This is a genomic window from Methanocorpusculum sp. GPch4 (assembly GCF_012062385.1).
Classification (GTDB): domain Archaea; phylum Halobacteriota; class Methanomicrobia; order Methanomicrobiales; family Methanocorpusculaceae; genus Methanocorpusculum; species Methanocorpusculum parvum.
Window position 1 is genome coordinate 1 of sequence record NZ_SIJA01000082.1, and the last position, 56,444, is coordinate 56,444.

Genomic DNA, 56,444 nt, shown 5'->3' on the forward strand with positions numbered 1-56,444 from the left:
GCTTTCAGCGTCCAACCCGCCCGCTCGCACGTCTCCTTCGCTTCGCTCAGGAACTTGCTTAGCTGAGGTTGGCCGCGTTCCGCGTCCAACCCGCCTGACCGCAAGTTTTCTTCAAAAACTTGCTTAGCTGAGGTCGGCCGCGTTCCGCGTCCAACCCGCCTGACCGCAAGTTTTCTTTGGAAACTTGCTTAGCTGAGGTCGGCCGCGTTCCGCGTCCAACCCGCCATCAAAACCTTTAATAACTCTCCCCTTGAATTGTTCACTAGGATAGAAGATACAATTATGAAACCCGTTACTCCTTCTTCAATAGTCATCATCGGCATACTTCTTCTTATTTTGGCAGCTGCCGGGTGTATAGCTGCCCCCGAGGAACCAAAAATCGAACCGGTCTCCGAACAGTATTACGCGGACATGAACGTGGCACTCGACAGATATGTAGAGACCATCAATGCTGAGATGGCGCAGATCAACGCATCGGTCTGGACTGCCGCCAGGGAACTGGACGGTGTCCCGGCAGATGATCCGGCAGTCAAACTCGCGCTCTTAAAACTCAAAAGCGAGATCCCGCTCGCATTCGACGCAGGAAGGGTCACCAAGGATAACTATCTTTCTGCCGTCACCAATCCGATGGGAGAAAAAACCCTCGTCGGGACCTATGTCGGGACCTACCAGTTCACCGAAGAAGAACTCACGTCTGCCGGAAACACCTGTCTCATATCCGGCTACACCACCTTCAAAAACGGTGAACGCGGGGTCCGTATAGCCGCGCCCGTCTATGACGCCGAAGGAAACTTTGACGGCATCCTGCAGGTGCCTCTCGACGTGGACTACCTCTTCGCAGGGCCTGCTGAAGTACTCAAGAATGAATGCGGATACACCGCCTGGATCGTTGATACAAACGGCATCGTGCTCTACGACGACGACTCCTTTGAAGTCGGCTCGGATCTCACCGCCGGATCCTCATATTTTACCCCCACCTACACCAAAGCGGTCCAAACTATCCTTGCAGACACATCGGGACAGGCTTCATACATCCATTTTACCCGCGGCTGGGTCTCCCGGGATCAGATAAACGCGGTCTGGACGACTCTGCAGCCCGGCGTCGGAACAGAATGGCGGATCATACTCACTGATGATGTACATATATACGAGGGTCCTGAAAGTACGCAGATAACACAGGAAGAGCTGAAGGCCTTTGTGACAAACGCCTACCTATATGCCAACACGGAGGGAAAACAAAAAGCTCTTGCCGCATTCAATGATCCGCACGGTCCGTTCGTCGACGGAGAGCTGTATATCTTTGCGCTGGATATGAACGGTACGGTCCTTTCCCTCCCCCACCAGCAGCCGCTTGTCGGAACAAGTACCTGGTTTTCCATGGACTCGACCGGGGTCAAACATATCCAGCGCATGATCGCCCGGGCGCAGCAGGGCGGCGGATATGTGTTTTATCTGTATCCGAATCCGGACGAAGGATTCCAGCATGAACTGAAGTTGTCCTATGTGATCCCGGTCGATAACGACTGGTTCATCGGCGCAGGAGTATATCAGCATGATTCGGCGTTTTCCCACGGCAAAGTCATCGACTGGCAGACACGAAACGCTCTGGTCGAACAGGTTCGGACCATGCGGTATCTTGCTGCCGTCGAAGGCATACCCGCGGTGACCGATATGATCCTGGATCCGGCCAGTTCGATCCAAAGAGAAGACATCTACCCGTTCGCGGTCACCGGAAACGGCACGATCCTTGCATTCTCCACCGAACCGGCCCTTGTCGGGACCAACCAGCTCGGCAGTGTCAACAGTTACGGGATGTCCTTTGTCCGGGAAGGTATCTCCCTTGGAAAGAGCGGCGGCGGCCTGATGTACACGCTCGCCTGGGACTCCGCACAGAACCGTGAGGTGTATGTCCTGGATTACGTTGAACCGGTTGGAAACGACACCTACTTTGCAAGCTTTATGATTCTTGAGTGAGGAAAAAAATGACACGAAATCAAGTAATGATGATCGGTGTTGCCGGCATACTGCTGATCCTCATAATTACCTCGGGCTGCATTGCGTTTGCGGGAAACACGCCCGAACTTCAGCCTGTTTCCGATGAACACACCCGTGAAATGCAGGCGGCGCTGTATCCGGTGATCTACCTGATCACCGATGAGATGGATGATGCATGCAGTTTAGTGATGAAAACTGCCCGCGAACTTGACGGAAAAGAAGCAACCGATCCGGACGTCCGGCTTGCTCTCGTTAAACTGAGACGCGATATCCCGTCCTCCTTTGAGGTGGGGCTCTTCGATGCAGACGACACGCTGATCTCTTCAACTGAAGACCTTGGCGCGACCATGGAGATCGGCTCAGGCAAGGCGACCCATCATTACACCGAAGAGGACTTCAAGGCTGCCGGATCGCGGTGCATCGTCTCGGGATACACGACCCTTCTTCACGGCGACAACGGATTTACCTTCACCGCCCCGGTGTATGATGATGAGGGAAAGTATAACGGGAACCTCCGGGTCGGGATCGACACCTGGGCGCTCTTTGCAGGGATCAACGAATATCTCAGAAATGAATACGGCTATACGATCTGGGTGACCCAGGAGAACGGGCTTGTGATCTATGATCAGGACTCTCAGGAGATCGGGGAAAATCTCATCTCCGACACGCTGTATCAGATCCCCTCTCTGCAGAGTGCCGTGAAAAAGATCCTCACAGATCCGTCGGGCAATGCCTCGTACTTCTTCCACGACCCAACCTGGGTGAACTTTGTCCAGACCAACACCGTCTGGGGGACCGTCAGTCCGGGATACGGCATGACCTGGAAGATCGTTCTGTCCGACAATGTTCCGGGAAAAACCTCGGGGGATCCTGAGGAGATGCGGACACCCGAAGAGCTGAAAGCATTTGTTGAAGAGGCCTATGTCTACGCCCAGAAGGAAGGAAAGGAAAAAGCGCTTGCTGCGTTCAATGATCCGCGCGGGGAGTTTAGTGACGGTGAACTCTACATCTTCGCCTATGATATGGACGGCGTTACGATGGCTCTTCCTTATCAGCCGGGGCTGATCGGAACGAGCCGCTGGTTCATTGAGGATCCAAGCGGCGTGAAGATCATGCAGCGGATGGTCTCCCGGGCACAGCAGGGCGGCGGGTATCTGTGTTATCTGTATCCAAACCCTGACCACAATTATGCCCAGGAGTATAAACTGTCTTATCTGATGCCGGTGGATGACACCTGGTTCATCGGGGCAGGTTCCTACATCCAAAACAGTCCTCTGTCGAACTCCGAGTACATCGACTGGCAAGCCAGGGAGGATCTCACCTATCAGGTCAGAAACATGCAGTACATTGCGGCCACTGAAGGGATCCCTTCACTTACCGCGATGATCAAGGATCCAACCAGCAGTCTGCAGATCGACGGACTCTATCCGTTTGCGGTCGCCGAAAACGGCACGGTCCTTGCCTGTTCCCTTAAACCCTGGCTGGACGGCACCAATCAGCTGGGACGAACAACAGCTCTCGGCGTATCGCTATTCAGGGAAATGATCTCCACTGCCCGTGAGGGGGGCGGCGTGTTCTACTGCCTGGATGGTGATCCGGGAAGCAGTGATGCGCAGTATATGCTGATCTATGTCGAACCGGCTGGTGCCTCCGTCTGTGTAGGCAGTATGCTTATAATCGGGTGAGCTTGTATGGTCATTCGCTACAAAAAGAAAACTCCCGGACAGATCCGTTTTATCATGGTGGTCTTTCTCATTGCGGCTGTGATTATGATCCTTGTAGGCGCACTCTCGGGTTTGCTGTTTGGAGCGAACTATATCGTGGATCAGTCTCTTTCGGATCCTGATGTTCTGGTGAATCCGTCATTGGCAGGAAATGATATCGTCGTGACGATCTATGAAGGACGAAGGATCAGCGAGCTCGAGCAGATTTCAGTGGAGATCGAAGGCTATGCTCCCGTGGTGATGAATGTGCAGAAAGGCGCGTCCGAGGTCGTTTTTACCGGAATCGCCGTTCAGATCACGGAAACACGGACGGTCGGCGTACGCGGGATATTTACCGACGGCACGGTAAAACTTCTGAAGATAGTCGAGCTGAAGTTCACCTGATCTCTGAAAAATCTTTTTTTTGCGGATGGAAGTTCGGCCGAGAGCAAACTGAATGTTTGCGACCGCGGTCGGTTTTTTTCTCATGTCTCCGCGCATTCCCGTACACGAAATCGAAGTACGTCTCAGAAGGACTTCAGTTTTTTTCCGGTTGACAGCACACCGCGTAAGTCCTATTAAAAAAAAGGTTTGCCGGGTTCACCCGCGGCGGATCACGGTCCCGGCCTTTCCTTCACGCAAAACTGCAGTCAGTTCGCCTGGATTATGGCCGTTCACGATCCTGACCTCATGCAGATTTTTGCAGTGCGCCAAAATCTCCACGGCCTTATGCTCCATAACCATATCGTCCATATTCAGATCCATAAGTTCGGTCGTGGTGATCGAAGGGATCAGCTCGGCATCCGGATAGATAAACGGATTCTTATCAAAAAGACCTGCAGTATTTTTCACCAGAATGCAGGCCTTCGCTCCAAGCACTTCGGCCGCGATCAGCGCACCGCAGTCCGTCCGATACTGAGGGAGCATCCCCTTTTCCGGAGGCACCTCAAAAAGACCAAACGGCGGCGTTCCCTGGGTCACCGGCAAAACCCCCTGGCGAAGCAGGTTTGGGACCTCTAAAATATCAGATGTCGAGATCGACTGTCCGCCGACATCAGCAAGAAGGATGGAAAGCATCAGCGCATTCTGCTCGCTGATCTTTCCGGCAAGCGACGCAAGAACGCCGGTCGGCATCCCAAGATCCAGACCGATATCCATAACATGACGGACACGCGCCCCGCCGCCCGTCATGATAAGCATAGGAAAATCATGGACAAGATCCCTGATCTCGCAAACAAGAGGATGGACCGCAGACGATCCGTAATCAATAACTCCGTGTCCGCCGATCTTGACAACGCTGACTTCAGGAGCGATACGAAGAGGGATGATCCCCTCCTGCCCGGAAAGAAGACCGACGCGGGAGAGCGTTTCACCCTTAAGATTTGATTCGAGACTTTTACGTGTATAGGGCGTTATTCTCATACGTACTATACATAAAGTCAGTCAGAGTATTTCTTTTTACCGTGTTCCGCCTCATCGATCGGGGCAAGATAGATAAGTTCGGCATCGACACCCTCCAGAATGGCTTCAAGTTCCGTTTTTCTGAAGTGGCTGGCGGCAAAACGAATGTCGGTACGGTCTCCGGTAACCGCAGCGATACGGTATCTCGGCTCCTGGACGCCTGTCCCGACCTTGTTTCGCTCTCTTACATAAATTTTTGTTGTCATTTTTTATCTCACCTGCTTTTTACACTGATATATCAGCTGGTATATGGGATAAATATTTGTATTGTGTGATAAAAAAATCCAGGCGTATGTATTTATTAATCTTTAATGATAATTAGTGATAAATGCACGAAAATCCGATCACGTATCAAAAAGCTCTTAATGCCTCAGCCGTTGCCGATTCACTCAGCTGCGACAAGGCACTCGCTATCTGTAAAATTTTTGAATTCGACCATGCCCCGTTCCGCGAGTACTGTGAATCACACCAGATCACGTTCACTGACTGCAGTGCGGATTTTTAAGAAAAAAACTGTTTTTGGAGAGATCAGCGTTTCGCCTGATTTCTCAACTCTTCTAAAAGGAGCGGCATGAACGTTCCGGCATCGCTGATCAGACCGATCGCCTGGGAGGTCCCGCGGTCCATGAGTTTGGTGACGGACGCGGGGTTTATGTCCACACAGATGGTTTTGACATGGGAGGGGAGAAGATTTCCGACAGCGACCGAGTGCAGGAGGGTTGCGACCATCAAAACCATCCCAAGCTCGGGGATGTGCCGGCGCATGGCGTCCTGGGACTCCATGACGTTCTGGATGACATCCGGCAGAGGGCCGTCGTCACGGATCGATCCGGCGAGAACATAGGGCACATCGTTTTTGATGCATTCGTACATGATCCCGCGGGTGACCAGGCCGGATTCGACGGCGGCACGGATCGAGCCGGCACTCATGATCTTGTTTATTGTATAGAGATGATGCCTGTGTCCTCCGCTGACGAGTTCGCCGGTCGCAAGGTTCATGCCAAGCGATGTGCCGAAGATGCTGCTTTCGAGATCATGGGTCGCGAGGGCGTTGCCGGCGAATAGGACATCAAGGTATCCCTCGCGGATCATCGAAGCGACGGCGTCGGACGCGCCGGTATGGACGATCGCGGGTCCCCCGACGAGAGCGACCTTTTTTCCGGAGGCTTTGACCGCGAGGAGTTCTTTGGCGATCCTGCTGATGATCGTCCGGCTCGGCCGCTCGGAGGAGACGCTGCCGGCCATGAACTCGAAGACGCCGATCTCACGCGGCCGTTCGGGGAAGTCGACCCTGACGCCTTCCTCGCCGACGACAACGGTGTCTCCCGGGAGAAGTTTGCCCTGCACGACGCATTTTGCGGTCATGTTTTTTGTGTCGACCGCGATGAGCGCATCCATTTTCATGGTGCCGACAGGTATCCACGTATCTTTGTAATGGACATAGGTCGGGTGGTTGGTCGTTGAATAGAATCCTTCCGGTGCGACCTTATCTTTTACAACGGTGACGAGTTCGACCTCCGCTTCTCCGGAGACGATGACACCCAATCTGCGGAGTTCGCTGATGAGGGCGGTCAGCTGCTCTGGCGTTTCGGCGCAAATCTGCATTCTGGCATAGCTCGGATCGGTCTTCAGCCGGCCAAGGGTAAACTCTTCCGTTTCGAAATCGCCGTTGTATTCGACGACGGTGTCCATGACTTTGGCAAGGATCCCGGAATCTACAATGTGGCCCCGAAGTTCGATTTCCCGCGAAAACTTCATGGGATAGTATTTGGATGTGATATGACATGAATTTAGGGGAAGATGGGGCGGGAAGGCTGGTTTATCTCTCAGCCGAAAAAAAGATCACACATCTCTCACGTTCTGAGAAACATGCCTGCGAGCCGGGATTTCGAAAGAACGATCGTCGTGGGTCGTCCATGAGGGCACGAATCGACCCGCCGATTTTCTCATGTGCAGTCGATTAACGACTGCACAGAAAATCACCGGCGCGATGAACTCGCTCCGCTCGCAATTCTCATTCGAATTACGTTCTGAGAAACATGCCTGCAAGCCGGGATTTCGAAAGAACGACCGTCGTCGGCCGGCCGTGAGGGCAGGTGTACGGCGATCTCGTCGCCATAAGCTGGCGTAAGAGGCGCTGCATCTGCTCGATCGTAAGAGGCGTGTTCCCTTTTACGACGGCACGGCAAGCGGCGGTCTTCAGCACCCGGTCCAGGACCTCGTCGGTACTGCCGACCCCGTCAAGCGCCGCTTCCAAGATCGCGTGGATGACCTCCGGATCGCCCAAAGTCGAGGAGACGACCGGGACTGAGCGGACCATCCATACGTCTTTTCCAAACGGCTCGAGCAGATATCCCGCTGAGGCGAGAACTTCCTGCAGATCGGGAAGGGCGGCAATCTCCTTTTTCGAGAGCGTGATCGGGAGCGGAACGATCAGTTCCTGGCCGGACTCCGCCGACGAGGCGCGGGCGAGCAGCTGATCATACATGATCCGCTCATGGGCCGCATGCTGATCGACGACGATCAGGTCGCCGGATTCGTTCTTCGCGAGGATATACGTATCCCCGATCTGGCCGAGGACTTCGGGAACGAAGATATCCGTTTCCGGCAGCTCCCCGGTCTCGGTCCGCCGAAGCTGCTTCTCCGTCTGCTTCAAAGGAGCCTGCCCGGTCACCTGTTTCGCGGAATACGCAGGCACCGGTTCTCCCACGATCTCTGCCGGCAGGGTCGTGACCGAATCATGGGCGGGGGCGGGCGAGGGGAGTGAAAACGACGTGAGCCTTGAACAAACCGAAGGTTTGTGACCCGGGGCGGGAGAAAAGACCCGCTCCTCATGCAGAGCCTGATAGACCGCATCCTGAACAGACCGCATCACTTCCCTCTCGCGGGACAGACGGATCTCCCGCTTCGTCGGGTGCACATTCACATCCACCTCACGGGGATCGAGCGTGATGTCCAGAAATGCCGCGGGAAACATCCCTTTTGGAAGAAGCGTGCCGTATCCCTCGCGGATCGCCCACTGCAGCTGACGGGACGTCACCTGCCGGCCGTTTACCGCGAGATAAAACCGCGTCTGGGTCGTCTTCATCTCGGAACCTGGCCGCGTGATCCAGCCGTCGATCTTCACCGGACCGAAACTGCCGGAGACCGGGGTCAGCTCTTTTGAAAAGGATGAACCGAACACCGCCGCGATCACGTCCGGGTACGAGCCTGTGCCAAACGTCTGGAATCGTTCCTTCCCGTTGTACAGCAGAACAAACGAGATGTGCCGGTTCGAAAGGGCGATCCTCTCGACCATGTCGTAGACGTGGGACAACTCTGTCGGAACAGACTTCTGGAACTTGCGTCTGGCCGGCGTATTGTAAAAGAGCGCCTCGATGATAATGCTCGTTCCTTCCGGGGCACCGACCGCGGCGTGCGAGATCAGCTCTCCGCCGTGGATCACCACGCGGGCCGCTTCGGGCGAGGCCGAACCCCGTTCCTTTGTCGTGAAGGTCACCTTCGAGATCGCCGCGATGCTTGCGAGAGCCTCGCCGCGGAACCCGAGCGTGGTTATCCCGTCGAGATCCTCCGGGCGGGATATCTTGCTTGTCGCATGCTGACGAAACGCGAGAAGAGCGTCGTCGAAGTCCATCCCGACCCCGTCGTCCGTGACGGAGATCCGGGTGATCCCGGTCTTATCCGCCGATATCCCGATCCTAATCGAACGGGCATCCGCGTCGACGGCATTTTCCACGAGTTCTTTCACGACCGAGGCGGCGCGTTCGACCACTTCGCCGGCCGCGATATGGCTTATCGTCTCCTCGTCAAGGATCCTGACCTTGCTCATTTCTTCTCCAGCATTGCTTTGAGTTCGTTGATAAACATGAGGGCCTGCATAGGCGTCATCATATTCGGATCGGCTTCACGGACCCGCTCCTCGACCGCTGACTGGACCGGCTCCGGGGCATCCATCAGAAGCATCTGCGTGTAGTATTTTTTCCCGCCGGAAGAGGCGTCTTCGGACAGCGCCTCGCGGAGAAGATCCGCCGCCCGAACAAGGACCTTTTTCGGAACACCCGCGATCTTCGCCACATGGATACCGTAGCTCCGGTCGGTCGCGCCCGGAATGAGTTTTCGAAGGAACGTGATGTCGTGCTGATCCTCTTTGACGGCGAAGTGGTAATTCCGCACGCGCCTAAGCTCGGACTCCATTTCGATCAGCTGATGGAAGTGGGTCGCAAAAAGCGTGCGGGGACCGGATCCTCCTTTACCGTGCAGATATTCGAGTACGGACCGTGCGATCGCATACCCGTCGACGGTGCTCGTTCCCCGCCCGATCTCATCCAGGAGGATGAGACTTTTGTCGGTCGCGTTGTTCAAGATGTTTGCGAGTTCGAGCATCTCGACCATGAACGTGCTCTGCCCCCCGGCAAGATCATCGGATGCACCGACCCGGGTGAAGACCCGGTCGACGATCCCGATCCGCGCAAATCCGGCAGGAACGAAGCAGCCGGTCTGGGCCATGATACAAATCAGGGCGACGCTTCGCATGTAGGTGGATTTTCCGGCCATGTTGGCGCCGGTGAGGATCAGGATCTGCTGGCCGATCGAACTCATCTCGGTGTCGTTTGGGACATAGCCCCCCGGAACGCTGTTTTCGACGATCGGGTGGCGGCCGTCACGGATGAGAAGTTCCGTTCCGGGAACGAGTTCGGGGCGGACGTAGTTTCCGGAGAGGGAAAGATCTGCGAACGCGGCGATCATGTCGATCGTGCCGATCGAGCGGGACGCCTGCTGGAGCGCCGGGACGAACTGGCCGAGATGCGTGAGAAGTGATTCGAAGAGCGATATCTCGAGAGCAAGAACGCGGTCATCGGCCTGGGCCATCACCGCTTCTCGTTCGCGGAGTGCGGGGATCGTGAACCGTTCCCCGTTTGCGGTGGTCTGTTTGCGTTCGTAGGTGTCTGGGACGAGATGGAGGTTGGCTTTCGTGATCTCGATGTAGTAGCCGAACACGTTGTTGTAGGCGATCTTGAGCGAACGGATCCCGGTTCGTTCCCGTTCGGTCTGCTGGAGTTCGGCGATCCAGTCGCGGCCGTTTGCGACGATATGTCTGACTTCGTCAAGATCCCGGTCGTATCCTTCCCTGATGACACTGCCGTTTTTGTAGACGAGAGGCGGCTCGTCGACGATCGCGGAAAGAATCAGATCGGCGACGCCGTCAAAGGAGGGGATCTGTTCGAGTTCGTCTTTGAGGAGGCCTTCGGCGCCGCAGAGTTCGGCGGTGAGTTCGGGAACGGCGGCCAGACTCGAGGCGAGAGCGAGAAGATCACGCGGCGAGGCGTTTCCGTAGGCGATCCTGCCGGCGATCCGTTCGATGTCGGTGAACCTGGAGAGGATGGTCCTGGTCCCGGAGAGGAGGACGGGGCGCCGGGTGAAGAACCCGACGGCGTCGAGACGATGATTTATCTTTTCCGGCGAGGTCAGCGGCCGGGTGATGGTGCTTCGCAGAACACGGCTCCCCATGGGAGTTTTGGTCCGGTTGAGAAAGCCGAAGAGGGTCGTATCATTCCGGTCGCCTCGGAGGGGATTGAGGATCTCGAGATTCCGGAGCGTGATCGCGTCCAGGATCATCGCGTCGTTTGCGTATTTTCTGGAGAATCCGCGGATGTGGGGGAGACTCGTTTTCTGGGTCTCTTTTGCATAGCGGAGAGCGGCTGCGGCAGCATTGATGCATTCTGCGGAACTGACATCGAATCCGTCCAAGGAGGAGACGCAAAATGCGGCGGTGAGTTCGGCGGCGCCGTCGGTGAAGAGGCCTGAGCGGCCAGGGGTGAGGACCCTGCAGGTGGAGGCGAGGTAGGTGATGAGGTCTGCGGAGATGCCCTGCGGAACAAGGATCTCAAGGGGATTGTACTGTTCTATTTCGGTGGCGAGTGCGGAAAATCCCGGTTCATAGGGGATCTCCCGGACGAAGAATTCGCCGGTGGAGATGTCGAGGAAGGCAAGACCCATGACGGTTTTTTTGGCGTCGGAACACAGCGCCATGAGGTAGCGGGCGGTAGGACCGGGGATGACGTCGGCGTCGATCGCCGTTCCCGGGGTGACGACCCGGACGACGTCCCGCTTTACGACGCCTTTTGCGAGTTTGGGGTCCTCGACCTGTTCGCAGACGGCGACTTTGTAGCCTTTGCGGATCATTCTGGGGAGGTAGAGGTCGACTGCGTGGTAGGGGATGCCGGCAAGGGGGATCGGGTTTCCGTCTGGATCTTTGGAGCGGGAGGTCTGGACGATGTCGAGTTCGCGGGCACAGATCTCGGCGTCTTCGAAGAAGGTCTCGTAAAAGTCACCCATCCGCATGAAGAGGATACAGTCGGGATATTTTTCTTTGAATGTTTTGACCTGTTCCATTGCAGGAGTGAGTTTTTTGGGAGAGGCCATGTTGGGAATATGTTGTCGGTGAAAGGGTATGAGGGTTTGGAATGCGAGCCGAGCCAACGGCTCGGCTTTAGCGGAGCAAGTTTGAGTGAAGCGAAAACTTGCGACTGTGCGGCACGATGTGCCCTTAACTGAGCAAGTCTCTGCAGGAGACTTGCGACTGCGGGTCAACCGCAGGTTGACCTCAGCGGAGCAAGTTTGAGTGAAGCGAAAACTTGCGAATGTGGGCCGACCCGAAGGGCTGACCAAATCGGCGGCCCAACCCGCCCCCTAATCCCAATCCAGCATACCCTACCTATACATTCTTATTCGATCAAACCCACATCAGCAGTAACGAAACGCACAACGTCAGTACCTGACGAAAAGACGTTTCCCAAAGGAAAAGGAGACAGTGGAAACTACGATAGACATACAGCAGGCAATCAAAGAACGTCATTCGGTACGCAGCTTTACCGATCAGCCAATCGAAGGCGAGATAAAAGCCTCCCTTCTGGAAGAAATCGAAGCATGCAATCGGGAAAGCGGACTCAACATCCAGCTGTGTCTCGATGAGCCCAAGGCATTCGGCGGCATGCGGGCACACTACGGGAAGTTTGAAAACTGTAAAAACTACATCGCCCTCATAGGCATGGCCGGAACCGATGAAAAATGCGGATATTACGGCGAGAGACTCGTACTGAAAGCACAGCAGCTCGGGCTCAACACCTGCTGGGTCGGGATGACGTACAGCAAATCGAAAGCACCCTGTGTATTGAACAAAGGCGAAAAGATCCAGATCGTCATTGCGCTCGGCTATGGCAAAACATCAGGTAAACCGCATAGATCAAAGGACATGATGCAGCTCTGTAAAGTTGACGGAGAAATGGCAGACTGGTTCAAAAAGGGCATGGAGGCCGCAATGCTCGCTCCAACTGCGATCAATCAGCAGAAGTTCATCATAACGCAGAACGGAAACACCGTTTCGGCAAAACCCCTCCCCGCATTCTTTTCCAAATTCGACATCGGGATCGTCAAATATCATTTCGAGATCGGCGCAGGAAAAGAAAATTTCGAATGGGCATAGGATCTATGCCGCCGTCTCTCTCCGAAAAAATGCCGGATGCCGGAGGAGACATGAAACTTTTTTGCCTCAACCCCGGCCCCCTGCTCTTATCCCGCTGATACTGCGGACATCCTGATAAAAAAAGGTTCATCGGGTAATGCTGCATATCGCAGTCCCGATCGTTTTTTCAGTTTTCGGCAGGCGCTCCCTCCCCTTCGATCCTCAGCTTCTTCGTCTTCCATCCTCCGCGCATATAGAAGAACAGATCGAAACAGAACATCACGACCGTTCCGCAGACAGCTGCATACCAGATGTACTGGATTGGATACCCGCTGAGCGCAAAGAATGCCGAAAGACCGACCTGCACGATCATCTGACCGGCGATCGCCGAGTACATCCCCGGACGGGTCATACCTGCGCCGTTCATCGCAAATCCCATCGTCATAGCTATTGCTATGAGGAAATACGACAGCGGCACGATCTGCATAAACAGGATCCCGTCAGCAAGCGATTCGCCCGTCGCTCCGAAAAACTTCAGGAACTCCGTCGCAAACACCAGATACAGCGCCGCAACCCCGATCATAAACGCCGCATTGATCGCGGCCGCATATCTCACCGCTTGTACTGCCCGCTCCACTTTTCCCGCTCCGAGATTCTGACCCACCATTACGGCGACCCCCGTACACAGTCCCATCACGATGATCAGTCCCATCATATCCAGACGCAGACATATCCCGTATGCCGCAACCGCCGCCGTACCGTAAACGGCGATGATCGTCGTCATGGAAAGGAACGCCACACTCCGGATGCCGCTCTGGACCGCCGAAGGTATCGCGATCACGACGATATCGCGGATAAGCTTGGGCTCAAACGTCCACTTCTTTGGAAACCGGATCGGACTGTTCTTTCTTGACGGCAGAAGATACATCACGCCGATCAGGAGCAGAACGCCGATCGCCCGCGAGGTGAGGGACGCATAGGCGGAACCTGCGATACCGAATGCAGGCAGACCGCCAAGACCCATGATCAGTGTCGGGTTAAGAGCAATATTCACCACATTGACCCCGAGCATCACATACATCGGCGTCCTTGAATCCCCGGTGCTCTGGAAAACCGTCGTCAGCGTGATCAAAATCACCATCACGAACAGACCCATCAGCATCGGGGTAAGAAACCGCGCACCCTCCGCCGCGACATCGGGATAGGCTCCCATCAGAAGAAGCAGATTCTCTGAAAAGAACAATCCGATCACCGCCAGGATCGCCGAAAACCCAAGCGCCAGATACAGGGAGTGCAGCAGGATCACCTGGATACGTTCATACTTCTCCGAACCGTATGCCCGCGAGACAAAGGCCGCCGTGGCCGTCACAATGCCAAAGATCACCGTCGTCAGGACCATAAGCACCATAATACTCATAGTTCCGCCGGCGATGGACACATCACCCAGTTTGCCGATGAAATACATGTCCACGACCTCCAGTACGCTCTGAAGAAGGTTGCTGATAATGATCGGCAGAGCCACTATGAACAGGGCTTTGCCGACCGGTCCTTCAGTAAGGAAATTGCCGGAATTTTTCATCGTCACAATATCATACTAAAGGGATTTGAACGGTAATAAAGATTAATGGATTTAAATAGTTCCCCCGGCCCGCATGCGTTTATTGTCTGCCGACAAAATGCCGGCGCGGGATGCATGGTGAGATCCGACAGCCAACGGTCGTGAAAAAAAGAATTGTCCGGATTCAGAAAGTTCCAAATCTTTGTGCTTCTACGTCTCCTTCTTATCTCCCGACTCTGATAAAAACGACGCAACATTCCTATCCTCCCGCCCGAGATAGATCATCGCCACCGTAAGTCCGAGGATAACGATCGTCGTTCCGACGATATCGACAAACGTCAGATCGGTCACAAGAAGTCTTCTGACCATCGTCGTGACGCCCGCGATCAGAATCGGTCTGACAAGCACGCGCCCTGCACGCACATAAGACTGGACCATATCGATCAGTGTCGCGATAACAATGATCAAAAGAATGCCCTGAAGCACATTTGTGAGCGCCGCCTGTGTGGGGTCCTCAAGTGCGAAACTGATCATCTTGAGGGTCTCAAGGGTCCCGATAAGGGCGGTAATTATCAAAAGAGCCGCAATAAGGATGTAAATTGCGATCGTCACCAGGCTGCAGCCTTTCACTAGAAAACGCTGGGTCCGCGGGAACATATCCATATCTGCCATAATTAAGTAGGATATAGTTCCATTGTATAGGTAATAAAACAGTCTCCCTCTTTTCAGAGGGGTTGGGTGGTGTAAATCGTCATATTTATATGTGAATACATCATTCTATTACCGCTGTTTCCTAGATGAAACACAAGGGCCAGTAGATCAGTCAGGCAGATCGTCGGACTTTTAATCCGCAGGTCGGGGGTTCAACTCCCTCCTGGCCCGCTTCACGCTTTCGGGTTTTTTGATAAGGAAAAAATGCTTACAGCATACCTTATCTCATTTTATTCGATGCGTGTCTATCATCCATTACCACACCACCGGCGAATGTGTTCCCATTGGGCCATTCACAAGCCGAAGAACCAGACTTTTAAAAACTGAACCAGCTACCTGACATAATCAGCAGCAAGACACCGTATTCACACGAATCTGATTAGGAGCTACATGACAAGACTCAATGTATTACTGCATGAGATGGTCCCCGACCATCAAATCATGACCGATGAGGATGTAAAAAATCTTCTCGTAACCTTCGACATAACGGAAGACCATCTTCCAAAAATCTATCATGATGACCCCGCTGTAAAAGCCTGCGGCGCAAAACCCGGAAACGTCATTACGATCGTAAGAAAAAGCCAGACTGCAGGCGAAGCCACGTCCTACCGCCTCGTAGTAAGAAGGCCAAAGAAATAATTCGGAGGTAAAAATCATGATCGACAGAAGTGTATTATCAGGCGCGTACTTTTCCCAGGAACATGTTGCCCGCCACCAGCTGGATTCGTATAACAATTTTGTCCAGTACAACCTCCAGAAAGTCGTAGACGAACAGAGGATCGTCGAGACCGAGATCGTCAACAGAGGAAAGAACCAGGAGGCCGTATGGGTCGAACTGGGAACCATCCGCGTTGAAAAACCCATCGTCAGAGAGGCTGACGGGTCGCAGAGCAAACTCTATCCGGCAGAAGCCCGGTTAAGAAACCTCTCCTATGCCGCCCCGATGATCCTTGAGATGACCCTGCACCAGGGAGACAAAGTGTATCCTGTCCAGGAAACGACCATCGGTCAGCTTCCGGTCATGATCGGCAGCCAGGTCTGCAACCTTTGCGGTCTTTCCCAGCAGGAAAGAACCGAACAGGGCGAGGATCCAAGCGACCCCGGAGGATACTTCATCGTCAACGGGACCGAGCGTGTTTTAATGACCCTCGAAGATCTTGCGAGCAACAAGATCATGACCGAGTTCACCGAGAGATACAACGAGCAGATCCATGTATCCAAAGTGTTCTCCCAGTTCCGCGGCTACCGCGCTCTCGTCGTTGTCGAGAAAAATAAAAAGAATCTCCTCGACGTCTCCTTCCCAAGCGTCGCCGGTCACCTGCGGTTCGCAGACCTTATGCGTGCGCTTGGCCTCGAGTCCGATGAAGATATCGTATCCGCGGTATCCCTTTCGGAAGATGTCCTCACCTACATGATGCAGAACCTCGAAGAAAGCGAATGCGCCACCGTCGAAGAGGGTGTCATGTATGTCGGAAAGAAACTTGCACCGAACCAGACCAAGGATTATCAGAGAAAACGCGCAGAGTTCGTGCTGGACAGCTATCTTCTTCCTCACTTAAACTACGCTATCCCTGCCTCGCTGAAACCCGGGGATGAAGGCTACGAGGTCTATGCAAAAGACGTCCGCGTGGCAAAAGCCGAATTCCTCGGCAGAATGGCAGAGGCATGTTTCGACCTCGCACTCAACAAAAGGAGAATCGATGACAAAGATCACTACTCCAACAAACGCCTGAAACTTGCCGGCGACTTAATGGAGGATCTGTTCCGTATCTCGTTAAACAGACTGACCCGCGATGTCAAGTATCAGCTTGAACGCGCGAGCATGCGGCACAGAGAACTCGCGATCGGAACCGTCGTCCGTGCGGATGTCCTGACCGAACGCCTGATCCACCCGCTTGCAACCGGAAACTGGGTCGGCGGAAGGACCGGCGTATCCCAGCTGATGGACCGTGTCGACCACATGTCGGTCATCTCCCACCTGCGAAGAGTCATCTCCCCGCTGTCCAGATCCCAGCCTCACTTCGAGGCCCGTGATCTGCACCCGACCCAGTGGGGCCGCATCTGTCCGTCCGAAACACCGGAAGGACCAAACTGCGGTTTAGTGAAAAACTTTGCCCAGCTTGTTGAAATAAGCAAAGGAACCGACGAGGAAGAGATCCTCCGCGTCATTCAGGGCATGAAGATCCAGCCGATCAGGAGCGAATAAAAATGGAAAAGAAAATGGCACGTGTATTCGTGGACGGCGCTTTGATCGGAAAAGTCGACGACGCCGTAGGATTCACGAAAAACTTCAGACAGATGCGCAGATCAGGGCACGTCTCGACCGAAGTCAATATTTCATACAAAGATTACAGTAACGAGATCGTTATCAATACCGACCGCGGACGGGCCCGCCGCCCCCTGATCGTTGTGGAAAACGGCATCCCGGCAGTCACCCCCGAAGATATCGAGATCGTCAGATCCGGTGCAGAGGACTTTATGGCCCTGGTCTCCCAGGGAAAGATCGAGTTCATCGACGCTGAAGAGGAGGATGACCTCTTCATCGCCGTTCAGGAAGAAGACCTGACCACCGAACACACGCACCTTGAGATCGACCCGTCCCTTATCCTTGGTATCGGCGCAGCGCACGTTCCGTTCCCGGAACACAATGCATCGCCGCGTGTTACGATGGGTGCAGGTATGATCAAGCAGGCGTTAGGGTTTGCCCAGGCAAACATGAAGCTGCGGCCCGATACCCGCGGTCATATGCTTCACTACGCCCAGGTCCCGATGGTCCACACGCAGGCAGCCGAGCTTATCGGTTCCGACAACCGCCCGCAGGGTCAGAACTTCTGTGTGGCCATCATCTCCTACGAAGGATACAATATTGAAGATGCGCTCATCTTCAACAAAGCCTCGGTCGAGCGCGGAGTAGGCCGCTCCCACTTCTTCAGAACCTATGAAGGAGAGGAACGCAGATATCCCGGAGGACAGGTCGACAGGATCGAGCTCCCGGACGAGGATGTCCAGGGTTCGCACGGAATCGGTTCCTACGCAAACCTTGATATCGACGGGATCATCAATCCCGAGACCGTCGTAAATGAAAAGGATGTTCTCATCGGCAAAACCTCCCCGCCGCGTTTCCTTGAGGAACCGACCGGAGAGCTCATCGCCGTTGAAAAACGCCGCGACACCTCGATCACTATGAGAAGTAACGAGACTGGTATCGTTGACACCGTCATCATCACCGAGTCCGAAAACTCCTCCCGCCTCGTCAAAGTCAGAACGCGTGACCTCCGTATCCCCGAGATCGGCGACAAGTTCGCATCCCGTCACGGTCAGAAAGGTGTCTGCGGTCTTATCACTCCGCAGGAAAATATGCCGTTCACCGCTGCCGGTATCGCGCCTGACCTCGTCATCAACCCGCACGCAGTCCCGTCGCGTATGACCATCGGTCATATGCTCGAGATGATCGGCGGCAAAGCCGGTTCGCTCGAAGGCTCCCGCGTGAACGGGACCTCGTTTCGAAAGACCCAGGTCGAGAAGATCTTCGACTCGACCTTTGCCCAGAACCGTCTGTTGAACGACAAAGAGATCGGCAAAGACGTGAAGTCGAGCAAACTGACCCGTGAACAGGTGCTGAGACACCAGCTCGCGGAAGCAGGATTCGCTCACAACGGCCGTGAAGTCATGTACGACGGCATCACCGGACGCAGATTCCAGGCCGATATCTATATGGGTGTCATCTACTACCAGAAACTCTACCACATGGTATCTACCAAGATGCATGCACGGTCCAGAGGTCCGGTCCAGGTCCTTACCCGTCAGCCGACCGAAGGACGCGCCCGTGAAGGAGGTCTTCGTTTCGGTGAAATGGAACGTGATGTGATGATCGGTCACGGTGCCGCGATGGCACTCAAAGAACGTCTCCTTGACGAGTCCGATGCTGTGAAACAGTACGTCTGCGCACGCTGCGGAATGGTCGCCATGTACGACGCCAAGCAGAAGATGACCCGCTGCCTTGCCTGCGGTGCAGAAACCGATATTTACGAAGTTGAAATGAGTTACGCGTTCAAACTTCTCCTTGACGAGATGAAGAGTATGGGTATAGCTCCCAGACTGAGACTGGAGGATATGGTATGACATCGCCAAAGAGGATCGGCAAGATCGAGTTCGGTATCCTTTCACCGAAAGCGATCCGCGACATGAGTGTCTGTAAGGTCATCTGGCCAGACACCTACGACGACGACGGATTCCCCTACCCGAAAGGTCTCATGGACCCGAGTCTCGGAGTTATCGATCCGGGACTTCGCTGCAAAACATGCGGTCAGAAACAGGGCGACTGCCCGGGCCACTTCGGTCACATCGATCTCGCCAAACCTGTCATCCACGTAGGATACACCCGCCTGATCAGAAAACTTCTCCGTGTCACCTGCCGTGACTGCGGCCGGCTTCTTCTTGATAAAGAAGAGATCGAACGCTTCTCAGCACTTGAAGACGACCCCTACTCCGCCGAGACCATCGGCGAGAAGGATATCAAAAAGGAACGTATCTGCCCCTACTGCGGTGATCAGCAGTTCAAGATCAACTTCGAGAAGCCGACCTCATTCGTTGAGATCGTCACCGAAATGGGTGAAGACGGCAAAGTCCACAAGTCGGAACGCAAACTGACCTCTGCCGACATCCGTGAGCGCCTCGAAAAGATCCCGGACGACGATCTTCGTCTTCTCGGTATCGACCCTGACGTAGCAAGACCCGAATGGACCGTTCTTACCGTCCTTCCTGTCCCGCCGGTAACGGTCCGCCCGTCCATTATCCTTGAAAACGGTCAGAGATCCGAGGATGATCTGACCCACAAGCTTGTGGATATCATCAGGATCAACCAGCGGTTCAAGGAAAACCAGGATGCCGGTGCCCCGCAGCTCATTATCGAAGATCTGTGGGAGCTTCTCCAGTACCACGTCACCACCTACCTCGACAACGAGGTCGCAGGATGCCCGCCGGCGAGACACCGGTCCGGCAGACCGCTCAAGACACTCTCTCAGCGTCTGAAAGGAAAAGACGGCCGTTTCCGCGGATCCTTATCCGGTAAACGTGTCAACTTCTCCGCCCGTACGGTCATCTCCCCCGATCCGAACCTTTCGATCGGTGAAGTCGGTATCCCGCTTGCCATCGCAAACGAGATGTCCGTTCCTGTAAGAGTGACCAAACAGAACCTTGAGGATATGCGTGTCCTGATCAGGATCGGTCCGCACAGACCGACACTCCGTGACCCCTGCGGCGCGAACTATGTCAACAGACCCGACGGCCGGCGTATCAGACTGATCTCCGGTGAAGAAGGCAACTGTGACACCGTCGCCGAAATGATCGAACCAGGATGGAAGATCGACAGACAGCTGCGTGACGGAGATATCGTTCTCTTCAACCGTCAGCCCTCTCTGCACCGTATGTCCATCATGTCCCACCACATCAAAGTCATGAACGGCAGAACGTTCCGCCTTAACCCGGCAGTATGTCCCCCGTACAACGCAGACTTTGATGGGGATGAAATGAACCTGCACGTTCCTCAGACCGAGGAAGCACGCGCAGAAGCCGAACTTCTCGTCGCGGTCCAGGAAAACATTCTCTCGCCGCGTTTCGGCGGGCCGATCATCGGCGGTCTTCACGACCACATCTCCGGTATCTTCCTGCTGACAAACCAGCTGAAATGGTACACGAAGTCCGAGTTCCTCTATCTCCTGAAATACACTGAGATGGAACACCTCCCCGCGCCGGGAAAGGTCGAAAACGGTATTCCCTACTGGAGCAACAAACAGGCATTCTCTATGATCCTGCCAAAGGACGTCAACATGTTCTACAAAGCTACCTGCTGCCGGAACTGTGATCCCTGTACCAGAAACACCTTCTGCCCCCACGATGCCTTTATCAGGATCGTTGACGGAGAACTCCTTTCCGGAACCATCGACAAAAAGTCTGTCGGAGCAATGGACGGAGCGATTCTGAACAGGGTCATCCGTCTCCACGGTATGCAGCGTGCGAAAGAGTACATCGACGATCTGACAAAACTCTCGATCCGTGCGATCATGCTGTACGGATTCTCGTACGGTATCAACGATACCGATCTCGGTAAAGAAGAGTACAAACAGATCCGCGACGTTCTCGACACCGCAGAACACGATGTGGCAAACCGTATCAATATCTTCGAGCAGGGACACCTTGAACCGATGCCTGGAAGAACGCCGGAAGAAACTCTTGAAATGCAGGTCATGAAAGAGCTGGGTAAAGCCCGTGACCGGACCGGTGATATCGCATCCCGTCACTTAGGTTTCGAAAACTCCGCTGTGGTCATGGCCGTTTCCGGAGCTCGCGGTTCAACGCTGAACATCGCACAGATGGCCGGTTGTATCGGTCAGCAGGCAGTGCGCGGTGAACGTATCGTTCGTGGATATGAAGACAGGACCCTTCCTCACTTCAAACGCAGCGACAAAGGCGCCGATGCGCACGGATTCGTCCGCAACTCCTATAAATCCGGTCTCAACCCGACCGAGTTCTTCTTCCACGCGATCGGTGGTCGTGAAGGTCTTGTGGATACTGCGGTTCGTACATCCCAGTCCGGTTACCTCCAGCGCCGTATGATCAACGCGCTGCAGGATCTCAAAGTCGCATACGACGGAACTGTCCGCAGTACCGGCGGCAAGATCATCCAGTTCGTGTATGGAGAAGACGGGACCGATCCGGCCAAGTCCGCATCCGGTCTGCCGGTCGATGTGAAAGGTATTGCCGAATCCGTTCTCAAGGAGGAGATCTAACATGGTTCCAAACAATGATGAGTTCGACGAGGAGTTCGATACCTTCGAAGAAGTCATCGAAGAAACTCCCGTAAAGACCTCAAAGAAGTCCCTGGCGGAAAAGGTCGAAGAAGTCCTTGAAACAGAATCTGCCGAGGAAACCCCCGCCGAGTCTGCAGAAAAGAAGCCCCGGGCAAAGAAAGCAAAGAAGACCGAAGAGGTCGTTATCGAGCCTGAATCTGCGATCGCAGCAGAGCTTCACACCTGGGACCTCCCCAAAACCCTCTTCCAGCAGATCAAGGTCTGGCTCGAAGGCAAATCCGAAGAGGAGCTCGAGGCAATCGATCTCGTTCGTCTGAAGTCCCGCGTAAGAAGACTGGTCGATGAAAACATGCCGGTCTCCACGACTACGGAGCTCACCAAGATCCTCACCTCAAAGCATGATGCCGGCAAGGAAGTAACCGAAGACAACTTCGAGAACATCGTCACAAGGATCAACTCCGAGTATGAACGCACCCGTGTTCAGCCCTGTGAAGCGGTCGGTATCAACGCCGCCCACTCCATCGGTGAACCGGGCACGCAGATGACCATGCGTACCTTCCACTACGCAGGTGTGGCTGAAATCAACGTTACTCTTGGTCTGCCGCGTCTTATCGAAATCATGGACGCCAGAAAAGAGCCGTCGACACCGACCATGACCATCTTCCTGGACCCCGATTACCGCGAAAGCCGTGATAAGGCGCGTGAGGTTTCCTGGAAGATCGAAGCAGCTCCCCTTCATGAGTTCGGCGATATCGAGACCGACATCGCAGAGATGTGCGTCCTTGTCCAGATCAACAAAGAGGTCTGCAAGAAACGAAAGATCGCCGTCTCCGAAGTTCTCGCCCGCGCTCCCCAGAAGATCAAAGACAAACGTCACTACCGTGACTTTGAGGTCGAGATCGACGAGACAAACGGCATCCTGAAGTTCCTCCCGAAAAACGAGGAGTCCTATCAGAACCTGTTCCAGCTCGCAGAACATGTCCGTCAGGTCATCGTTCAGGGTATCGATGATATCAAGAGGGTCGTCGTTCGAAAGGAAAACGATGAGTACATCCTCCATACTGAAGGCTCCAACCTCAAAGATGTCTTTGAGATCGACGGAGTCGACTGTACAAGGACCCGTACAAACAACATCTCCGAGATCGCGAGCACGCTCGGTGTTGAGGCAGCCCGTTCGGCTATCATCTACGAAGCATTCTCCACCTTAAAAGAACAGGGTATCTCGGTCGATCTCCGCCACATCATGCTTGTCGCAGACATCATGTGCATGGACGGCGAAGTCAAACAGATCGGCCGTCACGGAATTGCCGGCGAGAAGGAATCGGTCCTTTCCCGTGCAAGTTTCGAAGTTACGGTCAACCACCTGCTCGATGCGGCGGTTGCTCACGAATTCGATGAACTTTCCGGAGTTACGGAAAACGTCATCGTCGGTCAGCCGATCCTTCTCGGTACCGGCGATGTCAAACTGATGGTCCGCCGCGTGGCACCCCAGTAATCTTTTTTTTTATCATGGTTATTCCTGAACTCTTATCTCCTGCGGGTTCGCCCGATGCTTTGAAAGCTGCCGTCTATGCCGGCTCTGATGCTGTATATCTCGGCGGAAAACTTTTCGGCGCACGCCAGTACGCCGCGAACTTTTCGAATGATGAACTGAAAAATGCCGTCATATTCGCCCATCAGTACGGCGTCAAAGTCTATGTGACCGTCAACACGCTCGCATACGATGACGATATGCCGGCGATCGCCGAATATCTTCGGTTCCTCTCCGATATCGGCGTTGACGCGATCCTCGTGCAGGATGTCGGCGTCCTCTCTCTCGCGAGAGAGATCGTGCCGGATCTCCCCCTCCATGCAAGCACGCAGATGACCATCCATAACGCGGCCGGTATCCGGTTCGCCGCGGAACACGGGGTCTCGCGTGTGGTCCTCGCCCGCGAACTTCCGTTCGATGATGTGAAAAAGATCGCCGAAGCGGCAAACGAAGCCGGCGTCGAGCTCGAGATCTTCGTACACGGAGCGATCTGCTATGCATACTCGGGACAGTGCCTCTTTTCTTCCGTGATCGGCGGAAGGAGCGGCAACCAGGGGGCATGCGCCCAGCCGTGCAGAAAACCCTACACCCTCCTTGCCGACGGAGAAACCGTCCCGACCCAGGGCGATTATCTTCTCTCGCCGCGGGATCTCTGTCTCTATCCCTATCTCGAAGAGATCTGCAGTCTCGGGGTCGCGGCAGTCAAGATAGAAGGCAGGATGAAGACCCCCGAATATGTGGGGATCGTCACCGATGCCTACCGCCGGGCGCTTGATACGATAGCAGCAGGAGAGGAGTTCGTTGTGGAAAACGAGACGATGGAAGACCTCGCCTTTGCGTTCAACCGCGGGTTTACGAAAGGCTATCTTTTCGGCGACAAGTGGGGGACCTTCATCAATGCGAAAAAGCCGGACAACCGCGGTGTCTTTGCAGGATATGTCTCCGGACTCGATGAGTCCCGCGGCAAAGTGATCGTCAAGATCGAAGGTCCGGTGCCTGATACCGGCGACGGGCTCGTGTTCAAGATCGCCGGCCGGGAAAGCGGTTTTGCTCTGAATAAAGAACCCTATATCTTTCCGGAAGGGGACGCCTACAAGATCCCGGCGCCGGCAGATGTTGTTCTCGGCAGCGAACTCTGGATCACCCGCCGGATGAAGACCGAACGGAAAGCAGCCGCGATCCTTGCAAAACCTTCCAGCGGGAGAATCCCTCTCGACATCACCGTCTCCGTCGACAAATCGGGACGGCTCACCGTCTCCTCCGGTTCGGTCGAGGTCAAAACCGAGATGCCGATGCTTGAGGCGCTGAACAAACCCGTCTCCAAAGAGTCGGTCGAGACCCAGATGCGAAAGACCGGCGGCACGCCGTTTTACGTCAGAAACCTTTCGATGAAGTATGACGGAACGATGTTTCTCCCGATGAGCGTCATCACCGATCTTCGCCGGAGATTTTTGGATGAAGCGGCGCTGGCCGGAAAACCTGCCCGGACCACCCGTCCGTATCAGGAGAAAGGCTCCGCGGTCCCGGAGCGGATCGTTCCGATCGTCCAGGTCTATACAGACTCGGTCATCGGGGCAAAGGCCGCCCACTCGGCCGGAGCAGGTCAGGTCGTGTATGAAGGCGTCGAGGAGATCTATGATCTCCCGATCATCTACAAGCTGCCGAGGATTGTTTTGGAACACGAGGTCCCCGAGACATTTTCCAAGATCCCCGCAAGTGCCGCCGGCGTTATGGTCGACGGTGTCGGTGCTGCCGAGCTGATCAAGGGCATTCCAAAATACGGAGGCTCAGGTCTGAACATCACGAATGCCCGCTCGGCCATGACCTACGGAAAAAGCTGCCGTCAGGTCTGCCTCTCGCCGGAACTTTCCGGGAAACAGATCAGAACGCTGATGGAGCAGCTTTCCGCATATGCTCATCCGCCGAAGACCGAGGTGATCGTTCAGGGCAGTCTTGAGGTGATGATCACCGAGAACTGTATTCCGGCAACTGCTCAAGGGTGCAGGAGCTGCAGTCAGTCCTGGGCGCTGAAGGATAAAACGAACCGGATATTCCGCGTCCGGACCGATCCCCAGTGCCGGACCCATATCCTGAACTCCTCCGAGACCTGCCTGATCGAGTATGTCGGCAAACTCGCGGCAGCCGGTGTCTCGGTCATCTCGATCGACGCCCGCGGGAGAAGCCCGGAGTATATCCGGAGAATGACCGCGATCTATTCTGCGGTCGCTTCCGGTGACGGGGATCCAAAAGAGCTGAAAGAACAGATAAAAGATATCGCGTCCGGCGGCATCACGGCAGGGCATTACCTGCGCGGTGTCGTCAGAGAATAATTTTTTTTGGATACGTATTAGAATATTCTTCTAAAGACCGTCGTCTCATCCTTCGGTCCTTCTTTTCTCGCAAGAAAATCTCTTCCCTGTGCCGTGATCCTGTACTCGCCCTCGGCAGGTTTCATCCCGTACACATGACTCCCGTTCAGATACCCTTTCCTCTTCAGATAATCGACCTCATTGTCCAGATCGATCCCGGAAACACCCAGTTTATCGGCAAGATGTGCGCACGGACAGAAATTTGCATGCCCTCTGCTGTTTGCATCTGCCAGATAAAATGTCAGGATCTTAACCCTCAATGCATGATTATCCATAAGGCAATAGGATAATATGTAATATTTCACTATAATTAATCTATTGGCCGTGATAAAAATCGAAAAATATCTCCTCCCCTCTGCATGGACAGGAGGACCAGGAGGAAGCTACCGGCCCCGCGGGCCGGTTTACTTCTCCCGCCACTCAATATCCGGCGTCTGCAAAATACCGGCCGCGGTTTTTTCTCCGATCCCCTTCACCGCGATCAGCTGCTCCTTTGAAGCATTCATCACTCCCCGAAGCGACCCGAACTCCCGCAGAAGATCGCGGGCCGCTTTCGGCCCCACATCCGGAAATGCCGTCAGGATGTATTCGACGGCGGCTTTGCCAGTTCGCCCCGTCTTAGCTTTATGGAGGCTCCGCGGCGAGCCGGTCGATCCTGCTTCCCGCCTCGCAAACGCATGGATCATCTCCGCCGTCTCGTTTGCATCCTTCGTAAACAGGATCGAGACATCGAAGTCCGCCGAAATCGACGCGAGCGTGTTTCGAATCGCGTTCGGGTGAAGGTTCCGCAGTTCATACAGATCCGCAAGGCTTCCTCCCTCTATGATCAGCACCGGGCGGATCGACGAATCGGCGAGATCCCGCATCTGACCAAACAGATCCCGGTCAACCAGCGTATCCACGAAATCCTGCACGGTTTTTCGTTCGATCAGGATCCGGTCTCCGATTGCGTAATCGCCGACCGGCATCTGCGCAAGCGTGATCTTCACGCCGAGATTGCTCAGGTATTCGGCGACACGCGAATGGGTCTCCCGGTTGTCGATCATAACCGCCGGCCGGTCGTCATTCTCTTCCGAGACCGCCCGTATCACTACATCCGCGAGGGTCAGCTGACCCTCCGGCGGAGCATATGCCGGCTCTCCCGCGGGCGGGATCCTCGGCGCCGAAGAAACGGGAACGCCGCCGGAACGCATCGCTTTTACGCCTTTCTGCATCTGCTTTTCGCGGGTGCTGCTCACCCAGCGGTAGGTCTCGTCCGTTGTTCCGCGGGTGACCAGCACAATGATCTTTCCGGTAGCATTTCTGCCGGTCCGCCCCTTCCTCTGGATACTGCGGATCTCTGAAGGGACTGCCTCATAAAAGATCACGAGATCCGTCGAAGGGATGTCGAGACCCTCCTCACCGACCGAGGTCGCGACCAGGACCGGAAACTCGCCTTCGCGGAACTGGCGGATCGCCTCGATCTGCTCCTTCTGTGAAAGCCCCTTCTCCGTATCGCGGGAAGCCTGCCCGACGAACCGTATCGCCGGTATCCCGTCCTGCGCCAGATGATCGACGAGCATCGAGACCCCGTCCCGGTAGGTCGCAAAAACGATGATCCGGGACTCCGGTTCCGTGATCAGCTGTTCCCGGATCACTCTGACGACTTCCGCGGCTTTGGGGTGCAGCTCTTTGTCCCAGTTCTGGCAGAGAGCAAGCAGCCGCCGGAACCGTTCATCCTCATAGATCCGTTTTGCCGCTTTGCTGCCGGCGCCTCCCGCTCCTTCCGCCTCCAGCCGGAGAAGATAGGCTTTGAAAGCGGTCGTCCCCTGAGACTCGGCAAGCGTGATCCCATGCCGGAGCTTCATCAGCTCGGCATGGATCGAGACCGCCGAATACGCCGAAGGATCCCGCGCCTGCATCCTGGTCTGGATCTGGGCCATGAGAGCGTTCAGCGCTTTCATGGAAAGGGCTTCACGTTTCGGCACCCGGTAGCTGAGGGCCGCAAGACTCGTCAGCCGGTCATCGATCATCGAGTTGAGAACCGAGACCGCAAGCCAGAGATCTTCGGGAAGGTCGACCGTCCGGTACTCGATCTCGCGTTCATGGACATACGGCCTGACATCCGGGTCTGACTCGACCCGGCTCTCCACGACCGAGATCGAAAGATGCTGACAGATCTCCGCGACCTGTTCAGGGTCCGAACCCGGCGATGCCGTCATGCCGAGAAGAAGCGGGTCGGATGCCTCGGCATTGTAGCGTTCCGCGATGAAGACATAGGCATAGTTCCCGACCGTCCGGTGGCATTCGTCCACGATCAGAAGCGAAACGTCGGTGAGATCATACCGTTCGGCGATCAGATCGTTTTTGATGACCTCCGGCGTTGAAATACAGAACCGTGCTTTTTTCCACAGATCGACCCGTTTCGCCGGCGGCGTCGTGCCGGTGAACATGATGATCTCTTCAGCGTCGATTAGAAGATTTTTAGAAAAATAGCGGAGATGCTGCTCGACCAGAGGTTTGGTCGGGGCAAGCATCAGAATTTTTCCGGTCAGGATCCGCTCTGCCGCGACAAGCAAAGCGACTGCGGTTTTTCCCATACCGGTCGGAAGAACGACGAGCGTATTTCCCGAAAGGGCATGTTTTGCAATATTCGTCTGGTATGCCCGTTCTTCCAGCGTGTTTTCAGGGATGTTTTTTCGGGTGATATAACTCATAACGAGGATGTATCGAAGGGAAGTTTTCCTTTGAGGAGATCCGGGAGTGCTTTGAGAACGGATGCCGCCGGCCCTCTGATCTGCTGCATCGTATCGCGATCCCTCAGCGTGACGGTCGTATCCTCTTTGGTGTCGTAATCGACCGTGATACAGTACGGCGTTCCGATTTCGTCCTGTCTTCTGTATCTGCGTCCGATCGCGCCGGCGTCGTCGTATTCGGTCTGGATGCCTTCGTTCTGCAGTTCAAGGACGAGCTGTTTTGCGATCTCGTCGAGTCCGTCGCGTGCCATCAGCGGAAGGACGGCGGCCTGGATCGGGGCAACACCTTTCTTGAACCGCATGACTGTGCGTGCTTCTCCGTCGGCCACGTCTTCTGCGTAGGCGTGTTCGAGGACCATGTAACACATCCGGTCGATACCGTAGGACGGTTCGATGACGTGCGGCATGACTTCTTCGCCGAAGACATCGACGATCTCGTCTTTGACGGTGTACATGTCAGGGGTGATGAGGATCTCCTCGCCTTCGATCGTCAGACGGATCCCGTCTGCTTCGGGAGTCGCGGTGAGCATCTGTTCGGAGATGATCTTTGCCTTGCCTTTGAATGCGGGTCCGAGTTTGCCGAAGTTCGGGACGATGGCTTTGTGGTGGACCTTTTTTGCCTCCGGGTACTGGACGAAGACGGTGTTTTTCTGACCCGAGACCCGTGCGTGGGCCTTGAGGTCGTAGTCTGTCCGGTCGGCGATACCGACGATCTCGACCCAGCCGAACCGGTCGGAAAGCGCCTCGGCGTCCCAGCAGTCCGTGGCGTAGTGGGCGCGCTCGTCGGGCATGTGCTGGCGGAATCTGATCTTGTCGGGGTTGAATCCGACCGTGCAGAGAATGTCGTGGGTCATGGCGACGTAGTAGGCGACGTATTCGTTGGCGATGATGCCTTCATCGACTGCCTCCCGCATGGATTTGATTACTGCCGGCGCTTCGGTTTCCTGCTGGGCGATGCCCCACAGCGGCATTTTATAGTCTGCGTATCTGGTGAAGTTCGGGTGATCTTTTTCTTCCGGGTGGACAAAGATCTCGGCTTCGGCCTGGGTGAACTCCCGAAGACGGATCATGCCCTGACGGGGGGAGATCTCGTTTCTGTAGGATTTGCCGATCTGAACAGCGCCGAACGGCAGGTGGTCACGATAGAATCTGAGAAGTCTTGCGAAGTCGACGAACATTCCCTGGGCAGTTTCCGGGCGGAGGTAGCCTTTTCTCTGTCCGCCGGGTCCTATCGAGGTGGTGAACATGAGGTTGAAGTCAAAGACCTCTACTTCGCCGAGAACTTTATTACAGGCAGGGCATTCTTTGTCGACGAGGACGTTGTGCAGTTCCTCTTTGGACATGGTTCCTGCATGCGGGATGCCGAATGCTTCGGCGACATGGTCGGCACGCAGGAACTCCTGACAGTTCGGGCACTGGAACATTTTGTCGGAGAATCCGCCTACGTGGCCGGAGGCAACGTAGATCGGTTCGATACCGACGGTAGGACATTCTATTTCATAGTATCCTTCCTGTACGACGTAGAAGCGGCGCCAGATGGATTCGACCCGGCGTTTGAGCATCGCGCCGAGGGGTCCGTAGTCGATAAAGCCGGCGACCGAGCCGTATATTTCCGAGGAGGGCCAGACAAATCCTCTTCTGCGTGCGAGTTCGATGACCTTTTCGTAGGTGTCTATGTATTCTGCCATGGAGATATCTGGATATTTATGGGCTTTGCAGCCATATAGATATACTGTGTTTTTATATTTGCGGGGAAGAGGGGGAGTCAGCGGGTCTGTTTTGGGTAAGGGTGACGGAGGTGACGGGATGGTGACGGATGATCCGTCACCAATCGGGCTCATATTATTGCTCTGTTTTTGATTTTACGCTCGATTTATATGGTGGTGACGGGTTGACGGTTGTTTTTGGTCCAGGGATATAGGAAAGGTAAAACTATGGTGATACTATAGAGATTTATGTTCCGGAGCTGATGGATTTTCGCTCACCCGTCACCATTCTCATTTTGACGTGAATAGATGCCTTGTTTGTAATTTCAAGGATAATTTGAGGGATTCAACCCATCACCAGATCCGTCACCGATCCATCACCATCCGTCACCTGAGTCTATTCGGGTGAAAGAAGAGGGAGATATTCAAAGGAAAAAAGAAAACAGTGGATCCGAGGAGATTCGAACTCCTGACCTTCGCCGTGTGAAGGCGACGTCATACCACTAGACCACGAATCCATACAAAAAGGATGAAAAATGCACCGACCGGGAATCGAACCCGGGCTATTGGCTTGGAAGGCCAAAGTCATACCTCTAGACCATCAGTGCAATCTTTGCGTCACTTATGTTTCTATTTGACCTAATTAAACCTGTCGAAAAAATATTGGGTGATCAGTATCCTCTGATCTCGGCACGGACCTTTTCCAGATTGGTGATCCTCTTCTCCAGCGACGGGTGCGTGGAAAATAACTCCATAACGGACTCCCCTGAGATCGCCGGAATGATAAAGAACGAATTCGTCCCGGAAACCGCCCTCTTCGCATCAGGAGACGCTGCATTCACGCCGCTGCTGATCTTTTTCAGAGCGCGGATCAGCGCATCCGGATCGCGGGTAAGGTAGGCGCTTCCGCGGTCTGCGGAGAACTCCCGGTATCGGGAGATCGCCATCGTCACGATCGTTCCGACCATGTACACAACAAATGTCAGGGCCATCGCTGCGATAAAGATAAGGATCCCTCCGCCGTTTTCACTATCCCGGTTCCCGCCGAACAGCGCCATCAGAAACGCATTGTTCAAAATGATCGAAGCGACCATCACCGCAAAACTTCCCACCGTCATCGTGAGCATATCACGATTCTTCACATGGGCCATTTCATGGGCCAATACCGCCTCCAGTTCATCATCCGTCAGCAGATACCGGATCTTCGGTGTTACGGCCACCACGGCCTTTCTCGGGCTTCTGCCGGTCGCAAAGGCATTGGGGATATTTGCCATCGCCTTATGCTGAATGATCCCCACTTTCGGCATAGGAAGACCCGCCTCATCGGCCAGCCGCCGGACCATCGCATAAAGCTTTGGCTCCTCATCCTCATCGACCAGCATGACCTGCATACTTCTCTGCACCAGCTTATCTGAAAAGAAGTACTGCACAAACGCCATCACGAATACCAGTCCCACTAAGAAGTACATCATTGTCCCTTGCAGGAACACCATGATCACTGTCAGTATGACCACATACAGCAGGAGCATGATCATCCAGGCGACAACCTGACGACCGACCAGCCCCCAGTCACGTTTCCAAATCATTGTACTTAGTATGGATAATCCCGGAATAATAGCTTTCCTGACCCTGCAGATTCAATCCGAACTATAAACTACCTGAAGGACATAATATTGAATAATGACTGCAGATGATTTCGAAGTAATCGAAGAGGAGTTCCCGGCTGACGAACTTGCCGACCTGGCATTTGGGATGTTCACCATCTTCATCGAAAAACATCAGGAATCACAAGGATCGTTTCTTTTCCGTGAAGTCGAGTCCGGCGGCGATATTGAAGAACTCTGCACAAGAGTTCTGACGGCATTTTCCGCCGAGTATGCCCCGCTCGCTCCTGCCCTGGAACGCATCGGGACCGCGCAGGAGATAGCGGCTTTGTACCGCAGCGGCGAAGGGATAGTCCCCTCTAAGACCAGAAGATCCTACTGGATCCAGCAGGACAGACCCGGAGTCGATCCCGGCGCCGCGGGAGCCGAAGAAGCGGGCAAATGGCTGATCTTCGTTGAGCCGGATGACGTGGACGCAGCCTGGCAGAAGATCCGCAATGCCACCATCGAAGGCAGGCTTGGGATCGGCGCAAAGGTCAGCACCGCAAAAGAAAATGAAGATGCGCATGATGATCGCAAAGTCATCTATGTTTTCACGCCCGACTGGGCCGATGAACCTGATGTGATGCGGGTTCGTGCGGAGCTCAAAGAGCTCGGGTTTGCCGATCGGATCGGCTATAAAAGAAATCTCGACACCTACGCAGGTGAGTATCGGGAAAAAGGCAAACGCGTGGCGTATTACTCGGTCTGAACACTTCTCTTTTTCAGCACGAACCCAAGGACCGAGATGATGATCGCGATCAGGCTCGTGATGCTGGCGACCAGATATCCCCAGGGAAATCCTGCTTCGCCAAGAGCATTTTTGATGATCTGATCGATACAGATGCATAGAAGGCCGCTGAGGAAAATAACGGCCGGCAGCGTGAGCCAGATGCTTCGCTGCCTCATCAGCAGACCATAGAGGACCCACATGAATATGATGCCTGTGGCCGCAATCGGGACGCCGATTGGCAGGAACCATTCGGCGGCGCCGTTGAACTGGTCGAGTACCAAAAGAAAAGGCAGCAGGAGTGCCGTGATGATCCCAAGCGAGACCTTGAGCCCGCGCTTTTTGTAATACAGGACCGGCATAAGTACAAGCCAGCCGAATAACAGTGAACAGACAGGATAGACCAGCCAGCCGATCGTGTTCGTTACTGCCAGATTGCAGATAATACAGATAAAAACAGCTGCAAAAACGCAGATGGAGACGACCCACATTGTCAGATCAGAAAATGAATGTTTCATGCCGGAGTCTCTTTAAGGTGCAAACATGATCTTTCGAAAAAGGAGCGGTGCAAAAATATCGCACCGTGTCTATCAGAAAGATTATGCTTTGCGTTCTTTATTCTTCGGGCGAAGGGACGTTGAGCCGCATTTGCGGCAGGTCGTTGCGCGAACAGCGTTACGTGCGTTGCATTTCATGCAAACTTTAACATTAAGAAGTCTGGCTTCTGCTTCTGGGAATCTCATCTATGAATAACCCCGTATATTGAGTTCTAGTATGTATGCTCTCGTTCATATTAACGATTCCGTTCAGACCGTGCTGAAATATACCACTCACGAAAGGAAGTAAGGGCACGGGCGCGGTGAGAAACGGTGTTTTTTTCATGCATATCCATCTCGGCAAGCGTCTTTCCGGAAATGGAAAAGACCGGGTCATACCCGAATCCTTCTGTCCCGCGGGGCGCGGCCGTGATCTCGCCGTCGACACGTCCTTCGAATGTTTCTATGCCGCGTTCGTCGATGTAGGCGATCGAGGTGGCGAAGTATGCGCGGCGGCCGGAGGCGCCCTCCATCAGGCGCAGAATGCCTGCATTGCCAAGCGTATCCTGCACATAGGCCGCATACGGGCCGGGAAACCCGGACAGAGCTTCGATGAAAAGTCCGGTGTCGTCAACGATGAGCGGGATATTCAGCGCAGCATACGCCTGTTCTGCTTTGGCCCGGGCGATTTCGGCAATGTCTTCCGCCTGCGGTTCGATGCAGTCAAAGGCGATGTGGGATACTTCCGTGATCCCGCTGAAGAATGCGGCGACCTCGGCAGCTTTGTTTTTGTTTCCGGTAACGACGGTTATCATAAGTATCTCCCGCGCAGTTCGATCTCATGCTCGCGCCGGATGACCTCGCAGGCTTGGGAAAACACTGATGAGTAGCCGGCGATGAACGCGTTTTTCAGCGTCTCCGGGTCCTCGGTCGTGCTTTCCAGGGTCTGGAAGAGCACATGGAGATCCACGCCGCGCTGTTCGATCTCGCCGGTTATCTGCGCAAGACCAAAGTCGATCAGATACACGCGGCCGTTGTGCCAGATCATGTTGGATGTTGTCAGATCACCGTGGGCGATCCCTGCTTTATGCAGTTTTCCGACAGTGATCCCCGCGCCTTCTGCATACGTCGGATTGATGACGTATTTGAGCACGTCACCGTCGAGCTTTTCCATCACGATCTCGCGGTCGGTAACATCGCGGATCACGGGGACGGGGACTCCGGCGCGTCTTGCCGCGGCGATGGAACGCGCCTCGGCACGCGTGCGTTCGGTGATGAGGTGCCTGTCAAGCTGAGGGACCCGGTAGCCTTTGGTCATGCGTGTTTTTATCACGTCGGTTCCGGTGAGATCTGCGGCCGCCTCGGCGCCGCGCTCGGCTGTTTCCGACTGACCCGGGGCAAAGATGCTGCCGGCATCCTGTCTCCAGGTCACATCGACCTGATCGGACCTGAATCCGGGATCTACAACTGAATCGGAGACCGGGATCGTGGAGCCTGCTTCGAGCATGATCTTTCCGGTGTAGGCGATCATTGCTCCGTTGTCTCCCATATAGGTTCGCGGGGGGGCCATGAACTTCGCGCCGCGTTCGGCACACATGATGCCAAGCATCTCCTGCAGACGCGCATTTGCTCCGACACCGCCGACCAATATTACCTCATCCTTTCCGGTATGGGCAAGGGCGCGTTCGGTCACTTCCACACACATGGCAAATGCCGTTTCCTGAAAACTGAAGCAGACATCCTCCATGGATGCTCCGCGCATGGTGGCTTCCTTTGCGGCGCTCATCAGACCGGAGAATGCAAGATCCATCCCTTTCACCGTGTAGGGGAGGGGGATGTACGATCCGGTTTTTGCCAGATCTTCGATGATGGGGCCGCCCGGATGCGGGAGGTCGTGACTCCGCGCGAATTTGTCGAGCGCGTTGCCGAGTCCGATGTCCAGCGTCTCGCCGAAGATCCGGTATTTGCCGTTCAGAAATCCAAGCACCTGCGTGTTTGCGCCGGATGCGTAGAGCACGATCGGATCGGCAAACTTCGTGTACCATCTGCCGATCTCGACATGGGCCACACAGTGATTGACACCGATCAGCGGCACGCCAAGCTTGAGTGAAAGGGTACGGGCCGCGGTGGCTGCGATCCGAAGTGACGGGCCAAGACCTGGACCAATGGAAAATGCCACGGCGTCGATTCTGCCTCCCGCCTCATTTAAGGCTTTGCGGATGACATCGGATGCGACCGAGGCGTGATGCTGGGCAGCTTCGCGCGGATGAATGCCGCCGGATGGCGGGACGTACGGTGCGGAATGAAGACAGACTAAATCGTCTGCAAAAACAGCGGCACTGAAGTTCCATGCTGTCCCTTCAATGCCGATGACCCTTTTTTCGGGCATAGATAACGTATTTTATTGCTTAAACTCGGTGTATCCGCACTTTCCGCAGGCAAACCGGTCTTTGTGTTCGCCCATGAAGACACCGGCTCCGCAGCGCGGGCATGCCCGGCGGGAAGTGGTTGCTTTTCCATTAGCATCAACGGTGTAGAGTTCGCTGCGTTTCGGGGTTGCTTTTACTACCTTCTTCGCTGCCATGTTTACTCCTCCTTTTCTGCCTTGGCCTGTCCGCGTGCGATCAGAAATTCGCGTTCAGTTGCTTTGAGCGCTTCCGGGGTGTCGTAGATACGGGCAACGCCGGTAACTGCTTTTGTTCCAAAGCGTCCTTTCAGCGGGGAAAGGATCAGGTTTTCGACCGGGGTATTCTGCATCGCTGCGATCTTTGCACCGATGTCTGAGCGTGCCGGGGTAGCACCATCATAACTTGCGGTGAATGCAAGTTCGTTACGGCTTAAAAGCTCGTTCCTGGTATTAGAGGTAATCTTGATCTCCATCGATATCCCACAATTATTGGAATGCAGTATATTTAATACTGGCGTCACAGACTGACAAAATAGGTCAGAAGTTTTTTTGCATTGGCACGCAGCTGCTTGTTCACTTCGCAGACAACGAGCCCTTCTTCCGGCTGGCCGTATAATATGACCGCGCCGTCCGGCAGGATTTCTGTGAGCGGCAGAACTGCGAGATCCTCTTCTCCGTCCACCATGACAACACAGGGGATCTTGTCCATTGCAACCCGGAGCGCGGCGATCAGCTCATCGGTGATCGTCCCGGCAGGGTTTGTCACGTGCATGATATGACCCCGGATCTCGGGCATCCGCAGATACGGCGAACGTTTGGTAAATCCGTCTATGACCCCGATCGAGGGGATGAGGCCTGCCGACAATGCGTTATGCGTCACCACATCCCCGACAGTGCAGAAGATCTTTCCCTCTATGTAGGGGAGGACCATGGAAAAATCTGAAAAAACAGTACCGAACGGCTCTCTGAAGAGCCACCGGTTTTCTGGCGGGAGCGTGAGCATTTATCGTACCTTGAGTGCGTATCTGCCGTTATATTCGATGTTCATCTTTTCAGCGACATCAGAGTGGCGCGAATCGATGATGACCAGATAGCCGAACCATTCGGGCGTCAGGGCATTGCCCTGGCATTCCGGACAGACGGTTTTATCTGCTTCAAGGACTTTATGACAGTTTCGGCAGGCCTGAAGAACTTTTTTCTGTGTTGAACGTTTTGCCGCCATTACTTTGTCTCCTTCTCTGCCTTTTCTTTCTGCATGTCCTCTTCGATCCATGCAAGAGTTCCAAGTCCCGGCTGACGCATCGTCAGACCGATCTTCGATTCGCGGGGGTCACGTTCGTTTAATGAAAGAGCGACGACACGCGCACGGAGCGTATCTCCTACGCCGATCGTTCTGCCGCTGTCTTTGCAGACAAGGCGTGAGTTTTTCTCATCATAATCGATGTATTCGTCGGAGATCTGGCTCATGTGGAGCATGGCGTCGATCGGGCCGAGGGAAACGAAGGCTCCAAAGCTTGTCGTCTCGACGACGACGCCTTCGATGATTTCCTGCAGGGACAGGCGAAGCACTACAGCTTCAAAGTCGACATCATAATAGACGCCGCCGTCACTGTAAATGATTTCTCCGTCCCCGACACGGTTTACAGCCGTGACCGCGATGAAAATACCCATCTCTTTGTCGACACTCCCTTCGAACTGTTCCTGCAGGACGTCAAGAATAACGGAGTTAAGATCTTCACCCATGCGTTCCGGGGGGACTCTGACTTTGTCATTGAGTTTCAGCTTATAATACATATTTTTGTCTCCTCGCCTGTTGTGCTTATTTTCCGATTAGTTCTAGTTTGCAGCGCGATCTGAGAACAACGACGGGAATACGGCGTTGTATCAGACGGTTTCTTAATTCTCTATCATTGGTAACTACTATACCATTAAACATCTCTGCACAACGTATGACTTTGTCATCTACAGAGATATCTTCCGGCTGTTCTGAAAGAGTCGTGCAGCGGCCCGCGACGGTCAAACCGAACCGCGCAGCTGCCGCATCCTTTCCCCTTCCCGTCGAAAGACCGCGCAGTTCGTACACCACCTCGGCAGGTACGAGCGCGTCATAGGCGCCCAGGAGTTCACGCAGACCTTCGAAAAGGTCAACGTTGAACTGCGCAGGCATCATCAGCGCATTTGTGTCTAAGATGACCGTTACTCGGTCAGAAGACCCATGCCGATCAAACGCCATCTGCCTCCGACCTGACGGCTGATTGCGATCCTCGAACCGACTTCGGCGCAGACCGGACGCTTCAGCATAACTTCAGCCTGATTCTTCTTTACTGCAAGAACGATTCCTACAGTGACCGCGGTCCCGACAGAAAGCATCAGCGGTTCTTTGAGTCGAAGGGGATCGATGTTCAGTTCGGCTGATGAGCCGACGACCCTCTCCATAAGGGTGACATCGAATCTGAGTTTTTCCCAGACCGGCGGCAGAGATCCTGCGATACCGGCGACCTGTCCGACAAGTGTATCACTTTTGGTGATTGACGGATCGAGTTTTGTTCCGATCGCCGCAAGTCCGCCGGGGGTTGCTGTCTGGACCTTGTGGGATGCCTTGTTCATCGAAGTGATCTTGGTCGTGATCGGCTCCCATTTGGCTTTGTTCTCAGACATATACTGTCTGCCGGGTCTGATCTCGATCTCATCTCCTTCGTGGAACTCGCCGCGGATCAGTGATCCGCCGATGACGCCGCCTTTGATGTCACGCCACGAGCTTCCCGGGCGGTTCACATCGAACGATCGTGCGATCAGCATGACCGGCGCAACATCTGCAGCGCGCTCGACATTAGGAATGGTGGTGTTCAGAGCATCCAGGAGCATCCCGAAGTTGATTCTCTTCTGCGCTGACACCGGAATGATAGGCGCATTTTCAGCGACCGTTCCTTTAATGAACGCTTTGATCTGCTTATAGTTTTCCAGCGCCTTCTTTTGGGGAACAACATCGATTTTATTCTGAACTATAACGATGTTTTTGATGCCGGTCAGTTCCAGAGCCATCAGATGCTCTTTTGTCTGCGGCTGCGGACATGGTTCGTTTGCCGCGATAACGAGCATCGCGCCGTCCATGATGGCAGAGCCGGAAAGCATCGTTGCCATGAGTGTTTCATGGCCAGGCGCATCTACGAATGAAACAGATCTGACTGCTTCAAGTTTTTCACCGCAGGCGGGGCATACCTCTGTATTTGTCCAGAGATCTGCACCCCCGCATTTTGGACATTTATAAAACGTTGCGTCGGCGTACCCGAGCCGGATCGAGATACCGCGCTTCAGTTCTTCACTGTGACGGTCTGTCCCCGAGCCGGTAAGCTGGCTGACCAATGTAGTCTTGCCATGGTCAACGTGACCAACTACGCCGATATTTACGTTTGGTATTGTAGGATCATGCAAAGAAACCAAAACCTCCTCTAACCCTATATAGTTGACTTCAAGACTGATATATGTGTGTGATACCGGGTTTATCCCCCGCCTTCACAGCTCTGATCGGTATTTCTCCAGGCATTTTCCTGCATTTCCCGGATCTTTTCCTGTTCTTCCTTGAAATCACGTGTTAAGTCGCGCGGTTTTTCCACACGTGTTTTCTCTTCTTTGATCGCGGTCAGCTGATCTATGCGGTAGTACATGCCTGTACTGTCAAGTTCGGCAAATGTCTCACCCCGTTCTTCAGTGAACGTCACGATTTTTCCAACCGTGCCGGTCCGTCCGTAACGCACCGTATCTCCAACTTTGAACATACTTATGATTAGTATGGAAAGTGGTCTATGATAAAAGTGTGGGAAAAAATTAGTTGATGATCAGACCTTTCTGCACCGCGTCTTCTGAGACGGCGAAGGTCTGTCCGGTTCCAACTATGGTGTACAGTCCGGTGGTCTTAACGTCATAGGAGCTGCCTGATGTCGCGTAGGGGACGATGAATTCGCCGTTCACGCTCTCCTGACGGTAGGTGAAGGTCCGGCCGTTGTTCGTTACAACATCGACTTCGATGATCCCGTTTCCTTTGATCACGGCTCCGGGAACATACTCGAATGTCTTTACATAGGCCGTTCCTCCTTCGTTCGCTCCTGTGATGTAGCCTCCGACGACATACGTCGGGGATTCATACACTAAACGGAAGTGCTGAAGTGCGGGAACGTCAACACTCGGGAGATTATAGTTGGTAAGATCGGTCGGAGCCGAAATAACGTATGCGTGTTTTCCGCCTGCCGCATTGGCATTGTAGTTCTCTGCCGCGGCCCAGGCTTCATCCGCCTCGGCGTATGCTTTTGTGGAGGCGACTACCGGCGCACCGTAACCGGCTGATGAGTCGGTTATTACGACGTAAACACTTCCAGAGTTCGTCATCGAACCGTCAAAGTTCTGCAGCCGCACCGTCAGTGTGTTGAAGAACGCTGGTGTTCCTGCCGAAACATAGGAGTAGGTGCCGTCTGTTCCCTTCTGCAGGAAGGTGTAGTAGTAAGGGGCGGTTTGCAGTACGGTATCATTCCAGATCGCCATTGCGCCGAAGATGCCGTTTGCCATCAGGTAGTCGGTCATCACATATTTCGTGCCGAGATAGTCCAGTTTTTCTGCTATCGCCGATTCATTCGTGCTGGTCAAGACAGCGGCAACGCCGTATTCGCCGACGACTCCTGCCTGGAACGGATTACTGTTCGGGATCCGCTTGCCTATCGTTGTGATATAATGACCGTAGTCCCACCAGGAGAGAACACCATACGACTCTGACGGATAGGTAAATGATGATCCGTCATAGATCGTGAGATAATCCACACCGGTCTCCGGCGTATTTTCGGCAAGCCATTCGCATGCACCGATCCAGTCCTCTGATGTCCCTCCGTAGGCAGATGCGGAACTTAATTCAACTGCATAGACCGACGACGAACCTGCAAATACTCCTGCTATGATCAGGACGATTATGCAAACAGCCAGTTTGATCGGATCAGGTTTTTCCGACGGAGGCTGTGTTTTATTTTTGGATTTGGTTTTTTCGGTCTGCTTTTTGTCAGAAACTTCAGCAGGGTTTTTGGTCCCGGTGCGTTTTCCAAGAAGCAGCGCCAGATCCTTTTCTGCAAAACTGATCGCCCATCCTACAAATATGGCTGCGAGTAACGCGACATTTGCAGCAAAGTAATACTCCCAGCGAACGTGAGCGCAGGTCGCAAAGAACATGAACAGTGACCAGATGAGAACAAAGAGAGCTGCAGGCGTCTGACGTTTCCAGATATTCCAGAGGAGGCAGACAAATCCTCCCGCGGCAAGAAGAATCCCCCAGTTGTATGCGGAAACGGCACTGGCAAAGGACCATGATGACATCTCCTGGACGGTCGCGGCCGTGGCATTGTTAGTAAAGAAACCTGCAAGATTTCCCATAAGCGAACTGAAAAGATCCGGCAGCACAACTGCCAGAAGCAGGGAACCTGCAGCCAGAAGAAGAGCGAGCGTGAGCAGATAATAATACCAGGGTTTTTCAAGTTTTGTTATGGTGCGCGAGATAAGATATAGTATGATCGTGCCGAAAACGATGAAAAGATGGACAAGGAACAGACCCAGTGAGTAGTTGACAAACCCGAAACTGAGATCGCGTATTCCGTAGAGCAGCAGTCCAAGCGCGGCAATCATGAACGTGATCACGTTCAGGCCGAGAAGATACTCGCTCGGTTTGCCGGAATACTGATTGACTACAAACTGGATCAGAGTAAATACCGATACGAACAGTCCGAAAACGACCATGGTTGTCATGGTCAGAAGCCCGAGGAAGTAGGCGATACCGCAGACACCGCCATATATCAGCGGCAGTTTCCATGTCAAACGATCGTTCAAATCGATTTTTTTATCACTCAGGGCATACAGAGCGAGCACGTAGCAGAGACAGAACAGACAGGAGAAGAAGGTTTCTGCGATATGGTGATCCAGATGTCCGTATAATGAGCGGGAGAGGTACTGGCCGCCGATCACTGCAATGAAAAGCGCCGAGATGATTCCTGTTTTCCAGTCACCAAGCTTTTTTCCAAGGAAGAACATCACCGGAACCATCAGAGTTCCAAGAATCGCAGGCGCCCAGGAAACAGCCGTGATCACCTCGGTTCGTGATGCTGCGCCGGCGATAACTGCAAAGAACGAGGCAATATAGGTAAAGAGCGGCCCCCAGACGATGTCCTGTCCAGTAGGATACAGAGTCATCGGTTCAAAGAAGATGTAGCCAAAAGTATTGGCAAGAGCCACTTCGATCAGCCGGAGATTATACCATGCATCAGGGCCGGCAGTCATATCCCCGGTACCGGCAAGTCCGGCCATCGGGATCATCCGTATCAGGAATGCGATCAGTGTGCATAGCAGGACGGATATCCCGATTATTCCATAACGATATCGTGCATCGTTCCAAAAACTCTTCAGATCCATAGTCTATCACGGGTTGGATATTAGATATGTATTATCTGGGTTTTTTGTATGATAAAATAATTGGAAAGTTAACACTAAAATCTGGAATATCTCTAAGTAGGAATCCAGTGCAATGAATTATTGATAATGTATCTGTATTCTCTTCCGGTCGGCGCAGGTCTCATCCTTCTTGCTGTCATCCCCTATATCATATATCTGCTTGGCGTGACATTCGGAAAAAAACCCGCAGAACTGGAGCTGACATCACCAGACACGCTGCCTCCAGTCTCCATTGTTATCTGCGCCTACAATGAAGAGCTGACCATCGCACGCAAGATACAAAGCATCTCTTCCAGCACGTATCCGGATGAACTGACAGAGGTAGTTTTAGTTATCGACTGTTCGGATGATAAAACCGAAGAGGTCGCACGAAGTGAACTGGAGAATGTTGACTTTTCCTGGAAGATACATGTGAATAAGCAGAGATCAGGGAAAAATACCTCTCTCAATACCGGTATCGGTCTTACCTCAAACGAACTGGTCGTCGCAACGGATGCGGATCTGGTATGGGATGAAAGAAGTGTGGAGTATCTCGTTCAAAGGATCCTGGCCGACGAAAACTGCGCGGCAGGGACCGGTGATCTGCAGCCAAATCCCGGCGCGGACCGGATCACCTCTATGGAAAAAACCTACCGGTCATACTTCGGCCGGATGGCGGAATGGGAATCTGCGCATGATGCCACGCCGGCATTCAACGGCTGTCTGCTTATTTTGAGAAAAAGCATCGTCGGCGGAGTCAATGAAACGAGCGGTGCAGATGATGCGAATCTCGCCTATGAAGCTATACGAAAAGGATATCGGACTTTTTATGAAACAAGGGCTGCCATCTACGAAGAATTACCGGAAGATCTCAAAAAACAGTACACCCAAAAAGTACGGCGGGCTAAAGGGCTCATCCAGACGACGCTTGCCAACCGCGATCTGATGAAGATCGACCGTCCCTTCTGCAGGATATTTTATCCGCTTCGGTTCTGGATGTATGTGATAACGCCGACAATGCTGCTGATCGGCGGCGTGATCTTTTCTTTCGGCCTGATCCTCAGCGCGCCGCTCATCTTTCTCCTGCTTGCTCTTTTTTTCCTTCTGCTGAGCGCAGTCAGGCCGGGAAATCTGGTCACTTCCTTTATCACAAACCAGTTCTATCTGCTCGCCGGTCTGTATTCACGGCGCAAAGACGCCGTCCTCTGGAAAAGCACCTCAAAAAAAGTGGGCGAGTAGACTCACTCGACCGTCACGCTTTTTGCCAGATTCCTCGGCATATCGACATCTCTTCCAAGAGCTACTGCCGTGTGATATGCGAGCTGCTGCAGGATCACCGACGATAAAACGACTGCCCCGTACTCTGAAACTGCAGGAAGAGAGATACAGACATCGGCCACCTCGTCAAGATCTTTATCATCTTTTCTTCCAAGAGCGATGAGGGGGGCGCTGCGTGCCTTGATCTCTTTTAAATTCGACATCATCACCGGATACACGGCATCCGGAAAACACATCCCGATGACCGGTGTTTCCGGAGAGAGCAGTGCAAACGGCCCGTGTTTCAGCTCTCCCGCAGCATATCCTTCCGCATGGATGTAGGAGATCTCTTTCATCTTGAGCGCCCCTTCCATTGCAACCGGATAAAACATACCTCTCCCGATATACAGCAGCGTGTCCGCCGCCGTACATAGTTCGACCGCTTTTGAGAGATCCAGGCTAAGGACATCGGGAAGATACCGTCTGATCTCTGCAAGCTCAAATTCGATCTGGTGATCGGAGAGGAGATTTGTGATCTGCATAAATGCCGCGACCTGGGAGATGAAGGATTTGGTTGCGGCAACACTGATCTCAGGACCTGCCCTGGTATAAAGAACCGAGGAGGCGACGCGTGTTATGGAGCTTCCAAGAACATTTGTTACTGCCAGCGTCTGGGCGCCGAGATTTTTGGCAAGTTTGAGCGCTGCTATCGTATCTGCCGTCTCTCCCGACTGGGAAACCCCAATCACCAGATCAGTTCCCGGAGTTGGAAAGTACTTGAACTCGGATCCGAGCACCACTCGTGTTGGGATATGACATACGCGTTCCATCAGATAGGAAAAGACCATGGAAGCATTTGCCGACGTCCCGCAGGCGACGACCGTTACGGAATGTGCGTTTCTGATCTGATCGATGAATTCATTGCAGCGTTTTACTACCGAGAGGGTGTTTGCAAAAGCGTCCGGCTGTTCAAAGATCTCCTTGAGCATGTAATGCTGAAACCCTCCCTTTCTGGCGACGTCAGCACTCCATTCAAGCTCCGTTACCGGACGTGAGACGGGCGCGCCGGCATTATAGATTTCGTATCCGTCTTTTCTGATCACTGCCGCATCCCCGTCCTCGAAATACACTGCTTTTTTGGTATACTCCAGAAGAGGAAGCGCATCTGATCCAAGGATATACTCCTTATCTCCAAGACCGAGCACAAGAGGGCTGCCTTTTCTGGCAGCAACGAGCGTCTCGTTGTCCTCGGCGAGTATCAAAAGAGCATAGGAGCCCTTGAGGATTGGCAGGATAGCCGTTACTGCGGCTAAAAGGTCTCCTGTATACTTTTCTGCGATCAGATGAGGAATGACCTCGGTGTCGGTCTGGGATGCAAAAACGACACCGCGTTCTTCCAGTCCGCGTTTCAGCTCCGCATAGTTTTCAATGATCCCGTTATGGACCACGGCGATCTTTTTGTTCCTATCGACATGCGGGTGGGCGTTTATCTCGCTTGGAACCCCGTGGGTTGCCCAGCGGGTATGTCCTATCCCGATCTGGCCTTCCAGATGGTTCGCAGATGTTTTGGCGTCTGAGATCTTGCCGAGATGTTTGCAGAGTGACAGCGCGGGAGAAAGCGTTGCAATGCCAAATGAGTCATAGCCCCGGTATTCCAGACTAAGAAGACCGCTCGTGCAGACCGGAGCTGCCTGACGGTATCCGATGTAGCCGACGATCCCGCACATCTCAGATCACCATGCTGTTGTCGGGGATCTCTTTTTCCAGCGTCTTTCCGCCCTGGATGGTGACATCGTTTCCGATCACTCCGCCTTTGATGACGGTGAACGGCCCGATCGTCGTCCGGTCGCCGCAGACTGCGCCGAAGGGCTCCGAGACGGTGGAGAGATGATTCATACAGAGACATCCTTCGCCCAGGATCGTATCGACGATCCGGGAGTGGGAGCCGATCCTGCAGTCGTTCATGATGATGCTGTTTTCAATGTAGGTGAAGGGTTCGATCGTGACGCGGGAACCGATGGACGTGTTTGGCCCGATGCATACATGAGGGCCGATCACGCTTCCCTCTCCGATCATCGCCGGCCCGAGAAGTACGGTCCCCGGCCCGATGCTGGTTTTCCTGCCGGCGGCTGCACGTCCCTGTATCGTGACGCTTTTGTCGATACTGCCGGAAATGTATCCCTTCAGATCTTTGAGCAGGTGTTTGTTTACTGAAAGCAGATCTTTCGGATAGATCGCATCCTGCCAGTCATTTGCTGTGACGACGGAGATCCGCATCCCTTCGTTCATCCGGTTCTGCAGGGACTCGGGTATCGTATTCTCCCGGATCTTCAGAATAAATTCCTGCGTGAAGATATAAATCCCGCAGCTGACCAGCGAACCCGGTTCAACACCAGCCGGTTTTTCCATGATTCCTGTCAGTCTTCCGTCATCTCTGGAGATCACGCCGAAGTTTGCGGGCGATGAGTGGGGTGCGACAAGCAGGGCATTTTCTTTATCCATTATGGCCCGCAGAGATTGCGGATCGACGTAGTTGTCTCCGGCAAGCACAAGTGTCGTTGTATGGATATACTCCTTAGCGCGTGAAAGGGCATGCGCCGTTCCCAGCTGTTTTTCCTGGACGACCACGTTCACGGGGATCGGATAGGTGTTCAGGAACGTCATCACCTGTTCCTTTTTGTATCCGACAACTACTGTGATATCACGAATGCCTGCGGCAACGACCGAGTTGAGAACATGTTCGAGAATGGGCCGGTTTGCGACCGGGAGCATGACCTTCGGACGGTTTTTTGTCAGCGGACGAAGTCTGGTCCCTTCTCCGGCAGCAAGGATGACCGCCTGTATCTCCGGCATCTTACCTCACCACCGTGTTGTTTGCGATCGTTCCTGTGACAAGGGTGTGGGGAGCGACTTTTGTTCCGCTGCCGATCGAGGATCCGGTATTTATGGAACAGTTGATCCCAAACAGGACATCATCTCCGATAACGGCGCCGAACTTCTTTCGTCCGGTGGACATCCCGCCCACTTTTACCGGCCCGTGATCGTGACGAAGATTGGCGATCTTTGTTCCGGCGCCGAAATTACATCTGCTTCCGATCACACTGTCGCCGATGTAATTGTAATGCGGGATCTTTGTATCATCAAAGATGATGGAGTTTTTTATTTCGACCGCATGACCGATATGACAGTTGTTTCCGATCGTCGTTCCTGGCCGCAGATATGCGTTGGGTCCGACAACGGTGTTTTCGCCGATAATACAGGGACCTTCGATGTATGTTCCGGATTTTATGACGGAACCCTTTCCAAGGATCAGCTGACCTTTGACGATCACATTTTCCTCGATCGTCCCCGCTTTTTCTCCGGTCAGATCCAAAAGGAGATGTTCGTTTGCCGTCAGCATGTCCCAGGGGTAGCCGACATCCATCCATACAGATAAGGGATACGCTTTCAGCGTTCTGTCTCTGATATAATCGGTCAAAGCATCGGTGAGTTCATACTCCCCGCGGGAAGAAGGCGCGATCTTTTTCAGGATGGAAAAGATCCCGGCATCAAAGAGGTAGGCGCCGGCGTTGATGATGTTTGATTTCGGGCGAAGGGATTTTTCTTCCAGAGAGGTGATCGTTTCGCCTTCTACCGTCACCACGCCGAAGCTTTCCGGGTGTGTCGTCGTCGAGGTGGCCATAACCGGACATGGAAGACTGATGATCTTCTCCAGGTCGGATCTTTCGAGGATCATGTCCCCGTTCAGCATCAGAAACGTGTCATGAATGAACGGTTCGACGGAGCGTAAAGCGTCTGCCGTTCCCAGCTGTTTTCGCTGAACCACATACTGTATCAGGACATCGAATGCAGCCCCGTCCCCAAACCAGGTCCGGATCGCCTCTTCATGGTAGCCGACAACAAGGTAAATCTCTGTGATGCCGGCATCACGCACATTTTGAATAAGATGTTCAAGCATCGGTTTTCCGGCCAAAGGCAGCATGACCTTTGGGCGTGATGTCGTGAGGGGACGCATACGGGACCCTTCACCTGCGGCGAGAATTACACACTGCATATATTACTCCTTGATCTGGCGAATAGCATCGCGGATCCTGTTCATTCCTGCATCCAGCATCCGTTTTGCCTCTTCATTGGTTTTTCCTTCGGCTGTACAGCGGATCTTCGGCTCGGTCCCGCTTGCGCGGATCAGGCACCATCCGTTTTCTTCAGTGAGCCTGATCCCGTCTGTGGGTTTGTCCGCACCAAGTCCCGACAGGATCTCTTTTGCATGCGGCGTCTCCAGAGCATCACGAAGGATGGTATATCTCGGCATCGAATCAAGTTCCTCTGCCACATCCCATTCCCCTGAGATCTCGGCGAAAAGTGCCGCTGCATAGGGTCCGTCGGGACAAAGCGAGTGTTTCGGGAAGATCCAGCTCCCTGACGGTTCTCCTCCAAACGTTCCCCACGAAATGAGTTCCTCTGAAACAAAACTGTCGCCGACCGGCGTCCTTCTGACCTCGGCGATCTCTTCGATCGCCATAGAAGCGTCAACGGTGGTCACGACCTGTTTTGCATCCAGATACTTTGCAAAGAGCATGAGAAGATGATCGCCGTCAACGTAGCGTCCGCGGTTGTCGAATGCCATCATCCTGTCGGCATCCCCGTCATTCACGACCGCACAGTCGGCACCGACGCTTTTCATGAGTTTGGGGATATGGAGAAGGTTTTTCTCCAGCGGCTCGGACGGGCGTGCGAATTTTCCCGAGGGGTCACAGTTTACGGAAATGACCCGTGAGCCTGACTCTTCAAAAAGCTTCGGCGTGATCTGTCCGCCGGCTCCGTTCCCGCAGTCGACGACGACCAGAAGATCTTCCGGGATCCGGACCGAAGAAAGGATCGCCTCTTTGTGCGGAGTAAGAAGGTCGCCATTCGTTAATGCTCCCTGCTCGTCCCACCTGCTCCACGCAGGCCGATCTACTGCATCTTCGATCTCTTTTTGCTGGGCGAGAGTATAGGAAGATCCGTCGGACCGGAACAATTTTATTCCGTTGTAGGGCTCGGGGTTATGGGAGGCCGTTATCATGACGCCCGCGTCGGCAGATCCGGCGCCGAAAGCAACGGTCGGCGTTGGGCAGATCCCTCCGTATATAACGTCCGCCCCGCCGCTTATGAGCCCTGAGATCACGGCATGGGCAAGGATATCCTTGCTGGTTCGTGAATCGGTTCCAAGAACAACGTGTTTTGCAGTTTGTGCAACGGCCGCTCCGACGTTTGGAGCAAGGGAAAGAAGGCGCTGATCAAACATCTGTCTGATACCGGACGAACCAAAAAGCATAGTGATTGTATTTACGTGTTTTATAGAATTAAATTATTAGGTCCCGTAGGGACACCAGCATTTTTTTCCAAGAAGAGCGGCGACACCCGTGCATGAGGGGCCGAGAAACAGCAGTTCTTTTTCCAGTATGACCGCTTGGTCGATCTCTTCTAAAAGATCCGTATCCAGCAGGGCATCACCGGTCACAAGAACAACCTCCGCCTCTTCCAGAAGTAATGCCTGATTGAGTCCGGGTATGTCGCGGCCAAGGATGTACACATTTTTTCCCTGGAGCTCCATGATGAGCTCCTCACGGCAGTCCTCGAAGTTTACTGTCGGGCAGGGGCAGAGTTTTCGAATCAGCATGAGAAAACCTGCGACCGCCGTCAACGCTCCTGCAGCGGCGGCTTTTGTTTTTGCGGTTTTCAGCGGAGCATCATACAGATTTTCGAGCCGCATTTTTGCACAGAACGGGTCTGTTGATGAGATCTCGGCGATGCGTCCGCCGAAACATACCTGCAGACAGCGGCCGGAACAGAACTGACAGATGTGGTTCTCAGGCCGGCTTATATAGACAAGGTCGCCGTCTTCGGCACCCATTCCGGCAGCAACTTCGTGCAGTTTTTTAACAGCATCATGTAATATCATAGCATATCATCCAGTAAAACAACTCGTGCGGGCGAAGCGTCCGCCCCTTCGATTTTTAGCGGCAGAGCGATCATCTGATACACGCCGTCGCAAATTTCCGTGAGGTCGAGCATCTCGATGATGACGATCGCATTTTTCAGTAAAAACCGGTGAACATCATCATCCCCTATCGAAGGGGTATCACACCCAACTGTTTTGACTCCTTTCATCAGGAGGAGTTCAGCCGTTTCCAGAGATAGGGGGACGGCATTTTTAAAAAGGACCGCCTTACAGTTTTGTGTCGGCTGAAGGGGAGAGGTTACGATCTCTGCAGGAAGTATCAGGTTTTTCAGATCCAGTTCGTCAACGGAAAATCCATTTTCAAAATAATGTGCGGGGGCATCGATGTGGGTGCCGGTGTGCGTGCCAAGAGAGAGGGAGGAGATGAAGGCATCTCCCGTTTTCATCCTGGTCAAAGAAAATTCCGGGTCTCCGGGATACACATACATCTCAGGATGCAGACCGACACTCACATCATGGATCTTCATCTAAAATCCGTTGTCAGCCGAATCGATCGCATTTTCGATCTGCTTCTGGAGGGCATCCGGCAGACCTTCGATCCTGACATCCAAGAATCCGCGGATGATCGTCGCCGTAGCTTCTTCCTCCGAAAGTCCGCGTGCCATGAGATACTCGATCTCATCTCTCGCGATCTTTCCAACAGCCGCCTCATGAGAAAGTTCGATGTCGACGACACGGCCGTCGATCTCAGGGATCGCGTGCATGACCCCGTCTTTTAGGATCAGTCCGCGGCACTCGATGTGCCCTTTCGTCTGCGGGACCTCGGCGATGATGGCGCCGCGGGAGATGATCGTTCCGCCGTTTGTAATGGCGCGGGTGATCAGTTCGGCGCTGGTGTTCGGCGCCTGAAGAACGGCTCTCGATCCTGCATCGATGTATGAGCCGGTTCCGGCGACGATGACGCTCGAAAAGCGGGCGACCGCGCCTTCACCTTTGAGAAAAGCGGTCGGATACATCTGGACCATTTTGGTCGGGCGCATACAGACGTAGTTGGAAAGGAACGTTCCTCCCTCTTCGACGACGGTCGCCGTACGCGGGAAGACTTCGATCTCTTCGCCCCAGGTATGGATCATCGTTGAGGTCACTTTGGCGTTTTTCCCGACATATATCTCATTGATCCCGTAGTGGGCGCCCTCTTTTGTTTTCAGAGAGCTTGCGCATCCTGCGATCAGATGAACTTCTGCCCCTTCCTCGGCAATGACGATGTTGTGCACGGTCTGGATCGTGTCTCCCTGCAGGAACATGCAGCTCTGAAGCGGGAAGGTGGTTTTCGCCCCTTTATGGGCGATGATGACATACCCTCTCTGCGGGTGGTCTGCGACGTATTTTGTGTACTGATCTTTGTCTTTTGGGACGAGGTTCCAGCAGTATTCTTTAAGCCACTCGTATTTTTCGAGTGCTTTTTCGATCATCAGCACCTCAACACCCTCTGTCTGGGAACCGGCGTGAAGGATGTGGTCATTTACGAGGAGGAAACTTCCTGCACGTCCTTCCATGGAATCGGTATGGATCCCTGTCAGGGCAAGGCGTTCTTTATCTTCGGGGCTGATCCCCGAGAATCCATTCATTTCCGGCATGCTATACAGTCCTTATATCCTGATGTTTTCACACTTTTAAGAATTTCACGCGGGTTTCCGGTGCACTGCAGATATCCGTCGATCAGAACATACCCGACATCCGCTTCAAGATAATCAAGGATGTATCCTGTGTGCGTGATGATGAGTCCTGATTTGGTACGGTTTTTCATGTGGATCTCCTTTTCCAGAAGGGATGCGGCGGCGTTTCCAAGAAGTGCCATATTTTCCACATCCACACCGCTTTCCGGCTCGTCGAGCATTACAAATGACGGATTCTGAACGGTGAGCTGCAGGATCTCGCTGCGTTTGATCTCGCCGCCGGAGAAACCTGCATTGACATCCCTGTCGAGGAATTTGGTCATGTGCAGTTTTTCCACGATGACCGGTATGCGGGCCTCATCGATGTTATTTGTCGCCGCAATGAACTTTCCAAGTTTCAGACCGGAAATCGTCGGAGGCCGCTGAAACATGATGCCCATTCCGAGTTTTGCACGTTCGTGGACAGGTTTATGCGTAACGTCGACGCCGTTGAAAAGTATTTTGCCGGCGGTCACCTTGGAGGAGGCAAAGCCCATTATCGTACGTAGAAGAGTGGTTTTTCCTGAACCGTTTGGACCAAGGAGGACATGGGTCTGTCCATCCGGCACGATCAAAGATATCCCGTGCAGAACTTCACGTCCGCCAACTTCCACATGCAGGTTTTCAATCTCAAGCATGAAAAATCAAGTAATTGTTTTGTCGTCTGTAATTGTAAAGATGTGTATTCAGACCCGCGTTTCTGGCCTGGAATGCCTGGTTTCTGTCATTTTTTTGCAGGGTGATCTGCGCCATATGCGCATCCTGATACATAAAATACCCTCATTTTGTGGTTATTTTACCTCAGTAAAAACGGGTCCCGAGGCATTATCGCACCGCGCGGTTTGGGGTATATATACTTCAGGGTCGATTTTTGTGTATGACGAGCATTGCATTAAACTCGATCGCAAAACGTGCAGAAGGATACACCGTTATCCAGAGAAAAAATCAGCTCTCAAAGCTCTGCTGGTTTGCGTCAGACCGGTGTGAATCTGGAATGATGGAAAAGGATCAGGATTACCTTATCTGCTGAAACGTTTGTATGCAGGTACTCAGCAAGGCATTCACTCCCGGTATTTTTCTGAAGACCGAGACCAGCAAAAGATGTCCGGGCGGTCTGCCCGGAACAGTTGAGATGGATACACCGGATGGTGTATGTCTTGCAAAAGAGACCGTCTGGCCGTGTCCGGAGTACCGGATCTCTGAAGACACGATTCGAAATCGCTGCATGCAGGAACTGACACTGATTCCGGGCATCGGTCCGGCACGCGCCGACGTGCTGCGCAAAAAAGGATCCAGGTATCTGACCGATCTTGGACATACCGTCTGGAGAGACAGTGCATATGAGATCGCAGACGTGATCCAAAATGGATCGCCCTCTGAGATCTTTGGCATCTTTCAGGATGCTCATCGCGGAAACGACCCGCTTCTTCTGGGGTTTTCCCATGCACTTCCGGGAGAGGAACTGCTGTACTTCGATATCGAAACGCTTGGCATGTTTCAGTCGCCGATCATTCTGTTCGGCTGCGGTTTTCGCAAAGGAACAGAGCTTACGGTTGTCCAGTACCTTCTCAGGGATATCGAAGATGAACCAGCCGCTCTGAGTCTGACGGCCAGGCTTTTTAAAGAGCATTCCCATGTTGTCACGTATAATGGAAAAGGTTTCGATGTTCCTTATCTGAACAATCGTCTCTCGTATTATGGTGAGAGGACGGTGCACCCTGACCTTCATTTCGATCTGCTCTACCCGACACGGCGGTTATACCGTAGTGCCCTTTCGGACTGCTGTTTAGGAACGGTGGAAACGTATATCCTGAAAAAACCCCGGGCAGATGATCTTCCGGGATATCTGGTCCCGGCGTATTATCAGAAGTATCTTCGTACCCGGGATGTCTCAAACCTCACGCCGATCATCGAGCATAATGAACTCGATGTGGCAAATCTCGCTCTCCTTCTCTGTACCGAATGTGAGGCAGTCTATGGATGACCAGGATATGTATGTGACCTGTGAGGAGGCACGGGATCCGAGATATCAGATACCTGCCTGCCCAGTTTCTGAAAAACTCTCCCGGTATCTTGCAGAGAAAAACATCAGACTCTACACGCATCAGGCGCAAACCTTTGACCGGGTGTCGGCCGGAAAAAATGTCATCCTCACAACACCTACCGCTTCGGGCAAAACCCTGGCTTATGTCCTTCCTGTTCTGGAACGGCTCATCAGCGATCCGGATGCTTCCGCCCTGTTCATCTATCCGACAAAAGCCCTGACCCGTGATCAGCTGCTCTTCATTCAGGATGCCGATGCAGCTCTTCGCGCCCGCACAAAACCCGCGATCTATGACGGAGATACAAAAGCGGAGCTGCGGCCAAAGATCCGCGCAGGATCGCGGATCATCCTCACCAACATGTATGAACTCCATCATATCCTTGGATGGCGGGCAAAATGGGGGGATTTCTGGGCGAACCTTTCCTTTGTTGTCATCGATGAGGCGCACAGATATCGGGGGGTCTTTGGCTCGAACACCGCGCTTCTCTTGAGAAGAATGCGCAGGATCTGTAATTTTTATGATGCCGATCCCAGGTTCATTCTTTCCTCTGCCACATTGGGCAATGCAGCCGCGTTTGCCGAAACGCTGACCGGCCTGCCGTTTACCGAGGTCGATGACGACGGCTCCCCGCGAGCCAGACGGACATTCCGGATCTGCGCGCCGGAAAACACAAGCAGTATCACCGCCGCGGCGGATCTGATCACATCCCAAATAAATGCAGGCATGCAGACCCTGTGCTTCACCCGCTCGAGAAATGCCGCCGAGATCGCCGCCGTTGAGTGCCGGTCGCGTCATCCTTCCGGCCAGGTCGCCTCATATCGGGGAGGGTACCGCCAAAATGAGCGTAAAGAGATCGAGTCGTCACTGAAATCAGGAGACATCTCCGGGGTCATCAGCACCAATGCTTTGGAAGTCGGCATTGATATCGGCAGTCTTGACGCTGTTGTCATCTGCGGATTTCCCGGGTCGATGGTCTCCGTTCTCCAGCAGGCTGGGCGTGCCGGAAGGAACGGGCGGGACGCGGTCATCACCTTTGTCGCCGGCAGTAATCCGCTCGATCAGTATTATGCGCGAAACCCGGAAGCGTTTTTCAAAGCGCCCTGTGAAGAAGTGATCCTCGGTCCGGACAATCCGTATCTTCTCTCCTCTCATCTGTTGTGCGCTGTCGCCGAACTTCCATACAGACCGGAGCGTGACCAGAAGTATTTCGGCGATCTTGCAAACGAAATTCTCGCGGGTCTCAAAAACGACCGGCTCGTTTCCAGCACGCCGAAAGGGTATGTGTACTGCGGTGTGGAAAATCCCGCCCAGACAACACCGCTTTTTGGGATGACCGGAAATGCCTGGTCGGTGCGTCTGGACAAGACCCTCCTTGAGACCATGGATGAAAATCAGGCATACCGTGAGGCATACCCCGGCGCCGTTATCCTCCATCAGGGTCAACGGTATCGTGTTCAAACCGTTGACCAGGACAACCGGATCATCAGAGTCGAGAAAACAGCCGACACCTGTCATACACGACCGATCTCAACTACGGAGATCACCATCTCGTCCAGAGAAAAGACCAAAAGACACAACGACCTCCTTGTGCATTTCGGCGAGGTGATGGTCTCGTCACAGATCCTTGGCTACTCTGTACTAGAGTATGATCAGATCACTGCGAACTGTGAACTCAGTCTGCCTCCGCGCAGATTCGTGACAAAAGCCTGCTGGATCACGATCGACGATGACTGCGGCATCAGACCGGAGGCCCTTCCCGGTTCACTGCACGGGACCGAACATGCCCTAATTGCCGCCATGCCGCGTTTTGTGATGTGTGACCGGTCTGACATCGGCGGCGTATCCACACCGTTTCACAGCGACACAGCCGCCCCGACGATCTTTTTGTATGACGGCGTATCCGGCGGCATCGGTCTTGCAGAAAAGGCATCGGAGCTGTTTCCCGACATCCTGACCTTTGCCCGCGAACTGGTTGACGGCTGCCCCTGCAAAGAGGGGTGCCCTTCCTGTCTCCACTCGCCAAAATGCGGAAACAACAACCAGCCGCTGGACAAGGCGGGCACAAAACACCTCCTTGCCTATCTGGAAACCGAATCCGGAAAAACCGTTGTCTATAAATAATTCAGATGTAAATTCTTACTATAGGTATAAACCATGAAAATTGAGCATATTGGTGTATCTTCCGCAGCATTTGTTTCGGGAGGAGTTCTGTGCGTCCTTACAGCGATCCTTGGACTGATCAAAGGAATCCTGTTGATGTTTGATCTTCAGTTCGACATAGGATTCACCCTTGGTCTTGGCCTTGGCGTTCTTGAGATTTTAGTCTACTTTATTGTGTACGCGATCGCCGGATTCATCATCGGCTCAGTTGCCGGCGCGATTTCGGCGGCTGCATACAACAAAACCGTCAAACTCTTCGGCGGACTCGAGATCACACTGAAAGAATAAAAAAAGATCTCAACCGTTTTCCTCCTGAAAAAAGGGGGAAAAGTTGGCCCCTATTTTTTTATTTTCTCTCCGGTCAAACGAACGTCAGACCAAAGAAGAAGAGATTGATCGGATCCTGTCCTGACCGCTGACATGCTGCTTCAAACTGATAGGTCCCTGCTTTTTTTGCAGTAACATACCACACATATGTTCCGCCGGCGCCGACAAGACCCGCGGTTGTGTCGGCGATGTATTCGTCCTTGAGAACGGTCAGTTCGTTCTTAGGTGACGCCTGCCAGTAATATCCGGTCGTCGGGTTTCCTGCAGTGCAGATCTTTACGACTTCTCCGGCTTTCGGGTTCACCACGCCGTTAAACAGTACGGTCAGCATGTTTTCACCGGCAAAGTCATCGTTTTCCGCCTCGGAAAACACTAACGTCTGGGTGACAGTCCAGATCGGGGCCGTATCAGTTTCCCAGGGCCGTTCATATCCTGCTTTGAATGTATAGGTTCCTGCTTTTTCTGCAGTCAGTGTATAATACTGGCAGCCTCCTCCGCCGGTCCAGCCTTCGGGGATCGGTGTCGCCTTATACTCTTCTTTGACGATCAGTCCGTCACTTTCCATAACCGTCCAGCTGTAGCCGGTCGTGGGATTTGCCGGAAGAATAAAGGTCATTAAGGCATTTACCGGAACCATCATTCCTTCTTTTTCTACCGTTACGGTCAAAACCGGATCATCGATTTGTACGGGGACATCCGGGGAAATACACCCGGCAGAAAACATGCAGGAGATGACCAGACATGCTCCGATACCCATCAGAATCATTTTGTTCATGATGAATGATGGAACAAACTGGTATAAGAATATTCTTTAGAAAAAAGGGGGGTCATCCCTCATCGGGAGCGGGTTGGCGACCAAGCGAGGGCCGTAGACCCGAGTCGGAGAGCAAACCTAAGGTTTGTGAACAAGTCGACGACCTTAGCGGAGCAAATCAAAGATTTGGTCGCAACTCTATCGACTTGCTCAGCTGAGGGACCTAAAGGTCCCCGCCTCGGCTGAGGTCGTCGACTTCGTCGCCAACCCGCCTCCGCTAAGGGGGAGCCTGTTCGCAAATCAGAGATTTGCTCTCCGCTTCGCTTCGCTCACTTGTTCGCAAATCAGAGATTTGCTCTCCGCTTCGCTTCGCTCACTTGTTCGCAAATCAGAGATTTGCTCTCCGCTTCGCTTCGCTCACTTGTTCGCA

The 56,444-nt window shown here is 53.7% G+C and carries 50 protein-coding genes and 3 tRNA genes; 18 read left to right on the forward strand and 35 right to left on the reverse strand.

Annotation, left to right across the window (positions count from 1 at the left end; genetic code table 11):
- Window positions 1-282 precede the first annotated feature (282 nt).
- Genes EYA77_RS08840 through EYA77_RS08850 form a run of 3 tightly spaced genes read left to right on the forward strand, consistent with a single transcriptional unit; the run spans window position 283 to window position 4,103 of the window.
- Window positions 283-1,974, forward strand: coding sequence for a cache domain-containing protein (locus EYA77_RS08840; protein WP_167816494.1), 1,692 nt, complete (start codon window positions 283-285; stop codon window positions 1,972-1,974).
- Between the two features lie 8 nt (window positions 1,975-1,982).
- Window positions 1,983-3,680, forward strand: coding sequence for a cache domain-containing protein (locus EYA77_RS08845; RefSeq protein ID WP_245241238.1), 1,698 nt, complete (start codon window positions 1,983-1,985; stop codon window positions 3,678-3,680).
- A 6-nt stretch (window positions 3,681-3,686) separates the two neighbouring features.
- A complete protein-coding gene (locus EYA77_RS08850) occupies window positions 3,687-4,103 on the forward strand; it encodes a hypothetical protein (RefSeq protein ID WP_095642482.1) in 417 nt (138 codons plus the stop codon).
- A 195-nt stretch (window positions 4,104-4,298) separates the two neighbouring features.
- Here EYA77_RS08850 and EYA77_RS08855 read toward each other — a convergent pair whose 3' ends face one another.
- Window positions 4,299-5,120: a uridylate kinase gene (locus tag EYA77_RS08855; RefSeq protein ID WP_042700365.1), complete on the reverse strand. Its 822-nt coding sequence runs from the start codon at window positions 5,118-5,120 to the stop codon at window positions 4,299-4,301.
- Window positions 5,121-5,137: 17 nt separating this feature from the next.
- Window positions 5,138-5,365, reverse strand: a complete 228-nt coding sequence (locus EYA77_RS08860; protein ID WP_167816495.1) for a hypothetical protein — start codon at window positions 5,363-5,365, stop codon at window positions 5,138-5,140.
- Between the two features lie 122 nt (window positions 5,366-5,487).
- On the opposite strand from EYA77_RS08860, the gene EYA77_RS08865 reads away from it, so the two are divergent.
- Window positions 5,488-5,664, forward strand: a complete 177-nt coding sequence (locus EYA77_RS08865; protein ID WP_167816496.1) for a hypothetical protein — start codon at window positions 5,488-5,490, stop codon at window positions 5,662-5,664.
- A 23-nt stretch (window positions 5,665-5,687) separates the two neighbouring features.
- Here the strand turns inward: EYA77_RS08865 and EYA77_RS08870 are convergent, their stop codons facing one another.
- From EYA77_RS08870 to mutS, 3 genes are all read right to left on the reverse strand, one after another.
- Window positions 5,688-6,917, reverse strand: a complete 1,230-nt coding sequence (locus EYA77_RS08870; protein WP_095642484.1) for a TIGR00300 family protein — start codon at window positions 6,915-6,917, stop codon at window positions 5,688-5,690.
- A gap of 265 nt (window positions 6,918-7,182) precedes the next feature.
- Window positions 7,183-8,988 carry a DNA mismatch repair endonuclease MutL gene (mutL, locus tag EYA77_RS08875; RefSeq protein ID WP_167816497.1) on the reverse strand — a complete coding sequence of 602 codons (1,806 nt, stop codon included), beginning with the start codon at window positions 8,986-8,988 and terminating at the stop codon, window positions 7,183-7,185.
- Window positions 8,985-11,582: a DNA mismatch repair protein MutS gene (gene mutS, locus EYA77_RS08880; RefSeq protein WP_167816498.1), complete on the reverse strand. Its 2,598-nt coding sequence runs from the start codon at window positions 11,580-11,582 to the stop codon at window positions 8,985-8,987. The genes mutL and mutS overlap by 4 nt, the downstream gene beginning before the upstream one ends.
- A 388-nt stretch (window positions 11,583-11,970) precedes the next feature.
- On the opposite strand from mutS, the gene EYA77_RS08885 reads away from it, so the two are divergent.
- Window positions 11,971-12,642, forward strand: coding sequence for a nitroreductase family protein (locus EYA77_RS08885; RefSeq protein WP_209315047.1), 672 nt, complete (start codon window positions 11,971-11,973; stop codon window positions 12,640-12,642).
- A 166-nt stretch (window positions 12,643-12,808) separates the two neighbouring features.
- Here the strand turns inward: EYA77_RS08885 and EYA77_RS08890 are convergent, their stop codons facing one another.
- Together EYA77_RS08890 and EYA77_RS08895 are read right to left on the reverse strand one after the other, a co-directional pair.
- Window positions 12,809-14,200, reverse strand: a complete 1,392-nt coding sequence (locus EYA77_RS08890) for an MATE family efflux transporter (RefSeq protein ID WP_042700351.1) — start codon at window positions 14,198-14,200, stop codon at window positions 12,809-12,811.
- Window positions 14,201-14,389: 189 nt separating this feature from the next.
- Window positions 14,390-14,851, reverse strand: coding sequence for a phosphate-starvation-inducible PsiE family protein (locus EYA77_RS08895; RefSeq protein WP_052320023.1), 462 nt, complete (start codon window positions 14,849-14,851; stop codon window positions 14,390-14,392).
- A 136-nt stretch (window positions 14,852-14,987) separates the two neighbouring features.
- Here EYA77_RS08895 and EYA77_RS08900 point away from each other — a divergent pair.
- The 7 genes from EYA77_RS08900 (at window position 14,988) to EYA77_RS08930 (ending at window position 25,560) form a co-directional block, all read left to right on the forward strand.
- Window positions 14,988-15,061 (forward strand) — tRNA-Lys (locus tag EYA77_RS08900).
- Window positions 15,062-15,280: 219 nt separating this feature from the next.
- Window positions 15,281-15,529, forward strand: a complete 249-nt coding sequence (locus EYA77_RS08905; RefSeq protein ID WP_042700348.1) for a DNA-directed RNA polymerase subunit H — start codon at window positions 15,281-15,283, stop codon at window positions 15,527-15,529.
- A gap of 16 nt (window positions 15,530-15,545) precedes the next feature.
- Complete coding sequence (locus tag EYA77_RS08910) at window positions 15,546-17,096, forward strand: DNA-directed RNA polymerase subunit B'' (protein WP_042700346.1); 1,551 nt, start codon at window positions 15,546-15,548, stop codon at window positions 17,094-17,096.
- A 2-nt stretch (window positions 17,097-17,098) separates the two neighbouring features.
- Window positions 17,099-19,012 carry a DNA-directed RNA polymerase subunit B' gene (locus EYA77_RS08915; protein ID WP_167816499.1) on the forward strand — a complete coding sequence of 638 codons (1,914 nt, stop codon included), beginning with the start codon at window positions 17,099-17,101 and terminating at the stop codon, window positions 19,010-19,012.
- The gene (locus tag EYA77_RS08920) at window positions 19,009-21,678 is read left to right on the forward strand and encodes a DNA-directed RNA polymerase subunit A' (RefSeq protein ID WP_042700340.1); all 2,670 of its coding nucleotides are present in this window, start codon (window positions 19,009-19,011) and stop codon (window positions 21,676-21,678) included. The genes EYA77_RS08915 and EYA77_RS08920 overlap by 4 nt, the downstream gene beginning before the upstream one ends.
- Before the next feature lie 370 nt (window positions 21,679-22,048).
- Entirely contained in the window at window positions 22,049-23,194 is a 1,146-nt protein-coding gene (rpoA2, locus tag EYA77_RS08925; RefSeq protein ID WP_052320029.1) for a DNA-directed RNA polymerase subunit A'', read from the forward strand.
- Between the two features lie 14 nt (window positions 23,195-23,208).
- Window positions 23,209-25,560, forward strand: coding sequence for a DUF3656 domain-containing protein (locus EYA77_RS08930; protein WP_167816500.1), 2,352 nt, complete (start codon window positions 23,209-23,211; stop codon window positions 25,558-25,560).
- Window positions 25,561-25,577: 17 nt separating this feature from the next.
- Here EYA77_RS08930 and EYA77_RS08935 read toward each other — a convergent pair whose 3' ends face one another.
- The 6 genes from EYA77_RS08935 to htpX all read right to left on the reverse strand — a co-directional run bounded on the left by EYA77_RS08935 (window position 25,578) and on the right by htpX (window position 31,626).
- Window positions 25,578-25,859 carry a hypothetical protein gene (locus tag EYA77_RS08935; protein ID WP_167816501.1) on the reverse strand — a complete coding sequence of 94 codons (282 nt, stop codon included), beginning with the start codon at window positions 25,857-25,859 and terminating at the stop codon, window positions 25,578-25,580.
- A gap of 144 nt (window positions 25,860-26,003) precedes the next feature.
- A complete protein-coding gene (locus EYA77_RS08940; RefSeq protein ID WP_167816502.1) occupies window positions 26,004-28,295 on the reverse strand; it encodes a DEAD/DEAH box helicase in 2,292 nt (763 codons plus the stop codon).
- Complete coding sequence (glyS, locus tag EYA77_RS08945; RefSeq protein WP_167816503.1) at window positions 28,292-30,022, reverse strand: glycine--tRNA ligase; 1,731 nt, start codon at window positions 30,020-30,022, stop codon at window positions 28,292-28,294. Before glyS ends, EYA77_RS08940 begins: the two co-directional genes overlap by 4 nt.
- Before the next feature lie 464 nt (window positions 30,023-30,486).
- Window positions 30,487-30,558 (reverse strand) — tRNA-Val (locus tag EYA77_RS08950).
- A 19-nt stretch (window positions 30,559-30,577) separates the two neighbouring features.
- A tRNA-Gly gene (locus tag EYA77_RS08955) sits at window positions 30,578-30,648 on the reverse strand.
- Window positions 30,649-30,711: 63 nt separating this feature from the next.
- On the reverse strand, window positions 30,712-31,626 hold the full coding sequence (htpX, locus tag EYA77_RS08960) for a zinc metalloprotease HtpX (RefSeq protein WP_095642494.1): 915 nt from the start codon (window positions 31,624-31,626) through the stop codon (window positions 30,712-30,714).
- Between the two features lie 94 nt (window positions 31,627-31,720).
- On the opposite strand from htpX, the gene EYA77_RS08965 reads away from it, so the two are divergent.
- Window positions 31,721-32,395, forward strand: coding sequence for a putative phosphothreonine lyase domain-containg protein (locus tag EYA77_RS08965; RefSeq protein WP_042700324.1), 675 nt, complete (start codon window positions 31,721-31,723; stop codon window positions 32,393-32,395).
- On the opposite strand, the gene EYA77_RS08970 is transcribed toward EYA77_RS08965, so the two are convergent.
- From EYA77_RS08970 to EYA77_RS09030, 13 genes are all read right to left on the reverse strand, one after another.
- Window positions 32,383-32,931, reverse strand: a complete 549-nt coding sequence (locus EYA77_RS08970; protein WP_042700320.1) for a DUF6320 domain-containing protein — start codon at window positions 32,929-32,931, stop codon at window positions 32,383-32,385. The genes EYA77_RS08965 and EYA77_RS08970 overlap by 13 nt on opposite strands.
- An 81-nt stretch (window positions 32,932-33,012) precedes the next feature.
- Entirely contained in the window at window positions 33,013-33,156 is a 144-nt protein-coding gene (locus EYA77_RS08975) for a 50S ribosomal protein L40e (RefSeq protein ID WP_011833025.1), read from the reverse strand.
- Window positions 33,157-33,206: 50 nt separating this feature from the next.
- On the reverse strand, window positions 33,207-33,764 hold the full coding sequence (rdgB, locus tag EYA77_RS08980; RefSeq protein WP_042700317.1) for an RdgB/HAM1 family non-canonical purine NTP pyrophosphatase: 558 nt from the start codon (window positions 33,762-33,764) through the stop codon (window positions 33,207-33,209).
- Complete coding sequence (locus EYA77_RS08985; RefSeq protein WP_042700314.1) at window positions 33,761-35,338, reverse strand: bifunctional N(6)-L-threonylcarbamoyladenine synthase/serine/threonine protein kinase; 1,578 nt, start codon at window positions 35,336-35,338, stop codon at window positions 33,761-33,763. The genes rdgB and EYA77_RS08985 overlap by 4 nt, the downstream gene beginning before the upstream one ends.
- Window positions 35,339-35,350: 12 nt before the next feature.
- Window positions 35,351-35,533 (reverse strand): 30S ribosomal protein S27ae, encoded by a 183-nt coding sequence (locus EYA77_RS08990; RefSeq protein WP_042700311.1) that lies wholly within the window; start codon window positions 35,531-35,533, stop codon window positions 35,351-35,353.
- Between the two features lie 2 nt (window positions 35,534-35,535).
- Complete coding sequence (locus EYA77_RS08995) at window positions 35,536-35,829, reverse strand: 30S ribosomal protein S24e (RefSeq protein WP_042700308.1); 294 nt, start codon at window positions 35,827-35,829, stop codon at window positions 35,536-35,538.
- A gap of 44 nt (window positions 35,830-35,873) precedes the next feature.
- Window positions 35,874-36,359, reverse strand: coding sequence for a GTP-dependent dephospho-CoA kinase family protein (locus EYA77_RS09000; protein ID WP_042700306.1), 486 nt, complete (start codon window positions 36,357-36,359; stop codon window positions 35,874-35,876).
- Window positions 36,360-36,578 carry a transcription elongation factor subunit Spt4 gene (gene spt4, locus EYA77_RS09005; protein ID WP_042700304.1) on the reverse strand — a complete coding sequence of 73 codons (219 nt, stop codon included), beginning with the start codon at window positions 36,576-36,578 and terminating at the stop codon, window positions 36,360-36,362. It lies immediately after the preceding gene.
- Window positions 36,578-37,150 carry a DNA-directed RNA polymerase gene (locus EYA77_RS09010; protein WP_042700300.1) on the reverse strand — a complete coding sequence of 191 codons (573 nt, stop codon included), beginning with the start codon at window positions 37,148-37,150 and terminating at the stop codon, window positions 36,578-36,580. The genes spt4 and EYA77_RS09010 overlap by 1 nt, the downstream gene beginning before the upstream one ends.
- Before the next feature lie 25 nt (window positions 37,151-37,175).
- On the reverse strand, window positions 37,176-37,589 hold the full coding sequence (locus EYA77_RS09015; protein ID WP_042700297.1) for a PIN domain-containing protein: 414 nt from the start codon (window positions 37,587-37,589) through the stop codon (window positions 37,176-37,178).
- Window positions 37,553-38,788 carry a translation initiation factor IF-2 subunit gamma gene (locus tag EYA77_RS09020; RefSeq protein ID WP_095642499.1) on the reverse strand — a complete coding sequence of 412 codons (1,236 nt, stop codon included), beginning with the start codon at window positions 38,786-38,788 and terminating at the stop codon, window positions 37,553-37,555. Before EYA77_RS09020 ends, EYA77_RS09015 begins: the two co-directional genes overlap by 37 nt.
- A gap of 68 nt (window positions 38,789-38,856) precedes the next feature.
- Window positions 38,857-39,132: a DUF2098 domain-containing protein gene (locus EYA77_RS09025; protein ID WP_042700293.1), complete on the reverse strand. Its 276-nt coding sequence runs from the start codon at window positions 39,130-39,132 to the stop codon at window positions 38,857-38,859.
- A gap of 49 nt (window positions 39,133-39,181) precedes the next feature.
- Window positions 39,182-41,794, reverse strand: a complete 2,613-nt coding sequence (locus EYA77_RS09030) for an oligosaccharyl transferase, archaeosortase A system-associated (RefSeq protein ID WP_167816504.1) — start codon at window positions 41,792-41,794, stop codon at window positions 39,182-39,184.
- A 126-nt stretch (window positions 41,795-41,920) separates the two neighbouring features.
- On the opposite strand from EYA77_RS09030, the gene EYA77_RS09035 reads away from it, so the two are divergent.
- Window positions 41,921-43,051: a glycosyltransferase gene (locus tag EYA77_RS09035; RefSeq protein WP_167816505.1), complete on the forward strand. Its 1,131-nt coding sequence runs from the start codon at window positions 41,921-41,923 to the stop codon at window positions 43,049-43,051.
- 2 nt (window positions 43,052-43,053) lie between these two features.
- Here EYA77_RS09035 and glmS read toward each other — a convergent pair whose 3' ends face one another.
- Genes glmS through EYA77_RS09075 form a run of 8 tightly spaced genes read right to left on the reverse strand, consistent with a single transcriptional unit; the run spans window position 43,054 to window position 51,366 of the window.
- On the reverse strand, window positions 43,054-44,796 hold the full coding sequence (gene glmS / locus EYA77_RS09040; protein ID WP_042700285.1) for a glutamine--fructose-6-phosphate transaminase (isomerizing): 1,743 nt from the start codon (window positions 44,794-44,796) through the stop codon (window positions 43,054-43,056).
- Window position 44,797: 1 nt separating this feature from the next.
- Complete coding sequence (locus tag EYA77_RS09045) at window positions 44,798-45,922, reverse strand: sugar phosphate nucleotidyltransferase (protein WP_095642502.1); 1,125 nt, start codon at window positions 45,920-45,922, stop codon at window positions 44,798-44,800.
- A 1-nt stretch (window position 45,923) separates the two neighbouring features.
- Complete coding sequence (gene glmU / locus EYA77_RS09050) at window positions 45,924-47,123, reverse strand: bifunctional sugar-1-phosphate nucleotidylyltransferase/acetyltransferase (protein ID WP_167816506.1); 1,200 nt, start codon at window positions 47,121-47,123, stop codon at window positions 45,924-45,926.
- A gap of 3 nt (window positions 47,124-47,126) precedes the next feature.
- Window positions 47,127-48,386 carry a phosphopentomutase/phosphoglucosamine mutase gene (locus EYA77_RS09055; RefSeq protein ID WP_167816507.1) on the reverse strand — a complete coding sequence of 420 codons (1,260 nt, stop codon included), beginning with the start codon at window positions 48,384-48,386 and terminating at the stop codon, window positions 47,127-47,129.
- A gap of 36 nt (window positions 48,387-48,422) precedes the next feature.
- Window positions 48,423-49,013: a hypothetical protein gene (locus EYA77_RS09060; RefSeq protein ID WP_042700276.1), complete on the reverse strand. Its 591-nt coding sequence runs from the start codon at window positions 49,011-49,013 to the stop codon at window positions 48,423-48,425.
- On the reverse strand, window positions 49,010-49,540 hold the full coding sequence (locus tag EYA77_RS09065) for a cyclase family protein (protein ID WP_042700273.1): 531 nt from the start codon (window positions 49,538-49,540) through the stop codon (window positions 49,010-49,012). The genes EYA77_RS09060 and EYA77_RS09065 overlap by 4 nt, the downstream gene beginning before the upstream one ends.
- The gene (locus tag EYA77_RS09070) at window positions 49,541-50,650 is read right to left on the reverse strand and encodes a SufD family Fe-S cluster assembly protein (protein ID WP_042700271.1); all 1,110 of its coding nucleotides are present in this window, start codon (window positions 50,648-50,650) and stop codon (window positions 49,541-49,543) included. It abuts the gene before it with no gap.
- On the reverse strand, window positions 50,638-51,366 hold the full coding sequence (locus EYA77_RS09075; RefSeq protein ID WP_042700269.1) for an ABC transporter ATP-binding protein: 729 nt from the start codon (window positions 51,364-51,366) through the stop codon (window positions 50,638-50,640). Before EYA77_RS09075 ends, EYA77_RS09070 begins: the two co-directional genes overlap by 13 nt.
- A 239-nt stretch (window positions 51,367-51,605) precedes the next feature.
- On the opposite strand from EYA77_RS09075, the gene EYA77_RS09080 reads away from it, so the two are divergent.
- Genes EYA77_RS09080 through EYA77_RS09095 form a run of 4 tightly spaced genes read left to right on the forward strand, consistent with a single transcriptional unit; the run spans window position 51,606 to window position 55,221 of the window.
- A complete protein-coding gene (locus EYA77_RS09080; RefSeq protein ID WP_155897868.1) occupies window positions 51,606-51,758 on the forward strand; it encodes a hypothetical protein in 153 nt (50 codons plus the stop codon).
- A gap of 9 nt (window positions 51,759-51,767) precedes the next feature.
- Window positions 51,768-52,712 (forward strand): ribonuclease H-like domain-containing protein, encoded by a 945-nt coding sequence (locus EYA77_RS09085; protein WP_167816508.1) that lies wholly within the window; start codon window positions 51,768-51,770, stop codon window positions 52,710-52,712.
- Complete coding sequence (locus tag EYA77_RS09090; protein ID WP_167816509.1) at window positions 52,705-54,894, forward strand: DEAD/DEAH box helicase; 2,190 nt, start codon at window positions 52,705-52,707, stop codon at window positions 54,892-54,894. Before EYA77_RS09085 ends, EYA77_RS09090 begins: the two co-directional genes overlap by 8 nt.
- Window positions 54,895-54,927: 33 nt before the next feature.
- Window positions 54,928-55,221, forward strand: a complete 294-nt coding sequence (locus EYA77_RS09095) for a DUF3566 domain-containing protein (RefSeq protein WP_042700263.1) — start codon at window positions 54,928-54,930, stop codon at window positions 55,219-55,221.
- A 73-nt stretch (window positions 55,222-55,294) separates the two neighbouring features.
- Here EYA77_RS09095 and EYA77_RS09100 read toward each other — a convergent pair whose 3' ends face one another.
- The gene (locus tag EYA77_RS09100; RefSeq protein ID WP_167816510.1) at window positions 55,295-56,035 is read right to left on the reverse strand and encodes a protease inhibitor I42 family protein; all 741 of its coding nucleotides are present in this window, start codon (window positions 56,033-56,035) and stop codon (window positions 55,295-55,297) included.
- Window positions 56,036-56,444: the final 409 nt, after the last annotated feature.

What these genes read in the sequence shown, in the direction of transcription:
- EYA77_RS09085 (WP_167816508.1), top strand. Translation starts at nt 51,768, where the DNA reads ATGCAGGTACTCAGCAAGGCATTCACTCCCGGTATTTTTCTGAAGACC.
- EYA77_RS08970 (WP_042700320.1), bottom strand. Translation starts at nt 32,931, where the DNA reads ATGAAACATTCATTTTCTGATCTGACAATGTGGGTCGTCTCCATCTGC.
- EYA77_RS08975 (WP_011833025.1), bottom strand. Translation starts at nt 33,156, where the DNA reads ATGAGATTCCCAGAAGCAGAAGCCAGACTTCTTAATGTTAAAGTTTGC.
- EYA77_RS08995 (WP_042700308.1), bottom strand. Translation starts at nt 35,829, where the DNA reads ATGGAGATCAAGATTACCTCTAATACCAGGAACGAGCTTTTAAGCCGT.
- glmU (WP_167816506.1), bottom strand. Translation starts at nt 47,123, where the DNA reads ATGCAGTGTGTAATTCTCGCCGCAGGTGAAGGGTCCCGTATGCGTCCC.
- EYA77_RS09035 (WP_167816505.1), top strand. Translation starts at nt 41,921, where the DNA reads ATGTATCTGTATTCTCTTCCGGTCGGCGCAGGTCTCATCCTTCTTGCT.
- EYA77_RS08940 (WP_167816502.1), bottom strand. Translation starts at nt 28,295, where the DNA reads ATGAGTTATATCACCCGAAAAAACATCCCTGAAAACACGCTGGAAGAA.
- EYA77_RS08845 (WP_245241238.1), top strand. Translation starts at nt 1,983, where the DNA reads ATGACACGAAATCAAGTAATGATGATCGGTGTTGCCGGCATACTGCTG.
- rpoA2 (WP_052320029.1), top strand. Translation starts at nt 22,049, where the DNA reads ATGCCGGTCTCCACGACTACGGAGCTCACCAAGATCCTCACCTCAAAG.
- htpX (WP_095642494.1), bottom strand. Translation starts at nt 31,626, where the DNA reads ATGATTTGGAAACGTGACTGGGGGCTGGTCGGTCGTCAGGTTGTCGCC.
- EYA77_RS08965 (WP_042700324.1), top strand. Translation starts at nt 31,721, where the DNA reads ATGACTGCAGATGATTTCGAAGTAATCGAAGAGGAGTTCCCGGCTGAC.
- glmS (WP_042700285.1), bottom strand. Translation starts at nt 44,796, where the DNA reads ATGTGCGGGATCGTCGGCTACATCGGATACCGTCAGGCAGCTCCGGTC.
- EYA77_RS08850 (WP_095642482.1), top strand. Translation starts at nt 3,687, where the DNA reads ATGGTCATTCGCTACAAAAAGAAAACTCCCGGACAGATCCGTTTTATC.
- EYA77_RS08920 (WP_042700340.1), top strand. Translation starts at nt 19,009, where the DNA reads ATGACATCGCCAAAGAGGATCGGCAAGATCGAGTTCGGTATCCTTTCA.
- EYA77_RS08860 (WP_167816495.1), bottom strand. Translation starts at nt 5,365, where the DNA reads ATGACAACAAAAATTTATGTAAGAGAGCGAAACAAGGTCGGGACAGGC.
- spt4 (WP_042700304.1), bottom strand. Translation starts at nt 36,578, where the DNA reads ATGGCGGCAAAACGTTCAACACAGAAAAAAGTTCTTCAGGCCTGCCGA.
- EYA77_RS08915 (WP_167816499.1), top strand. Translation starts at nt 17,099, where the DNA reads ATGGAAAAGAAAATGGCACGTGTATTCGTGGACGGCGCTTTGATCGGA.
- EYA77_RS08870 (WP_095642484.1), bottom strand. Translation starts at nt 6,917, where the DNA reads ATGAAGTTTTCGCGGGAAATCGAACTTCGGGGCCACATTGTAGATTCC.
- EYA77_RS08855 (WP_042700365.1), bottom strand. Translation starts at nt 5,120, where the DNA reads ATGAGAATAACGCCCTATACACGTAAAAGTCTCGAATCAAATCTTAAG.
- EYA77_RS08895 (WP_052320023.1), bottom strand. Translation starts at nt 14,851, where the DNA reads ATGGCAGATATGGATATGTTCCCGCGGACCCAGCGTTTTCTAGTGAAA.
- EYA77_RS09015 (WP_042700297.1), bottom strand. Translation starts at nt 37,589, where the DNA reads ATGGCGTTTGATCGGCATGGGTCTTCTGACCGAGTAACGGTCATCTTA.
- EYA77_RS09060 (WP_042700276.1), bottom strand. Translation starts at nt 49,013, where the DNA reads ATGATATTACATGATGCTGTTAAAAAACTGCACGAAGTTGCTGCCGGA.
- rdgB (WP_042700317.1), bottom strand. Translation starts at nt 33,764, where the DNA reads ATGATAACCGTCGTTACCGGAAACAAAAACAAAGCTGCCGAGGTCGCC.
- EYA77_RS09030 (WP_167816504.1), bottom strand. Translation starts at nt 41,794, where the DNA reads ATGGATCTGAAGAGTTTTTGGAACGATGCACGATATCGTTATGGAATA.
- EYA77_RS08840 (WP_167816494.1), top strand. Translation starts at nt 283, where the DNA reads ATGAAACCCGTTACTCCTTCTTCAATAGTCATCATCGGCATACTTCTT.
- EYA77_RS09065 (WP_042700273.1), bottom strand. Translation starts at nt 49,540, where the DNA reads ATGAAGATCCATGATGTGAGTGTCGGTCTGCATCCTGAGATGTATGTG.
- EYA77_RS09010 (WP_042700300.1), bottom strand. Translation starts at nt 37,150, where the DNA reads ATGTATTATAAGCTGAAACTCAATGACAAAGTCAGAGTCCCCCCGGAA.
- EYA77_RS08890 (WP_042700351.1), bottom strand. Translation starts at nt 14,200, where the DNA reads ATGAAAAATTCCGGCAATTTCCTTACTGAAGGACCGGTCGGCAAAGCC.
- EYA77_RS08930 (WP_167816500.1), top strand. Translation starts at nt 23,209, where the DNA reads ATGGTTATTCCTGAACTCTTATCTCCTGCGGGTTCGCCCGATGCTTTG.
- EYA77_RS08865 (WP_167816496.1), top strand. Translation starts at nt 5,488, where the DNA reads ATGCACGAAAATCCGATCACGTATCAAAAAGCTCTTAATGCCTCAGCC.
- EYA77_RS08910 (WP_042700346.1), top strand. Translation starts at nt 15,546, where the DNA reads ATGATCGACAGAAGTGTATTATCAGGCGCGTACTTTTCCCAGGAACAT.
- EYA77_RS08985 (WP_042700314.1), bottom strand. Translation starts at nt 35,338, where the DNA reads ATGCCCGAAAAAAGGGTCATCGGCATTGAAGGGACAGCATGGAACTTC.
- EYA77_RS08905 (WP_042700348.1), top strand. Translation starts at nt 15,281, where the DNA reads ATGACAAGACTCAATGTATTACTGCATGAGATGGTCCCCGACCATCAA.
- EYA77_RS09080 (WP_155897868.1), top strand. Translation starts at nt 51,606, where the DNA reads ATGACGAGCATTGCATTAAACTCGATCGCAAAACGTGCAGAAGGATAC.
- glyS (WP_167816503.1), bottom strand. Translation starts at nt 30,022, where the DNA reads ATGGCAGAATACATAGACACCTACGAAAAGGTCATCGAACTCGCACGC.
- EYA77_RS09090 (WP_167816509.1), top strand. Translation starts at nt 52,705, where the DNA reads ATGGATGACCAGGATATGTATGTGACCTGTGAGGAGGCACGGGATCCG.
- EYA77_RS09100 (WP_167816510.1), bottom strand. Translation starts at nt 56,035, where the DNA reads ATGAACAAAATGATTCTGATGGGTATCGGAGCATGTCTGGTCATCTCC.
- EYA77_RS09095 (WP_042700263.1), top strand. Translation starts at nt 54,928, where the DNA reads ATGAAAATTGAGCATATTGGTGTATCTTCCGCAGCATTTGTTTCGGGA.
- EYA77_RS08990 (WP_042700311.1), bottom strand. Translation starts at nt 35,533, where the DNA reads ATGGCAGCGAAGAAGGTAGTAAAAGCAACCCCGAAACGCAGCGAACTC.
- EYA77_RS09055 (WP_167816507.1), bottom strand. Translation starts at nt 48,386, where the DNA reads ATGCTTTTTGGTTCGTCCGGTATCAGACAGATGTTTGATCAGCGCCTT.
- mutS (WP_167816498.1), bottom strand. Translation starts at nt 11,582, where the DNA reads ATGGCCTCTCCCAAAAAACTCACTCCTGCAATGGAACAGGTCAAAACA.
- mutL (WP_167816497.1), bottom strand. Translation starts at nt 8,988, where the DNA reads ATGAGCAAGGTCAGGATCCTTGACGAGGAGACGATAAGCCATATCGCG.
- EYA77_RS09000 (WP_042700306.1), bottom strand. Translation starts at nt 36,359, where the DNA reads ATGCTCACGCTCCCGCCAGAAAACCGGTGGCTCTTCAGAGAGCCGTTC.
- EYA77_RS09025 (WP_042700293.1), bottom strand. Translation starts at nt 39,132, where the DNA reads ATGTTCAAAGTTGGAGATACGGTGCGTTACGGACGGACCGGCACGGTT.
- EYA77_RS09075 (WP_042700269.1), bottom strand. Translation starts at nt 51,366, where the DNA reads ATGCTTGAGATTGAAAACCTGCATGTGGAAGTTGGCGGACGTGAAGTT.
- EYA77_RS09070 (WP_042700271.1), bottom strand. Translation starts at nt 50,650, where the DNA reads ATGCCGGAAATGAATGGATTCTCGGGGATCAGCCCCGAAGATAAAGAA.
- EYA77_RS09045 (WP_095642502.1), bottom strand. Translation starts at nt 45,922, where the DNA reads ATGCCGGAGATACAGGCGGTCATCCTTGCTGCCGGAGAAGGGACCAGA.